Annotated in this window: 59 protein-coding genes (2 of these 59 running past the window's edge); 34 read left to right on the plus strand and 25 right to left on the minus strand. The window is 68.7% G+C overall.

The features are described from left to right. Positions 1–229 carry the 5' end (the start) of a sensor histidine kinase gene (locus tag ACLJK8_RS08100; protein WP_413149636.1) on the minus strand. 1151 nt of this gene lie to the left of the window's left edge, so only the first 229 of its 1380 coding nucleotides appear in the window; it begins with the start codon at positions 227–229; its stop codon lies beyond the left edge, outside the window. Positions 230–571: 342 nt separating this feature from the next. Between ACLJK8_RS08100 and rpmH the strand changes: the two genes are divergently transcribed. The 8 genes from rpmH (at position 572) to ACLJK8_RS08140 (ending at position 6308) form a co-directional block, all read left to right on the plus strand. After that, a complete protein-coding gene (gene rpmH / locus ACLJK8_RS08105; protein WP_413149637.1) occupies positions 572–709 on the plus strand; it encodes a 50S ribosomal protein L34 in 138 nt (45 codons plus the stop codon). A gap of 17 nt (positions 710–726) precedes the next feature. After that, a complete protein-coding gene (rnpA, locus tag ACLJK8_RS08110; protein ID WP_413149638.1) occupies positions 727–1200 on the plus strand; it encodes a ribonuclease P protein component in 474 nt (157 codons plus the stop codon). A 47-nt stretch (positions 1201–1247) separates the two neighbouring features. Then, positions 1248–1472 (plus strand): membrane protein insertion efficiency factor YidD, encoded by a 225-nt coding sequence (gene yidD, locus ACLJK8_RS08115; protein WP_413149719.1) that lies wholly within the window; start codon positions 1248–1250, stop codon positions 1470–1472. A gap of 9 nt (positions 1473–1481) precedes the next feature. After that, on the plus strand, positions 1482–2294 hold the full coding sequence (ttcA, locus tag ACLJK8_RS08120) for a tRNA 2-thiocytidine(32) synthetase TtcA (protein WP_413149639.1): 813 nt from the start codon (positions 1482–1484) through the stop codon (positions 2292–2294). A gap of 229 nt (positions 2295–2523) precedes the next feature. After that, positions 2524–4350, plus strand: coding sequence for a membrane protein insertase YidC (gene yidC / locus ACLJK8_RS08125; protein WP_413149640.1), 1827 nt, complete (start codon positions 2524–2526; stop codon positions 4348–4350). Between the two features lies 1 nt (position 4351). Next, a complete protein-coding gene (locus ACLJK8_RS08130) occupies positions 4352–5107 on the plus strand; it encodes an MOSC domain-containing protein (protein WP_413149642.1) in 756 nt (251 codons plus the stop codon). Further along, positions 5104–5754, plus strand: coding sequence for a ribosome biogenesis GTP-binding protein YihA/YsxC (yihA, locus tag ACLJK8_RS08135; protein ID WP_413149644.1), 651 nt, complete (start codon positions 5104–5106; stop codon positions 5752–5754). The genes ACLJK8_RS08130 and yihA overlap by 4 nt, the downstream gene beginning before the upstream one ends. Before the next feature lie 185 nt (positions 5755–5939). Then, complete coding sequence (locus tag ACLJK8_RS08140; protein ID WP_413149646.1) at positions 5940–6308, plus strand: hypothetical protein; 369 nt, start codon at positions 5940–5942, stop codon at positions 6306–6308. Positions 6309–6410: 102 nt separating this feature from the next. On the opposite strand, the gene ACLJK8_RS08145 is transcribed toward ACLJK8_RS08140, so the two are convergent. The 3 genes from ACLJK8_RS08145 to ubiA all read right to left on the minus strand — a co-directional run bounded on the left by ACLJK8_RS08145 (position 6411) and on the right by ubiA (position 9878). Continuing rightward, complete coding sequence (locus ACLJK8_RS08145) at positions 6411–6629, minus strand: hypothetical protein (protein ID WP_413149648.1); 219 nt, start codon at positions 6627–6629, stop codon at positions 6411–6413. Then, positions 6626–8776: an OmpA family protein gene (locus tag ACLJK8_RS08150; protein WP_413149649.1), complete on the minus strand. Its 2151-nt coding sequence runs from the start codon at positions 8774–8776 to the stop codon at positions 6626–6628. Before ACLJK8_RS08150 ends, ACLJK8_RS08145 begins: the two co-directional genes overlap by 4 nt. 127 nt (positions 8777–8903) lie before the next feature. Further along, entirely contained in the window at positions 8904–9878 is a 975-nt protein-coding gene (gene ubiA / locus ACLJK8_RS08155; protein WP_413149650.1) for a 4-hydroxybenzoate octaprenyltransferase, read from the minus strand. A 9-nt stretch (positions 9879–9887) separates the two neighbouring features. On the opposite strand from ubiA, the gene ACLJK8_RS08160 reads away from it, so the two are divergent. The 5 genes from ACLJK8_RS08160 to ACLJK8_RS08180 all read left to right on the plus strand — a co-directional run bounded on the left by ACLJK8_RS08160 (position 9888) and on the right by ACLJK8_RS08180 (position 13300). Continuing rightward, on the plus strand, positions 9888–10628 hold the full coding sequence (locus tag ACLJK8_RS08160) for a 16S rRNA (uracil(1498)-N(3))-methyltransferase (protein ID WP_413149651.1): 741 nt from the start codon (positions 9888–9890) through the stop codon (positions 10626–10628). A 47-nt stretch (positions 10629–10675) separates the two neighbouring features. Beyond that, entirely contained in the window at positions 10676–11203 is a 528-nt protein-coding gene (locus tag ACLJK8_RS08165) for a hypothetical protein (protein WP_413149652.1), read from the plus strand. Between the two features lie 138 nt (positions 11204–11341). Then, positions 11342–12715, plus strand: coding sequence for a glutamate--cysteine ligase (locus ACLJK8_RS08170; RefSeq protein WP_413149653.1), 1374 nt, complete (start codon positions 11342–11344; stop codon positions 12713–12715). Between the two features lie 96 nt (positions 12716–12811). After that, a complete protein-coding gene (locus ACLJK8_RS08175; protein WP_413149654.1) occupies positions 12812–13018 on the plus strand; it encodes a hypothetical protein in 207 nt (68 codons plus the stop codon). Positions 13019–13123: 105 nt separating this feature from the next. Further along, complete coding sequence (locus ACLJK8_RS08180) at positions 13124–13300, plus strand: hypothetical protein (protein WP_413149655.1); 177 nt, start codon at positions 13124–13126, stop codon at positions 13298–13300. Between the two features lie 4 nt (positions 13301–13304). Here ACLJK8_RS08180 and plsY read toward each other — a convergent pair whose 3' ends face one another. The 3 genes from plsY to ACLJK8_RS08195 are packed head-to-tail and all read right to left on the minus strand — an operon-like array spanning position 13305 to position 16113. Continuing rightward, positions 13305–13886: a glycerol-3-phosphate 1-O-acyltransferase PlsY gene (gene plsY / locus ACLJK8_RS08185; protein ID WP_413149656.1), complete on the minus strand. Its 582-nt coding sequence runs from the start codon at positions 13884–13886 to the stop codon at positions 13305–13307. Further along, positions 13886–15166: a dihydroorotase gene (pyrC, locus tag ACLJK8_RS08190; RefSeq protein WP_413149657.1), complete on the minus strand. Its 1281-nt coding sequence runs from the start codon at positions 15164–15166 to the stop codon at positions 13886–13888. Before pyrC ends, plsY begins: the two co-directional genes overlap by 1 nt. Continuing rightward, a complete protein-coding gene (locus tag ACLJK8_RS08195) occupies positions 15160–16113 on the minus strand; it encodes an aspartate carbamoyltransferase catalytic subunit (RefSeq protein WP_413149658.1) in 954 nt (317 codons plus the stop codon). Before ACLJK8_RS08195 ends, pyrC begins: the two co-directional genes overlap by 7 nt. 269 nt (positions 16114–16382) lie before the next feature. On the opposite strand from ACLJK8_RS08195, the gene ACLJK8_RS08200 reads away from it, so the two are divergent. Together ACLJK8_RS08200 and moaB are read left to right on the plus strand one after the other, a co-directional pair. After that, entirely contained in the window at positions 16383–17234 is an 852-nt protein-coding gene (locus ACLJK8_RS08200; protein WP_413149659.1) for a uracil-DNA glycosylase, read from the plus strand. An 8-nt stretch (positions 17235–17242) separates the two neighbouring features. Next, positions 17243–17776, plus strand: coding sequence for a molybdenum cofactor biosynthesis protein B (gene moaB, locus ACLJK8_RS08205; protein ID WP_413149660.1), 534 nt, complete (start codon positions 17243–17245; stop codon positions 17774–17776). Between the two features lie 47 nt (positions 17777–17823). Here the strand turns inward: moaB and ACLJK8_RS08210 are convergent, their stop codons facing one another. After that, the gene (locus ACLJK8_RS08210; RefSeq protein ID WP_413149661.1) at positions 17824–18945 is read right to left on the minus strand and encodes a Gfo/Idh/MocA family protein; all 1122 of its coding nucleotides are present in this window, start codon (positions 18943–18945) and stop codon (positions 17824–17826) included. Positions 18946–19121: 176 nt separating this feature from the next. Here ACLJK8_RS08210 and iolE point away from each other — a divergent pair, with 176 nt between their 5' ends. Beyond that, positions 19122–20030 (plus strand): myo-inosose-2 dehydratase, encoded by a 909-nt coding sequence (gene iolE / locus ACLJK8_RS08215; protein ID WP_413149662.1) that lies wholly within the window; start codon positions 19122–19124, stop codon positions 20028–20030. Positions 20031–20164: 134 nt separating this feature from the next. Here the strand turns inward: iolE and ACLJK8_RS08220 are convergent, their stop codons facing one another. Next, complete coding sequence (locus ACLJK8_RS08220; RefSeq protein WP_413149664.1) at positions 20165–20962, minus strand: class I SAM-dependent methyltransferase; 798 nt, start codon at positions 20960–20962, stop codon at positions 20165–20167. A 220-nt stretch (positions 20963–21182) separates the two neighbouring features. On the opposite strand from ACLJK8_RS08220, the gene ACLJK8_RS08225 reads away from it, so the two are divergent. Then, positions 21183–21992, plus strand: coding sequence for a GH25 family lysozyme (locus tag ACLJK8_RS08225; RefSeq protein ID WP_413149721.1), 810 nt, complete (start codon positions 21183–21185; stop codon positions 21990–21992). Positions 21993–22053: 61 nt separating this feature from the next. Here the strand turns inward: ACLJK8_RS08225 and mnmA are convergent, their stop codons facing one another. After that, positions 22054–23205 (minus strand): tRNA 2-thiouridine(34) synthase MnmA, encoded by a 1152-nt coding sequence (gene mnmA, locus ACLJK8_RS08230; protein ID WP_413149665.1) that lies wholly within the window; start codon positions 23203–23205, stop codon positions 22054–22056. Positions 23206–23335: 130 nt separating this feature from the next. Between mnmA and ACLJK8_RS08235 the strand changes: the two genes are divergently transcribed. From ACLJK8_RS08235 to ACLJK8_RS08255, 5 genes are all read left to right on the plus strand, one after another. Next, positions 23336–23614 carry a DUF1153 domain-containing protein gene (locus ACLJK8_RS08235; RefSeq protein ID WP_413149667.1) on the plus strand — a complete coding sequence of 93 codons (279 nt, stop codon included), beginning with the start codon at positions 23336–23338 and terminating at the stop codon, positions 23612–23614. 102 nt (positions 23615–23716) lie between these two features. Continuing rightward, the gene (gene ctrA / locus ACLJK8_RS08240) at positions 23717–24430 is read left to right on the plus strand and encodes a response regulator transcription factor CtrA (protein WP_413149669.1); all 714 of its coding nucleotides are present in this window, start codon (positions 23717–23719) and stop codon (positions 24428–24430) included. Positions 24431–24596: 166 nt separating this feature from the next. Beyond that, positions 24597–26717, plus strand: coding sequence for an NAD-dependent DNA ligase LigA (gene ligA / locus ACLJK8_RS08245; protein ID WP_413149671.1), 2121 nt, complete (start codon positions 24597–24599; stop codon positions 26715–26717). Positions 26718–26724: 7 nt separating this feature from the next. After that, the gene (gene recG / locus ACLJK8_RS08250) at positions 26725–28806 is read left to right on the plus strand and encodes an ATP-dependent DNA helicase RecG (protein ID WP_413149673.1); all 2082 of its coding nucleotides are present in this window, start codon (positions 26725–26727) and stop codon (positions 28804–28806) included. 105 nt (positions 28807–28911) lie between these two features. Continuing rightward, complete coding sequence (locus ACLJK8_RS08255; RefSeq protein WP_413149675.1) at positions 28912–29034, plus strand: hypothetical protein; 123 nt, start codon at positions 28912–28914, stop codon at positions 29032–29034. Positions 29035–29334: 300 nt separating this feature from the next. On the opposite strand, the gene ACLJK8_RS08260 is transcribed toward ACLJK8_RS08255, so the two are convergent. The 3 genes from ACLJK8_RS08260 to ACLJK8_RS08270 form a co-directional block, all read right to left on the minus strand. After that, a complete protein-coding gene (locus tag ACLJK8_RS08260; protein ID WP_413149677.1) occupies positions 29335–30210 on the minus strand; it encodes a MurR/RpiR family transcriptional regulator in 876 nt (291 codons plus the stop codon). 81 nt (positions 30211–30291) lie between these two features. Next, positions 30292–30699, minus strand: a complete 408-nt coding sequence (locus ACLJK8_RS08265; protein WP_413149679.1) for a hypothetical protein — start codon at positions 30697–30699, stop codon at positions 30292–30294. Positions 30700–30711: 12 nt separating this feature from the next. Next, complete coding sequence (locus ACLJK8_RS08270) at positions 30712–31158, minus strand: iron-sulfur cluster assembly scaffold protein (protein ID WP_413149680.1); 447 nt, start codon at positions 31156–31158, stop codon at positions 30712–30714. A gap of 78 nt (positions 31159–31236) precedes the next feature. Here ACLJK8_RS08270 and hisI point away from each other — a divergent pair, with 78 nt between their 5' ends. After that, on the plus strand, positions 31237–31632 hold the full coding sequence (gene hisI / locus ACLJK8_RS08275; RefSeq protein WP_413149681.1) for a phosphoribosyl-AMP cyclohydrolase: 396 nt from the start codon (positions 31237–31239) through the stop codon (positions 31630–31632). Here the strand turns inward: hisI and gluQRS are convergent. Genes gluQRS through trmFO form a run of 3 tightly spaced genes read right to left on the minus strand, consistent with a single transcriptional unit; the run spans position 31629 to position 34485 of the window. Continuing rightward, positions 31629–32489 (minus strand): tRNA glutamyl-Q(34) synthetase GluQRS, encoded by an 861-nt coding sequence (gene gluQRS, locus ACLJK8_RS08280; protein ID WP_413149682.1) that lies wholly within the window; start codon positions 32487–32489, stop codon positions 31629–31631. The genes hisI and gluQRS overlap by 4 nt on opposite strands. After that, positions 32486–33076, minus strand: a complete 591-nt coding sequence (locus ACLJK8_RS08285; protein ID WP_413149683.1) for a methyltransferase type 11 — start codon at positions 33074–33076, stop codon at positions 32486–32488. The genes gluQRS and ACLJK8_RS08285 overlap by 4 nt, the downstream gene beginning before the upstream one ends. A gap of 32 nt (positions 33077–33108) precedes the next feature. Then, positions 33109–34485 carry a methylenetetrahydrofolate--tRNA-(uracil(54)-C(5))-methyltransferase (FADH(2)-oxidizing) TrmFO gene (trmFO, locus tag ACLJK8_RS08290; RefSeq protein WP_413149684.1) on the minus strand — a complete coding sequence of 459 codons (1377 nt, stop codon included), beginning with the start codon at positions 34483–34485 and terminating at the stop codon, positions 33109–33111. Positions 34486–34792: 307 nt separating this feature from the next. On the opposite strand from trmFO, the gene tal reads away from it, so the two are divergent. Further along, the gene (tal, locus tag ACLJK8_RS08295; RefSeq protein WP_413149685.1) at positions 34793–35770 is read left to right on the plus strand and encodes a transaldolase; all 978 of its coding nucleotides are present in this window, start codon (positions 34793–34795) and stop codon (positions 35768–35770) included. A gap of 254 nt (positions 35771–36024) precedes the next feature. On the opposite strand, the gene minE is transcribed toward tal, so the two are convergent. From minE to ACLJK8_RS08335, 8 genes are all read right to left on the minus strand, one after another. Further along, positions 36025–36303 carry a cell division topological specificity factor MinE gene (gene minE, locus ACLJK8_RS08300; protein ID WP_413149686.1) on the minus strand — a complete coding sequence of 93 codons (279 nt, stop codon included), beginning with the start codon at positions 36301–36303 and terminating at the stop codon, positions 36025–36027. 1 nt (position 36304) lies between these two features. Next, entirely contained in the window at positions 36305–37120 is an 816-nt protein-coding gene (minD, locus tag ACLJK8_RS08305; protein ID WP_413149687.1) for a septum site-determining protein MinD, read from the minus strand. A 25-nt stretch (positions 37121–37145) separates the two neighbouring features. Beyond that, complete coding sequence (gene minC, locus ACLJK8_RS08310) at positions 37146–37889, minus strand: septum site-determining protein MinC (RefSeq protein ID WP_413149688.1); 744 nt, start codon at positions 37887–37889, stop codon at positions 37146–37148. 569 nt (positions 37890–38458) lie between these two features. Next, positions 38459–40261 (minus strand): NAD(P)/FAD-dependent oxidoreductase, encoded by a 1803-nt coding sequence (locus ACLJK8_RS08315; protein ID WP_413149689.1) that lies wholly within the window; start codon positions 40259–40261, stop codon positions 38459–38461. Positions 40262–40342: 81 nt separating this feature from the next. Continuing rightward, positions 40343–41488 carry a 2,3-butanediol dehydrogenase gene (locus tag ACLJK8_RS08320; RefSeq protein ID WP_413149690.1) on the minus strand — a complete coding sequence of 382 codons (1146 nt, stop codon included), beginning with the start codon at positions 41486–41488 and terminating at the stop codon, positions 40343–40345. A 13-nt stretch (positions 41489–41501) separates the two neighbouring features. Then, the gene (locus ACLJK8_RS08325; RefSeq protein WP_413149691.1) at positions 41502–42302 is read right to left on the minus strand and encodes an SDR family NAD(P)-dependent oxidoreductase; all 801 of its coding nucleotides are present in this window, start codon (positions 42300–42302) and stop codon (positions 41502–41504) included. A gap of 160 nt (positions 42303–42462) precedes the next feature. Beyond that, positions 42463–44400, minus strand: coding sequence for a sigma-54-dependent Fis family transcriptional regulator (locus ACLJK8_RS08330; protein WP_413149692.1), 1938 nt, complete (start codon positions 44398–44400; stop codon positions 42463–42465). A gap of 153 nt (positions 44401–44553) precedes the next feature. After that, positions 44554–44754 (minus strand): hypothetical protein, encoded by a 201-nt coding sequence (locus ACLJK8_RS08335; RefSeq protein ID WP_413149693.1) that lies wholly within the window; start codon positions 44752–44754, stop codon positions 44554–44556. 28 nt (positions 44755–44782) lie between these two features. On the opposite strand from ACLJK8_RS08335, the gene pstS reads away from it, so the two are divergent. From pstS to ACLJK8_RS08375, 8 genes are all read left to right on the plus strand, one after another. Beyond that, on the plus strand, positions 44783–45820 hold the full coding sequence (gene pstS / locus ACLJK8_RS08340) for a phosphate ABC transporter substrate-binding protein PstS (protein ID WP_413149694.1): 1038 nt from the start codon (positions 44783–44785) through the stop codon (positions 45818–45820). A gap of 90 nt (positions 45821–45910) precedes the next feature. After that, positions 45911–46876, plus strand: a complete 966-nt coding sequence (gene pstC, locus ACLJK8_RS08345; RefSeq protein WP_413149695.1) for a phosphate ABC transporter permease subunit PstC — start codon at positions 45911–45913, stop codon at positions 46874–46876. 2 nt (positions 46877–46878) lie between these two features. Beyond that, positions 46879–47763, plus strand: coding sequence for a phosphate ABC transporter permease PstA (gene pstA / locus ACLJK8_RS08350; RefSeq protein WP_413149696.1), 885 nt, complete (start codon positions 46879–46881; stop codon positions 47761–47763). A gap of 22 nt (positions 47764–47785) precedes the next feature. Beyond that, a complete protein-coding gene (pstB, locus tag ACLJK8_RS08355; protein WP_413149697.1) occupies positions 47786–48619 on the plus strand; it encodes a phosphate ABC transporter ATP-binding protein PstB in 834 nt (277 codons plus the stop codon). Positions 48620–48683: 64 nt separating this feature from the next. Continuing rightward, positions 48684–49364: a hypothetical protein gene (locus ACLJK8_RS08360; protein ID WP_413149699.1), complete on the plus strand. Its 681-nt coding sequence runs from the start codon at positions 48684–48686 to the stop codon at positions 49362–49364. A gap of 143 nt (positions 49365–49507) precedes the next feature. Beyond that, the gene (locus ACLJK8_RS08365) at positions 49508–50728 is read left to right on the plus strand and encodes an NAD-dependent epimerase/dehydratase family protein (protein ID WP_413149701.1); all 1221 of its coding nucleotides are present in this window, start codon (positions 49508–49510) and stop codon (positions 50726–50728) included. Next, positions 50728–51591, plus strand: a complete 864-nt coding sequence (locus tag ACLJK8_RS08370) for a glycosyl transferase (protein ID WP_413149703.1) — start codon at positions 50728–50730, stop codon at positions 51589–51591. Before ACLJK8_RS08365 ends, ACLJK8_RS08370 begins: the two co-directional genes overlap by 1 nt. Next, on the plus strand, positions 51579–52439 hold the full coding sequence (locus ACLJK8_RS08375) for an NAD-dependent epimerase/dehydratase family protein (protein ID WP_413149704.1): 861 nt from the start codon (positions 51579–51581) through the stop codon (positions 52437–52439). Before ACLJK8_RS08370 ends, ACLJK8_RS08375 begins: the two co-directional genes overlap by 13 nt. A gap of 21 nt (positions 52440–52460) precedes the next feature. Here ACLJK8_RS08375 and cutA read toward each other — a convergent pair whose 3' ends face one another. Further along, positions 52461–52781 (minus strand): divalent-cation tolerance protein CutA, encoded by a 321-nt coding sequence (gene cutA / locus ACLJK8_RS08380; protein ID WP_413149705.1) that lies wholly within the window; start codon positions 52779–52781, stop codon positions 52461–52463. A gap of 113 nt (positions 52782–52894) precedes the next feature. Between cutA and ACLJK8_RS08385 the strand changes: the two genes are divergently transcribed. After that, a complete protein-coding gene (locus ACLJK8_RS08385) occupies positions 52895–53542 on the plus strand; it encodes an SGNH/GDSL hydrolase family protein (RefSeq protein WP_413149706.1) in 648 nt (215 codons plus the stop codon). A gap of 9 nt (positions 53543–53551) precedes the next feature. Continuing rightward, positions 53552–53952 carry the 5' portion of a ribokinase gene (locus ACLJK8_RS08390; protein ID WP_413149707.1) on the plus strand. 319 nt of this gene lie beyond the right edge of the window, so 401 of the gene's 720 nt are visible here — the first part of the coding sequence; its start codon is at positions 53552–53554; the stop codon falls past the right edge of the window.

Genomic DNA, 53952 nt, shown 5'->3' on the forward strand with positions numbered 1-53952 from the left:
TCGTGAGCACATCGGCGTTGGCGAGCAGCTGCTTCTCGAGCTCCGGCGCCGGCATGTCGCCCGGCATGCCGAGCACGGCGAGCGCCGCCTGCTGCGACAGTTCAAGCTGGTTCTGCAGATAGCTTTCGCGGAACCTCGACACCGCGGGAACGAAGAAGAAGGCTTCCACGATGACGAGGAAGACCGCGGCCAGCCCGAGAAAACGACGCGACAGCGTGTTGAACAACATATGGCTTTCCGGGTACGGTCCCTCCGCCGCGAGCGCCCCCTTTCGCCCCGGCCTTCTGCTCGCGCGGAATCTAGGCGTTCCGCGACGGGGGAACAAGACGCCGTGATCACGGTGATTCGCTCTTCGACGGGGTCCGGCGCCGCGGAGGCGCCGCCGGGGGACCGGAACCCGGTGTCGCGATCCGGTTTCGGCCCCGTTTTGACCCTTGGCGCGAATTGACTTCACGCCGCATCCTCCCTATAGGCAGGGCTTCGAATTTTCGGGGTTCCTCGCGCCGGGGTCGTCCGGCGTGGGGGACTCTTGGCCGGGTAAGGCTCCGGCGCAGTCTGGAGATGGCCTAAGATGAGCAAGCGTACCTTTCAGCCGAGCAACCTGGTGCGGAAGCGTCGCCACGGGTTCCGCGCCCGCATGGCGACCAAGAACGGCCGGATCATCCTGAACCGCCGCCGCGCGCAGGGCCGCAAGCGCCTGTCCGCCTGAGCGGCCGCCGCGCGCCGATGATGCCGCCCGCCGCGACGACGGAGGCGGCGCCTCGGGACGCCGCCAATGATGCTCCCGGGCCCGGTGCCGGGGACCCGCCGGCCTCGCGGCCGGCGCTCGTCGTTCTGCGCGAGCGCGCCGATTTCGTCGCCGCGTCCAGGGCGCGGCGCACCTCCCGCCCGGGGCTGAACCTGCAGGCACGACGCCGCGACGCCGGCGATGATCCGGCCGGTGGCGCGCGGGTCGGTTTCACCTGTTCGAAGAAGGTCGGCAACGCCGTGGCGCGCAACCGCGCGAAACGGCGGCTGCGCGCCGCCGCGCGCGAGGTGATGCCCGAGGCCGGCCGACCCGGCTGGGACTATGTGCTGATCGGACGTCCCGGAACGACCGCCGCCCGCGCCTGGCCCGATCTTCTCGAGGATCTGCGCGGCGCGCTCGCGCAACTGCATGCCGGTGGAAACGCGGGCGGCAACGCGAGGAAGCCGCGATGAGCGGGGGCGCGGCGGGAAAGGACATGCCGGGGAAGGCGACCCCGGCGATGGGTCCGATCGCCTATGCGGTGTCGCTGCCGATCCGCGCCTATCGCCTCGTGCTGTCACCCTGGGTCGGGATGCATTGCCGTTACCATCCGACCTGCTCGGCCTATGCGCTGGAGGCGCTGGCACGGCATGGCGCGCTCCGCGGTTCCGTTCTCGCCGCGCGGCGCATCCTCCGGTGCCACCCTTGGGGCGGTTCGGGGGTGGACGAGGTTCCGGACCGCTAGGAGTTCCGAATGTTCGACGAGACCGAGATCCACCCGCTGTTTCACGGCGCCCCGGACACGACCGAGTTCAGGAAGCTCCGCAAGCGGATCATCCGCCAGACGCGCGAGGCGATCGAGACCTACGGCATGGCGCGGCGCGGCGACCGCTGGCTGGTCTGCCTCTCGGGCGGCAAGGACAGCTACACGCTCCTGGCCGCGCTGGTCGAGCTCAAATGGCGCGGGCTTCTGCCGGTGGAACTGCTCGCCTGCAACCTCGATCAGGGGCAGCCCGGCTTCCCCGCGACGGTCCTGCCGGAATTCCTGACCCGGATCGGCGTGCCGCACCGGATCGAATATCAGGACACCTATTCGATCGTGATCGACAAGGTGCCGGCGAAGAAGACCTATTGCGCGCTCTGCTCGCGGCTGCGCCGGGGCAACCTCTACCGGATCGCGCGCGAGGAAGGCTGCGCCGCCGTGGTGCTGGGCCATCACCGCGACGACATCATCGAGACCTTCCTCTTGAACCTGTTCCACGGCGGCAAGCTGGCCGCGATGCCGCCGAAGCTCCTGAACGACGAGGGCGATCTCTACGTGCATCGCCCTCTGGCACTGGTCTCCGAGGCCGATTGCGGCAAGTTCGCGCGGGCGATGAACTATCCGATCATCCCTTGCGACCTCTGCGGCAGCCAGGACGGGCTTCAGCGCCAGCGGATCAAGCGCATGGTGGACGAATGGGAGGCGCGGAGTCCCGGCCGGCGCAAGATCCTGTTCCGCGCCATCACCCAGGTGAACGCGAGCCATCTGCTCGATCCGACGCTTTTCGATTTCAAGGGGCTCTGAGCCACTCTGGCGCTGGGCTCCCGCCGTGCGAGCGCGCGGCCCCGCGCGACCGGGCGGGGCGTGGAATCGATTTCGAGCCGGGGCGGGCGTTCGCCGGGCTCAAGCCGGCGAAGCGGCGCTCCGAAGGCCGTCGCGGGACCCGAGGGCACCCGAATACACCTTGACCTTTCAGGCGCGCGGCTGTTGAACCCCTGTCAGTTTCGCTTAGCTGACCCGGAGTGCCGCCGCGATGGACGACCAGAGCAAGAATCTGATCCTGGCGACCGCGCTCAGCTTCGTGGTCATCCTCGTCTGGTTCTTCCTGTTCCCGCCTCCGACGCCGCCCGAACCGACCGGCGACGCGGTCACGACCGAGCAGGCCGAGAGCGGCGCTCCCGGAACGCCCGCGTCACCCGGAAGCGGAACGGCGCCCGAACTCTCGGCGAGCCCGGCGGTCAGCCGCGCCGAGGCGCTCGGCGAGACCCAGCGCATCGAGATCCGCACGCCGCGTCTCGGCGGCTCGCTCTCGCTGCGCGGCGGCCGGATCGACGATCTCGACCTGCTCGACTACCGCGAGACCATCGCGAAGGATTCGCCCGACGTCACGCTGCTGACGCCCGCCGGCGTGCCGAACTCCTATTACGCGGTCTATGGCTGGTCGCCCGCCGGCGGCCTGCCCGCCTCGGCGGTCCCCGGCCCCGGCACCGACTGGAGCGTCGAGGGCAATGACGTCCTGACCGAGACCACCCCGGTCACGCTCGTCTGGGACAACGGCCAGGGGCTCGTTTTCCGGCGCGAGATCGCGATCGACCAGAACTACATGTTCTCGATCACCCAGACGGTCCAGAACAACACCGGCGCGGAAGTGCGGCTCGCCCCCTATGGCATCATCGCGCGGCACGGGACGCCGCCCGATCTGATGAACTTCTACATCCTGCACGAAGGCGTCATCGGCGCGCATGACGGCGAACTGACCGAGCTCGACTATGACAACGTCATGGAGATGCCGACGGACGCCGCCGAGGGCGGCGCGGCGCTCCAGAAGGTCGATGTGCAGAACAACGGCTGGATCGGCTTTACAGACCACTACTGGATGGCGACGCTGATCCCGCCGCCGGGCCAGCCCTTCACCGCCGTGGCGAAATACACCGCCGCGACCGACACGTTCCAGACCGACGTGCGGCTGCCCGCGGTCGCGGTCGCGCCGGGCCAGACGGCGAGCACCACGACCTCGCTCTTCGCCGGTGCCAAGGAATGGGCCGCGATCCGCGACTACCAGCGCGAGATGAACATCGACCGTTTCGTCGACTCGATCGACTGGGGCTGGTTCTTCTTCCTCACCAAGCCGATTTTCTGGCTGCTGCATCAGCTGAACGTCCTGATCGGCAACATGGGCCTCGCGATCATCGGCCTCACCTTCTTCATCAAGGCGCTGCTCTTCCCGCTCGCCTACAAGTCCTACGTCTCGATGTCGAAGATGAAGGCGCTTCAGCCCGAGATGGAGAAGCTGAAGGAGCGGGTCGGCGACGATCGCGCGAAGATGCAGCAGGAGATGATGGCGCTCTACAAGCGCGAGAAGGTGAATCCGGCGGCGGGCTGTCTGCCGATCCTTCTGCAGATCCCGATCTTCTTCTCGCTCTACAAGGTGATCTTCGTCACGCTGGAACTGCGCCACGCGCCGTTCTTCGGCTGGATACAGGATCTTTCGGCGCCCGACCCGTCGTCGGTCCTGAACCTCTTCGGCCTGTTGCCCTGGGCGGCGCCGGACCCGACGAGCGTGCTTGCGATCCTCTCGATCGGGATCTGGCCCATCCTGCTCGGCATCTCGATGTGGCTGCAGCAGAAGCTGAACCCGGCTCCGACCGACAAGACGCAGGCGATGATCTTCAACTGGATGCCCTGGGTCTTCATGTTCATGCTCGGCACTTTCGCGAGCGGGCTGGTGATCTACTGGGTGGCGAACAACACGATCACCTTCGTCCAGCAGTATCTCATCATGCGCAGCCAGGGCATCAAGCCGGACATTTTCGGCAACATGTTCGGCTTCCTGAAGAAGAAGCCCAAGAAGGCGGGCTGAGATGGCGCGCGTCAGCCATCTCTGGCGCCACCCGATCAAGGGTCACGGCGTCGAGGCGGTGGGCGAGACGGTGCTCTCGCCGAGCGAGACGATGCCCTGGGACCGCGTCTGGGCCATCGCCCATGAGGGCGCGCGCATCACGCCGGGCGCCACGGGCTGGATGCCCTGCGCGAATTTCGCGCGGGGTGCGAAGAACCCCGAACTGATGGCGATCCGGGCCAGGACCGACGAGACCGCGGGGACGGTCACGCTCACCCATCCCCGGATGCCGGATCTCACGGTCAATCCCGATCTGCCGGAGGATGCCGCGCGCCTCGTGGACTGGGCGCGCGGCCTCGCGGACCGGCGCCGCGCGCTGCCGGCCTTCGTCGTCCGCCCGAGCCGGGGCATGACCGACAGCGGCTTTCCCTCGATCGCGGTGCTCAACCGGGCGAGCCTCGCCGCGCTGTCGGAGCGGGCGGGGCAGTCGCTGGCGATGGAACGGTTCCGGGGCAATATCTGGCTCGAGGGGCTGGAGCCCTGGGCGGAGTTCGATCTCGTCGGTCGCGAGGTCCGGATCGGCGAGGCGGTGCTGCTGATCCGCGAGCGGATCGGCCGCTGCCGCGCGACATCGGCCAATCCCGAGACCGGGGTGCTCGACGTCGATACGCTCGGCCTGCTGGACGAAGGCTGGCGGCACACGGATTTCGGCGTCTATGGCGAGGTCATCTCCGGTGGCCGGGTCGCGGTCGGGGACGCGGCCGAGGCGGTTGGATGAAGCCGATCTTCACCGTCGCACCGGAGGCGGATCCCGAGGCGATCGAAGCCGGCCGGAAGCTCTTCGCCGGTCCCTGCGACTTCCTCAAGGGCGTCGTCGCCATGGACGGGATGCCGCCGGCGGACCGGCTGGAGATCTGCTTCGCCGGGCGTTCCAACGTGGGGAAATCCTCGCTCATCAACGCGCTCACGGGCCGCAAGGCGCTCGCCCGGGCATCGAACACGCCGGGGCGGACGCAGGAGATCAACTTCTTCACGCTCGGCGAGCGGTTCTATCTCGTCGATCTGCCGGGCTACGGTTTCGCCGAGGCACCGAAGCCGGTGGTCGAGAAATGGCAGGCGCTGCTGCGCGCCTATCTCTCGGGCCGTCCCACGCTGCGGCGCGTGATGCTGCTCATCGACGCGCGTCATGGGATCAAGGCGGTCGACGAGGAGATCATGGCGCTGCTGAACCGCGCGGCGGTGACGTTCCAGATCGTTCTGACCAAGGCGGACAAACCCCGCGGCGGTGCGCTGGATACGGTGATCGCGCAAGTCGCAGATCGACTCGCAAAGCATCCCGCCGCGTTCCCCGAGATTCTCGTCACGTCATCGGAGAAGAGCGTGGGTATAGAACAACTCCGAGCTGAAATCGCTGCTCTGCAATAACGAAATGAGCATTCGACAGTTTGTTTCGGAATGGGCGCATGTCATACTGTGCGACGGGGGCCAGTCCGAGATTCGGCGGACTTGCGAGGGCGGATTGAAGTCATCCTAGCCATTGGCAGGCATTGGTGCGTGGCCCCGGTCGATTGATGTCGCGTGCTGACCGACGTGAGTGACGAGGGATGAGAATGGACGACGACGATCTGATTCGGATCGCATTGCGGGCTGCGCTGGATCACATCCTGAAGCTGGACGGTGAACGGCCGCTGACCGACGCGGAATGGGACGAGCGGCCAGAGAACGACCCCGAGCTTTTCGCGGCGCTGGTCAGTGCCGGCCGCGTCGCCCTCAGCACCGCCCGGTCCTGTGGCGGCATGGCGATCGCAAAGGACATTCCCCGGCGGCACCTGCGGGTCGGCCCCGGCAGGATCCCCGGCCATGTGCGAATCCAGCACATCCCGACCGGCGCCGTGGTGGAGGTGAGCCACATCACGCCGCAGGTCGATGCCTCGCTCGCGGTCAGCATGGTGCGCGCGGCGTTCGACCACCGGCTCTGACGGCCGCTTCAGATTAACCGCGCTGCGTTCCCCGGGGGGAAGCGCCGATCTGTGAGGCCGGCCGGCGGCCCGTGGTCACTGGGCTCGGGACCTGCGGTCAGGTCAGTAGCCGCGATCGCGGTCTCGCGCGGCCAGACGGCCGCGCAGATCGGCGATCTCGTCCTCGGCGGCGGCGAGACGCATGGCGAGCGCGTTGTATTCGGCGACGCTCACCCGCGGGCCGGCGTTCAGATGCCCGAAGATCCAGCGGAGTATCCAGCCGAGAACGACGGCGCCGAAGAGCGCGCCCGCGACCGCGAGAGTCAGATCCTGTTGGTTCATTCGGCTACCTCGTCGCCCGTTCCTTCGTCGCCTGTTCCTTGGTCGCCAGATTGCCCGCCCGGTTGCTCGCCCGCTGGTTCGACCGCCCGTTCAGCAGGCGCCGCGCTGGCGCGCTCCGATTCCGCTCCGGCCGCGGGAGGCGTCCCGGCCTCGGCATCCGATCCGTCCGTGCCGGGCGTGGCCGCGCCATCCGGCCCTTCCTCCGCGGTTCCGGGGTCCGGTTGCGCTTCCGGTTCCGCCGAGCCCGTATCCGGAGGCGCGGTGACAAGGAAGGTTATCCGGCGGTTCCGGGCCCTGCCGTCCTCGGTATCGTTGTCGGCGATCGGCTCTGCCTCGCCATGGCCGCGCGCCGTGAGCAGGATGCTGTCGGGAATTTCCGCGCGCAGCGCCGCGACCACCGCTTCGGCGCGCCGCTGGCTGAGGCGCTGGTTGCCCTCGGCCGAGCCCTGGGCGTCCGTGTGCCCGCCGACCTCGAAACGGCCGCGCGGGCAGGATCGCAGCACGTCGGCGATCGCAAGCAGCGTTCCCTCGCTTTCTGGATCGATCTCCGCCGAACTGGGCGCGAAGCCGATCTGCGCGCCGCCCAGGATCGCCGTCACGTCCTCGGCGCAATTCGCGGCCGCCCTCGCGTCCTCGGCCGTGGGCACGGTGGGTTCGGTCGCGGGTGAGGCGCCGGGCGCCGCCGCCAGTTCGGCGGTCGGGCCGGGGTCCGATGCGGAATTCGAGGCGGGCGGGGGCGGCGGGGCGACCTTGAGCTCCGCCACGCCGCCTTCGCCGATCTTCTCCGCCAGCATGGCCACGACCCGCGCATTGGTGGCGACATCGGCCCCGGTCCCGCGCAGCACGACGCGGTCGGGGGTGACTTCGAGCGCGCCTTCCCGAAGCTCCGCCAGCGCCGCGACGCCAGCCAGCACGCGGTTCGGCCAGCCATCTGGAAGCGACGGGTCGATGGCCGCGCGGTTCTCCACCCGGTCATGGCCGACGAGCGCGGCGGCGTAGCTTTCGACCGCGTCGCGCGACGTGGCGTTCTGGAGCGCGCCGCCGAGGCTGATCCGGCCGTCCGGCGTCAGTTGGGCGTCGAAGCGGGGCGCGTAGACCTCCGCGCCATCCGCGCCCGTCGCCGAGCGTGGGGGAAGGATCGTGTTGAGCGTGAAAACCTCGGGAAGGGAGCGCCGCAGCTTCACGCCCACCTCGGCGAGCTTCGCGGGATCGACGCCGTCCGGTCCGGTCAGGGTCGCATCGACATCCCGGATCGCGAACCGGCCGCCGCCGAGTTCGCCGAGCGCGCGCAGCCCATCGACGACGGCGGCGCCCCATTCCGGCGTCGGGGCGCCGAGGCCGATCGCGCAGACCGGATCGCCGCCCGCGCCCAGCTCGCGCCCGGCGGCGGTGAGCACGGCCACGTCCGTCGCGGTCTCGGCCGAGCAGGCTTCGAACCGCCCCTCGACGCCGTTCGAGACGAAATCGACCCGGAACGGCGTGATCACTGGCCGGGGCGCAGCGACATCGAGCGCGAGGGAGACATTGGCCGGCCTGGCCGCGCGCAGCGTGGTTTCCAGCGCGTGGCGCGCGCCCTCGTCCTCGACCGCGGCGGTGACGCTGACGTGGCCGGGCGTGACGCTCACCTTCGAGCGCGGCGCGTCGCGGAGCGCGCGCAGGCCGAGCGCGAGGCCCTCGGCCCAGCCCGGCGGGGCTGCTCCCTCCGCCGTCTGCAGCATGTCGCCCACGGCGCCCCCGAGCCCGGCGCCATCCAGACCGGCCCGGATCGCCGCCCGCCCACCCTCGGCGGGGACTAGGCCGATCAGCGAGACCTCCTCGCCGTCGCGCAGGATTTCGAGCGAGAACTCCGGCGCGGCGGCCGGATCGGCGGTCCTGACGGTCGCGCGGTCGACCACCCGGCTTTCATCGATGACGGCGCGAGCGACGGCGAGCGCGCGAACGCGCGCCGCCTCGTCGGGCGCTTCGCCGCTGATCACCACGATGAGGCCGTCCGTCGCGACCTCGGCCCAATCCTGGCCTTCGCGTGCCAGCGCCTCGGTCATCCCGGCGTGGGTCGCCTCCTCGAACCGGGCGACCCCGCGCCGCGAAAGCTCATAGGCGCCGCCGGCCACCCCGCCGAGCGCGATCAAGCCGAAGATCAGGGCCATGGGCCGCATCGATGGAATGCCTCGTGTCGCATGAAGCGCCCGGAGACGGCCCGGACGGCGGTCGCCCGTGTCTATCGCCGAAAGGACGGCCGGTTCAACTCCGCGGCCATCAAGGCCCTGTTACGTCTCAGACCCCCGCCACGACGATGGCGAGCAGGAACCCGGCCGCGAGCAGGAGCCCGGCATCGCGGTTCGAGCGGAACAGCATGAGGCAGACCTCCGGGTCGTCGATGTCGAGCCGCCGGAGCTGCCAGACGAGATGCGCGGCCATGCCGCCCAGGCCCGCCAGGGCGCAGATCCGCGCCACCGGGCCCAGCGACGCCGCGAAGATCGCCATCGCGAGCAGCAGGACGGTCAGGACGGCGAAGCCGGTGAGCCAGCGCCGCGTCGCCGTTCCGAACAGCCGCGCGGTCGATTTCACCCCGATCAGCGCGTCGTCCTCGCGGTCCTGATGCGCGTAGATCGTGTCGTAGAACAGCGTCCAGGCGATGCCCGCGGCATAAAGCAGCACCGGCGGCCAGCCGAGCCCCCCGGCATGGGCGGCCCAGCCGAGCAGCGCGCCCCAGTTGAAGGCGAGGCCGAGGAAAACCTGCGGCCACCAGGTGAAGCGTTTCGCGAAGGGATAGATCGCCACGAGCGCCAGCGACGCGATGCCGAGCCAGATCGCCGCCGCGGGGAAGGTCAGGAGAATCCCGAAGGCGACGAGCGCCTGGATGGCCATCCATGCCGCCGCCTTCCGGGGTGTCACCTGCCCCGAGGGCAGCGGGCGCGAGCGTGTCCGGGCCACCCTGGCGTCGAAATCCTGATCCGTCAGATCGTTCCAGGTGCAGCCGGCCCCACGCATCAGAACCGCGCCGAGCGCGCAGCCAACCGCGATCCAGAGGTCCACCCAGCGAGCGCCGCCCGGATCGGCGGCCGCCGCTAGCGCCACGCCCCACCAGCAGGGGATGAGCAGGAGCCAGGTGCCGATCGGGCGATCCGCCCGGCTCAGCCGCAGATAGGGCCGCGTCCAGGCGGGCGCGCGGAGATCGACCCAGTTGCCGCGGACGGCGTCCGCGACGCTTCCCTGAGGCGTGCCGCTCGGAGTAGATTGCGTGTTCATGGGGGCTGTATGGCAGAACTCGGCGGGAAGATCAGGCTTTTTGTACGCGCCGATCTCGGTGACGGCGTCGCGGTCCCGCTCGACGCCGATCAGGCGCATTATCTCTTCAATGTCATGCGCCTCGGGCCGGACGCGCCGGTCACGATCTTCAACGGCCGGGATGGCGAATGGTACGCCCGCGTCGAGCAGGTGGGCCGGAAGGGCGGCGCGCTCCGGGTCGTGGCGGCGGGCCAGGACCAGCGCCGGCCGCCGGATCTGACGCTGCATTTCGCGCCGATCAAGAAGGCCCGGACCGATTTCATCGTCGAGAAGGCGACGGAACTTGGTTGCGCGCGGATCGCACCGGTCTTCACGCGGCACACCAATGCCGAGCGGCTCCGCCTCGACCGCTTGCGCGCCCATGCGATCGAGGCGGCGGAGCAATGCGGCGAGACGCATGTGCCCGAGCTTCTCGAACCGGTGCGACTCGAGAAGCTGCTGGATGGCTGGGACCCCGCGCGGCGGCTGATGTTCTGCGATGAGTCGCGGACGGCCAGGCCCGCCACGGAGGCGCTGGCGGGCGAGCGGCGGGGCGCTCCCTGGGCCATCCTGATCGGGCCCGAGGGCGGGTTCGCCGAGGAGGAGCTTTCCCGCCTGCGCGGGGCACCCTTCGTTCTCCCCGTCACGCTGGGCCCCAGGGTGCTGCGCGCCGATACCGCCGCCGCCGCCGCGATCACGCTCTGGCAATCGGTGCTGGGGGATTGGCAATGAGCGGAGACCGGTTATGAGCGGAGACCGGATATGAGCGGAGGCTGGCGATGAGCTTCGTGCGCCCGGAACTCCGTGCCGCGCTGCGCGCCTGGCGCGAGCCGATCATCTGGGGCGCGCTGTTCGGTTTCGGGCTCTGGCAGGTGGCCGTCGGCTATCTCGACCTCGCGCCGCTCAGCTTCCTCGTCGGCCTCGTCGCGACCGCCGCCGGGTTCGGCCTCCTGCGCGACGCGCTGCGCCGGCGATGGCTGCGCGGCGAGGTGCCATCCGAGGGCGTCGTGGTGATCGACGAAGCCCGGATCGGCTATCTCGGGCCAAGGGGCGGAGGTTTCGTCGATCTGCCGGCGGTCGTGTCGGTCGAGATCGTTCCGCGCCCGCATGTCCCACCCGATTCGGGCCACGCCTGGCTGATCCGCGCCGAGGATGGGGCGGAACTCATGATCCCGATCGGCGCGCATGGCGCCGAGGCGCTGGTGCCGACCTTGAGCGCGCTGCCCGGGATCGACTTCGACCAGGGCGTGGCGGCGGTCGCCGAGCCCGGCGCGCATCGCGCGACACTCTGGCGCAAGGCCGGCTGAGCCCCGAGGCACGCGATGTTGATCCGGCGCCACGCTCGCGGTCTCGGCACCTTCCGGCGGCTTGCCTTGCCCAGATGGCGGCACTAAGGCTTGTCGCCGCGCAACACGGCCGATGCCGAGATTTCGAAGGCGAGTGACATGTCGATCCCACAGTCCGGTGGCGGCCTCATCGAGTCGCAAGACCAGCTGGCCGAGTATCTCGCCTCCGGCTGCAAGCCGGTCGATGCCTGGCGTATCGGGACTGAGCACGAGAAGTTCGGCTATTCGCTCTCCGACCGCCTGCCGCTGCCCTACGAGGGGAAGGCGTCGATTCTCACCATGCTGTCGGGTCTGCGCGACCGTTTCGGCTGGGAGCCGGTCGAGGAGGCGGGCAAGCTCATCGGGCTGCAGAAGGACGGCGCCAACGTCAGCCTCGAGCCGGGAGGCCAGCTCGAGCTCTCCGGCGCGCCGCTCAGGACGATCCACGAGACCTGCGACGAGGTGAACGCGCATCTGCGCGAGGTGAAGGTGATCGCCGATGAGGTGGGCGCGGCCTTCATCGGATTGGGCGCCACGCCGGAATGGACCGCCGAGGAGATGCCGGTGATGCCGAAGGGGCGCTACGCGCTCATGACCCGCTACATGCGCCAGGTCGGAAGCCACGGCACGCAGATGATGTACCGGACCTGCACCGTGCAGGTGAACCTCGACTTCGCCTCCGAGGCGGACATGGTGAAGAAGTTCCGCGCCTCGCTCGCGCTGCAGCCGGTCGCGACCGCGCTTTTCGCCAGTTCACCCTTCTTCGAGGGCGCGGTGAACGGCTGGCAGTCCTGGCGCGCGCGGATCTGGCGCGACACCGATCCGGCGCGCACCGGCATGCTGCCCTTCGTCTTCGAGGACGGCATGGGGTTCGAGCGCTATGTCGATTACGCGCTCGATGTGCCGATGTATTTCGTCTATCGCGACGGCAGGTACATCGACGCCCTCGGCCAGAGCTTCCGCGATTTCCTCGACGGCCGGCTGCCGGCGCTTCCGGGCGAGAAGCCGACGCTTTCGGACTGGGCCGACCACCTGACGACGATCTTCCCCGAGGTCCGTATCAAGAAGTTCATGGAGATGCGCGGCGCGGATGCCGGCCCGTGGCGGCGGCTCTGCGCGCTGCCGGCTCTCTGGGTCGGTCTGCTCTACGACGGCGCGGCGCTTGATGGCGCCTGGGATCTCGCCAAGGGCTGGAGCGCCGATGAGCGCGATCAGCTCAGGCATGACGCGGCGAAGGACGGCCTGCGCGCGACGATGCCCGACGGGCGGCCGCTGCGCGATTTCGCGCGCGATCTGTTGAAGGTGGCCGAGGCGGGGCTCAAGGCGCGCGCCATGTCGGGCGCGGGCGGATTGATGCCGGACGAGACCCACTTCCTGAACGCGCTGCACGAGGTCGTGGAATCGGGCCAGACGCAGGCCGACGAGATGCTCGCGCGCTACCGCGGCGAATGGAACGGAAAGCTCGCCCCGCTCTACGCGGAATATAGTTACTGACCCCGTGACCGTGACGGGCCTTTTGTAACGGAGCTTTAACACCCGCATCACGCGAGGAGGCGCACTCTCTTGACTCACCAGTCAAGGAGATTCGCCATGCCCCGCTCTCGCAGGAAGGTCCAGCAGGACGACTACGATTTCGATTCGGAAGAAGACCTCTACGCCGATCCCGATGAATTCGTCGAAGGCCTGCGCTACGCCGTCGCCCGGGCCCGGTGCTCGGCGCACGACGTGTTCGAACTCGGTGCCGGTCGCGGTTTCGTCGATCTGGACGCTCTCGCGGCCGCCGACTATGGCGACTGAGCAACAGTTCATTGACGATCCTTGTCCGTCTCCGGTTCTCGATTACGATTTGATAACGGGCGGAGCGACACTGTCGCCATCAGCGCGAACCAATGGAGAACATCGATGCAGCCGCCGCTGTCCCATACCGTCCCCTCCGCCGGGGCTCTCTACCCGGAGGAGCGTAACCTGATCGCCTCGCTTCAGCGTCTGGTCGATCAGGGCAAGCAGGTCGCCGGCGAGGCGGCCGCGGGCGTCGATGCCCGCGCGCAGCTCGCCCGCGTCTTCGCGGCCTTCGGCTGAGCCGTCAGGCCTTGCGGCCGATCCGGGGCTCCGTTCCGTCGAGGAGGCGCCGGATATTCGCATGATGCCGCGCGAGCACCAGCCCGGCCATGCCGATGCCGAGCCAGACCGAGCCCGGCGGCCCGATGAGAGCCAGCCAGACGGGCGCCGCCACCGCCGCCACCAGGGCGGACAGCGACGAGATCCGTGAGATCACGGCCATGGCGAGCCAGGTCAGGCAGCAGATCAGACCGACGACGGGTGCCAGCGCCAGCATGACGCCGAGGAAGGTCGCCACCCCCTTGCCGCCCCGGAAGCGGAGCCAGACGGGGTAGAGGTGGCCGAGGAACGCCGCGCCGCCGGCGACGAGCGCCGCCTCCGGCCCGGCGAGATACCGCGCGGCCAGGACCGCCACCGCGCCCTTCGCCCCGTCGAGGAGCAATGTCGCCAGCGCCGCCTTCTTGTTGCCGGTGCGCAGCACATTGGTGGCGCCGATATTGCCCGATCCGATTCCGCGCAGGTCGCCGAGGCCCAGCGCCCGGGTGATGAGCACCCCGAAGGGAATCGAGCCGATCAGATAGGCGCAGAGCGCCACCAGCATGAGCATCAGGCGCCCCCCCGCGCGTAGACCCGGTTTCCGGCGACCCAGGTGCCTTCGACCCGCCCCTGCATCCGCGCCAGGTCGAACGGCGTGTTCTTCGACTTCGACCGCAGGGTCGCGCGGTCGAGCACGTAAGGCACATCCGGATCGAACAGCACCAGATCCGCGGGCGTGCCGGGCGCGAGCCGCCCCGAATCGAGCCCGAGCAGCCGGGCCGGGTTGAGCGCGAGCGCCCGCCAGAGCCCGGGCAGCGTCATCTGCCCGGAATGCAGGAGTCGAAGCGCCGCGGGCAGCAGCGTTTCCAGCCCGACCGCGCCCGCCGCCGCCTCTTCGAAGGGCAGGCGCTTTTCCTCCTCGTCGCGCGGCGTGTGGAACGAGCCGATCACATCGATCTCTCCCGCCGCCAGCGCCTCGACCATCGCCACCCGGTCGTCCTCGGAGCGGAGCGGCGGGGTGAGCTTGAAGAAGGTGCGATAGTCGCCGACATCGAACTCATTGAGCGTCAGATGATGGATCGAGACGCCCGCCGTGACGCGCAGCCCGGCTTCGCGCGCCCGCCTGAGCGCCGGCAGGCTGCGCGCGGTCGAAAGCTGGTCGGCGTGATAGCGTGCCCCGGTCATCTCGACGATGGCGAGGTCGCGTTCGAGCCCGATGCGCTCGGCCATCGGCGAGACGGCGGGAAGGCCGAGCTGCGAGGCGAACTGGCCCGAGGTGACGCAGGCGCCCGCCGAGAGCACCGGTTCCTGGGGGTGGCCGATCACGAGCGCGCCGAGCCCCTTGGCATAGGTCAGGCAGCGCTGGAACACTCGCGGATTCGCCACCGCGCGCACATCGGTGAAGGCGACCGCGCCCGCGTCGGAAAGAAATCCGATCTCGGTCATCTCCTGCCCGGCGCGGCCCTTGGTGAGCGCCGCGAGCGGCAGCACGCGAACCGGGCTCGCATCGACCGCGCGGCGGAGCAGGAATTCGAGCACTTCCGGATCGTCGATCGCGGGCTCGGTATCGGGCCGCGTGACCATGGTCGTGACACCGCCCGCCGCCGCCGCGGCTCCGGCGGTCCGGAAGCTCTCCTTGTGCCGTTCCCCCGGCTCGCCGATCTTGACGCCGATGTCGATGATGCCGGGCGCGAGGCAGAGGCCGCGGCAATCCTCGACCTCGCTCTTTCTGCGCGCGGCTTCGCCGGGGCCGAGGATCTCGACGATCCGGCCGTTCTCGATCGCGATCCCGCCCTCGCGGATCTCGTCCGATGCGGGGTCGACCAGCCGGGCGTTCAGAAGCGTCAGCATGACACGCTCCCGTCCCGCTGGCCGCCGCGCAGATTGCGCGCCAGCAGGTCCATCGCCGCCATCCGCACCGCGACGCCCATTTCCACCTGTTCCTGGATCACGCTCACGTTGATGTCGTCGGCGAGCAGCCCGTCGATCTCGACGCCGCGGTTCATCGGCCCGGGGTGCATCACGATCGCATCGGGTCTTGCGACGGCGAGTTTCTCGGGGTCGAGCCCGAAGCGGTGGTAGTATTCGCGCATCGAGGGGATGAAGGCGCCATCCATCCGCTCCTTCTGGAGCCGCAGCATCATCACCACATCGGCGTCCCGGAGCCCCTCGCGCATGTCCTCGAAGACCTCGACGCCGAAGTTTTCGATCCCCGGCGGCAGCAGCGTCGGTGGGCCGATGATCCTGAGCCGGTTCTCCATCCGGCCGAGCAGGAGGATGTTCGAGCGCGCCACCCGGCTGTGGGCGATGTCGCCGCAGATCGCGATCGTGAGCCGCGAGAGCCGCCCCTTGCGGCGGCGGATCGTCAGCGCGTCGAGCAGCGCCTGGGTCGGATGCTCGTGCCGCCCGTCGCCGGCGTTCAGGACCGCGCAATTGACCTTGGAGGCGAGCAGGTTGACCGCGCCCGAGTTCGGGTGCCGGACGACGAGCAGGTCGGGATGCATCGCATTGAGCGTCATCGCCGTGTCGATCAGCGTCTCGCCCTTCTTCACCGAGGATTGCGAGACGGCCATGTTCATCACATCCGCCCCGAGCCGCTTGCCCGCCAGCTCGAAACTCGCCTGCGTGCGGGTCGAATTCTCGAAGAACATGTTGATCTGAGTCATGCCGCGCAGCGCGTCGCCGCGCTTGTCGCCGCCGCGGTTGAGATCGACATAGGTGTCGGCGAGGTCGAGGACGGTCTCGATATCGGTCCGGGACAGGCCCTGGATACCGAGGAGATGACGATGCGCGAACAAGAGGCCCTCCCGTGTCGCGGCATCTAAACCAAGGACGGGCGCCCGGGCAAGGCATCGGCGGTCCCGCACGGGACGGGCGCGGGGGGCGAGGCGGGCCGGCCGCCGCCGGCGCCGGACTTCGTCCGTCCCCCGACCTCCGGCGGTGGCGCCGCGTCGGGCGTCGCGCCGGTGGCGAGCGGAGCGTGCGCGGCGCGTTTCGCGCGTGGCGCCTGTGGCGGGCGCGCGTCGCCGGGCTTTCTCCCGCTCCGGCGCCGGGCTAGAACGGAGGCATGACAGGGGTGCCCTCATCCGTCGCGGCCGATCTCGCCGCGCTTGCCTGGCAGGTGGAGGCCGGGGCCGACGAGGCGATCGGCGAGGTGCCGGTCAACCGCTTCGACGCCGCCGAGCAACCGGCGAGGCCGGCCCGGGCCGTGGCGGTCGCGGGCCGGCCCAAGTCGGGGCCCAAGTCCGCGCCCGAGGCCGCGCCAGGGACAGCGGCCGCTCCGCCGGGGGGTGAAGGCGGGGCGACGGCGGCCGAGGCCGATGCGCGGATGATCGCGGCGGGTTGCGCCGATCTCGCCGCGCTTCGCGCCGCGATCGAGGCCTTCGACGGCTGCCCCCTGAAGGTCGCGTCGAAATCAACCGTCTTCGCCGATGGCAATCCGGCGGCGCGGGTGATGATCGTCGGCGAGGCGCCGGGTCGCGACGAGGACATGGCGGGGCTGCCCTTCGTCGGGCGCTCGGGGCGGCTGCTCGACCGGATGTTCGAGACGATCGGCCTGTCGCGGCGGGCGGAGGCGGCGGAGGAGGCGGTCTACATCACCAATGTCCTGCCCTGGCGGCCGCCCGAGAACCGCGATCCGGCGGGGGCGGAATCGGCGATGATGATGCCCTTCCTGTTCCGGCATATCGAGTTGAAGGCGCCGAAGGTCATCGTGGTGATGGGCAATCCGGCGGCGCGCACCGTGCTCGGCACCACGACCGGGATCACGCGGCTCAGGGGACAATGGGGCGACTGGCACGGGGTGCCGGTGCTGCCGATGCTGCATCCCGCCTATCTGCTTCGCAACGGGATCGCGAAGCGAGAGGCCTGGGCGGATCTGCTCACGCTCCGCGTCTGGCTGGACGAGAACGGAGGATAGGAGCCGAGATGGCCGAGGAACGGGACTTCCTGCCGGTGAATATCGCGGTGCTCACCGTCTCCGACACGCGGGATCTCGCGGAGGACCGCTCCGGCGAGACGCTGGTCGCGCGGCTGGTCGAGGCAGGCCATCGGCTCGCGGATCGCCGGATCGCGCGGGACGAGCAGGCGGAGATCGTCGCCATCCTGCGGGACTGGATCGCCGATCCGGGCGTCGACGTGGTGATCTCGACCGGCGGCACCGGGCTCACCGGTCGCGATGTGACGGTCGAGGCGCACCAGTCGGTCTATGAGAAGGAAATCACCGCCTTCGCCGTGGTCTTCACCCTCGTCTCCCACGGCAAGATCGGCACCTCGGCGGTGCAGAGCCGCGCCTGCGCCGGAGTCGCGGGCGGAACCTATCTCTTCGCGCTGCCGGGCTCGCCCGGTGCCTGCCGCGATGCCTGGGACGAGATCCTGAGGGTCCAGCTGGACTACCGGCACCGGCCCTGCAACTTCGTCGAGATCCTGCCCCGGCTCGAGGAGCATCGGCGGCGGAAGTAGGGCGGAGATCTGTCCGCCCGCCCCCCACCCAGCCACCCGATCCGCCGTCAGAGCTCCATCCAGGCGCGCGCCTTGGAGGAAGTCGCGATCGCCTCGATCACCGTCATGATCCGCGCGCCGGCGCGGAAGTTGAACGGCTCCGGCCGCTCGCCCGCGATCGCCTGGACGAAGCCCTGGACCTCGATCGCCTTCAGGTCGTTGAAGCCGAGCTGGTGCCCGCCCGCGACGCAGAAGCGGCCATAGGGCGGATGCTCCGGCCCCGCGAGGATGGTCCGGAAACCGCGGCGCCCCTCGGGGTCGCTCGCGTTGTAGTAGCGCAACTCGTTCAGCCGCTCCTGGGTGAACAGGATCGCGCCCTTCGAGCCGTAGATCTCGAAATCATGCTGCATCTCCTGGCCGGTGGCGATCCAGCTCGCCTCGATATTGCCCGAGGCGCCGTTCTCGAACCGAAGGAAGGCGCGGCCGATGTCGTCGACCTCGATCTGGCGCGTGCCGCCCTTGCCATCGGGGCGCTCCTTGATCGCGGTGACGAAATCGCCCATCACCGCCGTGATCGGGCCGAGCAGGTATTCCGCCGTGGCGAGCGCGTGGCTGCCGATATCGGCGAAGGCGCCGCCGCCGGCGGGATCGACGCGGAAGCCGCCGGGATTCGACGCATCCGCCATGAATTCCTCGGCATGGACGCCGCGGAAGGAGCGGATCTCGCCAAGCTCGCCCGACTGGATCATTTCGCGCGCCAGAATCATGATCGGGTTGCAGAGGTAGTTGAAACCGACCTGCGTGCGGATGCCCGCGGCCTCGGCCGCTTCCGCCATTTCGATCGCATCGGCGGCGAGGGGTGCGAGCGGCTTCTCGCAGTAGACATGCTTTCCGGCGGCGATCGCGGCCAGCGCCATTTCCTTGTGCAGAGCGTTCGGCGTCGTGATATCGACGACGTCGATCGAGGCGTCGTCGATGATGCTCCGCCAGTCGCCGGTCGAGGTCTCGAAGCCGAACTCGGCCCCCGCCGCGGCGGCCAGCTCATCGGTCCGGTCCGCGACCGCGCGGAGGACGAGATCGTAGGGCAGGTCGAAGACCCGGTTGGCGGCGGCGAAGCCGAAGGTATGGGTCTTGCCCATGAATCCGGTGCCGATCAGGCCGATGTTGAGCTTGGGCTTCGAGTTTGCCATCCGCGGTCTCTCCCTGCGCGTCCCGACTCACTGGCGATCTCTTGGCCGAATGGTCGAGAACAAAAATTCTGCTTCTGGTATCGTTTGGAATACTTGTGCTGTCAACGGCGAATGCCTAATGATCCGGCAATCGCGCCGAAGCACGAATCGGTGCACCGGGAACGGGAGGGCTGGAGATGAAAGCGAAGCTTGGGATCGCGCCGATCGCGTGGTGGAACGACGACCTCGCGGAACTGAGCGATGACGTGTCGCTCGAGGAATGCCTGCGTCAGGCGCGCGAGGCGGGCTATACCGGCATGGAGACCGGGCGGCGCTTCCCGATGGACCCGGCGGAGCTCGGGGCGGTTCTCGACAAGTTCGGGATCTCGGTCTGCGGCGGCTGGTTCTCCGGGCTGTTGCTCGATGGCGAGATCGCCGCCGAGAAGGACCGGATCGCGGCGCAGATGGAGCTTTTCAAGGCGATGAACGCGCCCTGCATCGTCTATGGCGAGACCGCGCGCTCGATCCAGGGGGTGAAGACGGCGCCGCTTGCGACCAAGCCGAAGCTCTCCGAGGACGAGATCAGGGTCTATGCCCGCAAGATGACCGAATTCGGCGAATGGTGCGCCGAACAGGGCATGCCGCTTGCCTATCATCACCACATGGCGGCGGCGATCGAGACCGAGGCGGAGCTTGATCTCTTCATGAAGCATTCCGGCGAGGGCATTCCGCTGCTTTACGACGCGGGCCACATGGCCTTCGCCGGCGGCGATGTGCTCAGGGTGATCGACAATCACCATGCGCGGATCTCCCATGTCCACACCAAGGACGTGCGGATGGGCGTGATCGACGCGCTCGACCGGACGCGGGAGAGCTTCCTCGACGCGGTGGTGAAGGGCGCCTTCACCGTGCCGGGCGACGGTTCGCTCGATTTCGAGGCGATCGTGAAGACGCTCGCCGATCACGGCTACGAGGGCTGGTTCGTCGTCGAGGCGGAGCAGGACCCCAAGGTCTCGCCGCCGCTCGAAATGGCGAAGATCGGACACAAGGAACTCCTGCGCGTCATGGACGCCGCCGGATATGAAGTGGAGGGCGTCCCGGCCTGAGGGCCGGGACAACCCCCGAAGGAACCGGCGCGCGCGGGGGGCGTCCCGTGCGTGTCGGGCTGATTCAGGTCGCGCCCGTTCAGCTCGGCCTGACAGATCGGGCCTGACAGATCGGGCCTATCGGGCCGGGCTTGTCAGGGCGTGTGGCAGGTGTGGACGGTGGCCGCGAGCGGCATCGCGAAGGGCGGCGCGCCGAAGGCGGCGACCAGAGACCCGACGACGGCCTCGACCACCTCCGTCGGGTCGATCCCCGCGGCCCGGATCTCGGCCACGACGGGCGACCCCCGCACGAGACCCTCGGCGAAACCCTCGGGATCTGCGACCCGCGCCGTGACCCGGACCTCGGTGCTCTCGATCCGGCACCAGCCGGCGGCGCGCAGGTCGAGGCTGATCCGGTGCGGATCGACATAGGCGTGCGGCGCCGACCATGCCTCGGGGACATGGCCGAGGAAGCGGGCGATCGCCTCGCCGGCGATCCCGGCGAAGGGGTTGGCGGAGACCGGTCCCCAGCAGTTGAAGGCATAGGTCCCGCCCGGCCGGACCACCCGCGCGACTTCCTGGAACGCGTCGCATTTGCGCGGGAAGAGCGCCACGCCGAACTGGCAGACGGCGAGATCGAAGGCCGCGTCCTCGAAGGGCAGGGCGGCGCAGTCGGCGAGCCTGAATCCGGCGCGATCGCCCAGGCTCGCGCGGGCGCGGGCGAGCATGGCCGGGTCGATGTCCGTCACGGTCAGCGTCGCGGCCGGCAGCCGCGCGCGCAGGGCCCGGGTCAGCACTCCGGTTCCGGCGGCGAGTTCCAGCACGTGGCGGGGCCCGAGTTGCGCGGCGCGCCAGGCCAGATCGGCGGCGAAGGCTTCGAACAGCACGGGGCCGAGCCCCGCGTCGTAGAAATCGGCGTGGTGATCGAGCGACTGTCTGGTGAGCACGGACATCCGGACCTCGCGATAATTCCCCATCAGCATAGCGTGAAATTCGCTCGGGATCGACTCACGCCGCCGGGAGCCGCTCGGTCGCGCCGTGGACCATGCGGCTGGACGCCGGCCATTCGCTCGAATTGTCGGCATTCGGCCGAGACGCATGGCGCCCGGCGGGTTACGATGCGCCAAAAGCCGAAAGAGCGATTCGAAGATGAGGCAGTGGCAGTCGCGGAAGATGGTTCCGCACCTGATTTCATTGGCGCTCCTGAGCGTGCTCGCAGCCTGCGGCGGCGCGAAGGAGGAGTCCCGGCCAGAAGTGATCCGGCCAGAGACACCCCGCCCTGAGGCGTCGCGCGGCGCGGTCGCGGCGCCGGTGTTCGGCGATGCCGATCCGCATGACTGGATCGGCAAGGCGCCCTGGCACTACCCGGTGCATGGGATCGATGTTTCCCGCTACCAGGGCGAGATCGACTGGCGCCGGGTCCGGGGCGCCGATGTCTCCTTCGCCTATATCAAGGCGACGGAGGGCGGGGATGTCGTGGACGAGATGTTCGAGACCAACTGGGCGCGCGCCCGGGCGGCGGGCGTGCCGCGCGGCGCCTACCATTATTACTATTTCTGCCGGAGCCCGGAGGAACAGGCGCGGTGGTTCGCGAGCCACGTTCCCGCCGATCCCTCCGCGCTGCCGCCCGTGCTCGACATCGAATGGACGCATCAGTCGAAGACCTGCCGCTTCCGGCCCGAACCCGAGGAGGCGCGGGAGATGATGCACCGGTTCCTCAAGGCGCTGGTGCTCCGGTACCACAAGCGGCCGCTCATCTACACGACGGTGGATTTCTACTCGGACAACCAGCTCTGGAAGGTCACGGGCTACAACTTCTGGCTTCGCTCGGTCGCGGGGCATCCCTCGCTGACCTATCCGGCGCAGGACTGGCTGCTGTGGCAGTATACCGGGACGGGGATCGTGCCGGGGATCGAGGGGAAGGCGGATCTCAACGCCTTCGTCGGGTCGCGCGCCGAATTCGCCAACTGGGTGTCGCGATGAGTCGCTGGGCAAGGTGCGCGCCGCGGCGTGGTCTCGTCCGCCGTCACGCGCCCCGCCCCGATCAGTCCTTCCTGATCCAGCCCCCGCCGAGCACCCGTGTTCCCTCGGGCGCGTAGAAGACGCAGGCCTGGCCGGGCGCGATGCCTTCCTCGGGTCCGAGCAGTTCCACCCGCGCCCGGCCATCGCCGAGCGGATGGACGCGCGCGGGTTTCGGCGGGCGTGTCGAGCGGACGCGGACCGCGACCTCCCAGCCGCCTTCGGGCGCCGCCCCGAAACCGCCATCGCCGAGCCAGTTGACCTCGCCCACCGTCAGTGACCGGCTCGCCAGCGCTTCGCGCGGCCCGACGATCACCCGCCGCGTCTCCGCGTCGAGCCGGACCACGAAGAGCGGTTCCCCGGCGCCGCCAATGCCGAGGCCCCGGCGCTGGCCGACGGTGTAGTGGATGACCCCTTCGTGGCGCCCGAGCACCCGGCCGTCGAGATGGACGATCTCGCCGGGCTCGACCGCGCCCGGGCGCAGCTTCTCGATCACCTGGGCGTAGGAGCCGTTCGGGACGAAGCAGATGTCCTGGCTGTCGGGCTTGTCCGCGACCGCGAGGCCGAATCGCGCCGCGAGCGCGCGGGTCTCGGCCTTGGAGCCGAGCCCGCCCAGGGGGAACCGCAGGAAGTCGAGCTGCTCCGGCGTGGTCGAGAACAGGAAATAGCTCTGGTCCCGCGCGGGATCGGCGGCGCGGTGGAGTTCCGCCCCGGCGGGCCCCTCCAGACGCCGGATGTAATGGCCTGTCGCCATGCAGTCGGCATCGAGATCGCGCGCGGTTTCCAGAAGGTCGCGGAACTTCACCCGTTCGTTGCAGCGGATGCAGGGCACGGGTGTGGCGCCGGCGAGATAGGCGTCGGCGAATTCGTCGATCACGCTCTCGCGGAAGCGATTCTCGTAGTCGAGCACGTAATGCGGAAAATCCAGCGTTTCCGCCACGCGCCGCGCATCGTGGATGTCGCGTCCCGCGCAACAGGCGCCCTTGCGCGCCAGCGCCGCGCCATGATCGTAGAGCTGCAGGGTCACGCCGACCACGTCATAGCCTTCCGCATGCAGCATCGCAGCGACCACGGAACTGTCGACGCCGCCCGACATGGCGACGACGACGCGCGTGTCACGCGGCGCCCTGGGCAATCCGAGGCTGTTCACGCCCGGCCGGGCGGCGTTGTCTAGCATGGGTCCGGTCCCTTGGGATAAGCGGTAATATAGTAAAAGGCCGAGTAATGACAAGGGCTTGGTTCATGGCCACTTAAGAGTCCAGGGCGCAAGTATTCACTCGGGTGATGCGTGGGTAACGGAGTGAAACATGTACATTCGCCGTGAGAAGGGACCGATCTTTGTAACATTGCCGGACGGAACCAAGATGACGCGTTCCGACCTGCCGCCAGGCAATACGCAGCGCTGGGTGGCGCGGCGCAAGGCCACGGTGGTCTCGGCTGTGGATCATGGCCTGATCGGAGTCGAGGAAGCCTGCGAGATGTATCGGCTTTCGGCCGAGGAACTCGAGCTTTGGCGCGAGGCCGTGCACCGGCACGGGGCGGCCGCGCTGCGCGTGACGGCGCTACAAAAGTATAGACAACTCTAGGTTGCGCGGCTAGCGTGCCGCAATCGTAATCAGTCGTTAACCCCATGACGTTTTAGTCCTGGGCGTGTTGGGGACCGATCCCCGTGAACCGGAGAGCAGCCAGTGCGTATCCTGCTTGTCGAGGACGATGCCACCACGTCCAAGAGCATCGAGATGATGCTTCAGAATGCGAATCTGAACGTCTATGCGACGGATCTTGGGGAAGAAGGCATCGATCTCGCCAAGCTCTACGACTACGACCTGATTCTTCTCGACCTCAACCTGCCCGACATGACGGGCCATGAGGTATTGCGCCAGCTCAGGATCTCGAAGGTGGAGACGCCGATCCTGATCCTCAGCGGGACCGACGACACCGAATCGAAGCTCAAGGGCTTCGGTTTCGGCGCCGACGACTACATGACCAAGCCCTTCCACCGGCAGGAGCTGATCGCGCGCATCCATGCGATCGTGCGCCGCTCCAAGGGCCATGCGCAGTCGGTGATCACGACGGGCAAGTTCACCGTCAATCTCGACGCCAAGACGGTCGAGGTCGACAACCGGACGGTGCATCTGACCGGCAAGGAATACCAGATGCTGGAGCTTCTCTCGCTCCGCAAGGGCACGACGCTGACCAAGGAGATGTTCCTGAACCATCTCTACGGCGGCATGGACGAGCCGGAACTGAAGATCATCGACGTCTTCATCTGCAAGCTGCGCAAGAAGCTCTCGGAGGCGACGGGCGGCGAGAACTACATCGAGACGGTCTGGGGCCGGGGCTATGTGCTCCGCGATCCGAACAGCGCCGAGGCGCGGCGCAAGCTCGCCATGGGGGCTTGACATAGGGGCCTGACGTGGGGGCCTAGAATGGGGGCCTGAGCGCCTCTCGCGGTGGACCGAGGTCCGCCCAGCTGGCCGCCTTCGGGCGGCCTTTTCGTTGCGCGGGGGATGTTGAGCGCGGCGGTGGGAGAGGGTACCTCAGGCGGGTCGAACCCCGGAGAGGCCCATGTCAGACCTGCGCCCTGTCGAAGAGCTCAGCCTCGATGAGGCGGCGGAGGAGCTTCGGTCGCTCGCCGAACGTCTGGGCGAGGCCAATCGCGACTATCACCAGAAGGACGCGCCGAGGATCGCCGACGCGGAATACGACGCGCTGAAGCGACGGAACGCGGAGATCGAGACGCGCTACCCCGAGCTTCGTCGCGCCGATTCGCCGAGCGAGCAGGTGGGCGCGGCCCCCTCCGAGGCTTTCGCCAAGGTCCGCCACGTCGTCCCGATGCTGAGCCTCGCCAACGCTTTCGAGGACGCGGAGGTGATCGATTTCGACTCCCGCATCCGCCGCTTCCTCGGCCTCTCGGCGGAGGAGCCGCTGGCCTTCACGGCGGAACCGAAGATCGACGGGCTGTCGCTGTCGCTCCGCTACGAGAAGGGCGTGCTGGTCCAGGCCGCGACGCGCGGCGATGGCGAGACGGGCGAGAACGTGACCGCCAACGCGCGAACGATCGACGATATCCCGGAGCGGATCGCGGGCGCGCCGGATGTGCTCGAAGTCCGGGGCGAGGCCTATATGAGCCACGCCGATTTCGCCGCGCTCAACGCCCGGCAGGCGGAGACGCGGGGCAAGACCTTCGCCAATCCGAGGAACGCCGCCGCGGGCTCTCTGCGCCAGCTCGATCCGAAGATCACCGCCGGCCGGCCGCTCCACTATTTCGCCTATGCCTGGGGCGCGCTCTCCGAACCGCTGGCCGCGACCCAGACCGAGGCGATCGCCCGGCTCGGCGCGATGGGGTTCCAGGTCAATCCGCTGATGCGCCGCTGCGAACATGTCGAGGACATGCTCGCGCAGTACCGCGCGATCGAGGCGCAGCGCGCGACCCTCGGCTACGATATCGACGGCGTGGTCTACAAGCTCGACCGGCTCGACCTGCAGGCGCGGCTCGGCTTCCGCTCCACCACGCCGCGCTGGGCGATCGCGCACAAGTTTCCAGCGGAGGTGGCGAGCACGCTGCTCGAAGGGATCGACATCCAGGTCGGCCGCACCGGCGCGCTCTCGCCCGTCGCGCGGCTGACGCCGGTCACGGTCGGCGGCGTCGTGGTCTCGAACGCGACCCTGCACAACGAGGACTACATCAAGGGGCTTGATTCGCACGGGCATGAGATCCGGGGCGGGCGCGACATCCGGATCGGCGACTGGGTGCGGGTCTATCGCGCCGGCGACGTGATCCCGAAGGTCGAGGATGTGGACCTCTCGCGGAGACCGGCCGATTCGGTGCCCTACGAATTCCCGCGTACCTGCCCGATCTGCGGCTCGGACGCGATCCGCGAGGAAGGCGAGGCCGTCCATCGCTGCGCCGGCGGGCTGATCTGTCCGGCGCAGGCGGTGGAGAAGCTGCGCCATTTCGTGAGCCGGAACGCCTTCGACATCGAAGGGCTCGGTGCGAAACAGGTCGAGGCGCTGTTCGCCGATGACTGGATCAGGGAGCCCGCCGATATCTTCACGCTTCGCGCCCGCTATGGCCCCGGCCAGCCGCTGCAGCTTCGCAACCGCGAGGGCTGGGGCGCGAAATCGGCGGAGAATGTGCTGAACGCGATCGACGAGCGGCGGCGCATCGCGATCAACCGCGTGATCTTCGGCCTCGGCATCCGCCATGTCGGCGAGACCGGGGCGATGCTGCTCGCCCGCGCCTATGGCTCCTGGGACCGGTTCCGCGAGGCGATGGAGGCGGCGCGGAGCCATGAGGGGCCGGAGTGGGAGGAACTGAACGCGATCGACGGTGTCGGCCCGGTCTTCGCCGCCGCGCTGGTCGATTACTTCCACGAACCGGCCGCGCGGGCGGCCGTGGACCGGCTGGTGCGCGAACTCGACATTCAGGACGTGGAGGCGCCCCGAACCGAGGGATCGCCGGTCGCGGGCAAGACCGTGGTCTTCACCGGCACGCTCGAAAGGATGACCCGCGCCGAGGCGAAGGCGCGGGCCGAGGCGCTGGGCGCGAAGGTGGCGGGCTCGGTCTCGGCGAAGACCGATATCGTCGTCGTGGGGCCGGGCGCGGGGTCGAAGGAGAAGAAGGCACGCGAACTGGGCCTCAACGTGCTCGACGAGGACCAGTGGCTCGCGCTGATCGGCTCGTGAGCCTGCGATGAGCCGCCCCGAGATCCTGTTTCCGCTCTTCGGCGAATTGACCGGCCTCCCCGGGGTGGGGCCGAAGGGGGCGAAACTCTTCGAGAAGCTCGGGATCGTGAAGCCCGCCGATCTCCTGATGACGCTGCCGGCGGGGGTGATCGACCGCAGGCTTCGCCCCACGGTGCTCGGCGCGCAGCTGCCTGAGGTGATCACGGTCGAGGTCGAAATCGGCGCGCATCATTCGCCTGGGCGCAAGGGCCGGCCGTATCGTGTCGACGTGCGCGACGCGGAGACGGATTTTCATCTCGTCTTCTTCCACCCCCGCGCCGAATGGCTGCGCGAGACCTTCCCGACCGGCCAGCGGCGCATCGTCTCGGGCCGGGTCGAGATCTTCGACGGCATCGCGCAGATGGCGCATCCCGATCATGTGCTGCGGCCCGGCGCCGCCGACTTGCCGGATCATGAGCCGGTCTATCCGCTGACCCAGGGGCTCACGGGCCGGGCGATGGCCAAGGCGGCGCGGGCCGCGCTCGACATCGCGCCTGACCTGCCGGAATGGATCGAGCCGAGCCTGATGCGGCGCCGGGGCTGGCCCGGCTGGCGCGCGGCGCTGGCGCTCGCCCATGCGCCGGAAGGCGCGGGCGATCTCTCGCCCGACGCGCCGGCGCGGGCGCGGCTCGCCTATGACGAGTTTCTCGCGCATCAGCTGACGCTCGCGCTGGCGCGGTCGCACATGAAGCGGCCGAAGGGCTACGAGACGAAAGGGGACGGCGGGCTTCGGGCGAAGGTGCTGGCGAAACTGCCGTTCCGTCCGACCGGCGCGCAGGAGCGGGCGGCGGCGGAGATCGCCGCCGACATGGCCGCGCCGATCCGGATGAACCGCTTGCTGCAGGGCGACGTGGGCGCGGGCAAGACGCTCGTCGCCTTCCTCGCGATGCTGGCGGCGGTCGAATCGGGCGGTCAGGCGGCGATGATGGCGCCGACCGAGATCCTCGCGCGCCAGCATCTCGCCGGTCTCGCGCCGCTCGCCGCGACCGCGGGCGTCCGGGTGGAGATCCTGACCGGTCGCGACAAGGGTGGCGAGCGGGCGGCGAAGCTCGCGGCGCTCGCCGAGGGGCGGATCGACGTGCTGGTCGGCACGCATGCGCTCTTCCAGGCGGATGTCGGGTTCAACGACCTCAGGCTCGCGGTGGTCGACGAGCAGCACCGTTTCGGCGTGCGGCAGCGGATGGACCTCGGCGCCAAGGGCCGGGCGGCCGACATCCTCGTGATGACCGCGACGCCGATCCCGCGCAGCCTCGCGCTCGCGCAATACGGCGACATGGACGTGTCGGTGCTCGACGAGAAGCCGCCCGGCCGCCGGCCGGTTCGCACCGCGCTCGTCTCCGCCGGCCGGACCGACGAGGTGATCGACCATCTGCGGAGCGCCCTCGGGCAGGGGCGGCAGGCCTATTGGGTCTGTCCACTGGTCGAGGAATCGGAGAGCGCGGAGATGACCGCCGCCGAGGAGCGGCACCGCGCGCTCACCGTGACGCTCGGGGACGGGATCGGCCTCCTGCATGGCCAGATGCCGCCGGCGCGCAAGGACGCGGCGATGGCGGATTTCGTCGCCGGGCGGACCCGGCTTCTGGTCGCGACGACGGTGATCGAGGTCGGTGTCGATGTGCCCAACGCCTCGATCATGGTGATCGAGGGCGCGCAGCATTTCGGCCTCGCGCAACTGCATCAGCTGCGCGGGCGGGTCGGGCGGGGCGCGGAGGAGTCCACCTGCATCCTGCTGTACGACACGCCGCTCGGCGATTCGGCGCGGGCCCGGCTCGAGATCATGCGCGCGACCGAGGACGGGTTCGCGATCGCCGAGGAAGACCTGCGGCTGCGCGGCGCGGGCGATCTGATCGGCACGGCGCAATCGGGTCTGCCGAAGTTCCGGATCGCCGATCTCGAGACGCAGTCTTCGCTGATGCGCGTCGCGCAGGACGATGCCCGGATGCTTCTGGCGCAGGACCCGGGTCTCACCACCGAACGGGGGCGGTCGGCGCGGGTGCTCCTGCACCTGATGGAACGGGACAAGGCGATTCGGCTGCTCGGCATCGGCTAAGCCACGGATCTCTCTATGTTCCTGTAATGTTCTCAACTTTCTTGACTCAGGGGCGAGAATCGGGAACATTAAGCGAACAAAGCAGCCTTACCCGGAGAACAGACGATGATTTCCGAGATTGCCCGCCTGCTGAATGCCACGCCCCGCAAGATCGCATCCGAGGCGCTCGGCCTGACCGGCCTCTGCGCGACCATCTTCGCGCTGTTCTGCCTTCCCGCGCTGACCTGACCGCGCTGACCCGATTGCCCGCGGTGCCTTCGCGCGGACTGCCTCTCCGCGCACCTGTCGACCTGCCTTGGACACCGCCAACTGGCCGCGCCTTCCACCGGGGAGGCGCGGCCTCTTTGTCTCCGCCGGCATTCCCGCGCGACAGGACCCAGCGCGGTCGGGCCGACCGTGGCCGATCCGGCGATGCCATGCGGTCGCCAACCGCCGCCGCCGAGTGGCCTTGGCGATCAACGGGCCCGCCGCTGTCGATCGGTCCCTGCTTCGCGCGGAACAACGCCACGACGGGCTGGGCCGCCGACCTCAGCTCGCTGTCACCGTCGGGATGCGCGGATGCTCGGCGTCGTTCTGAAGCCGGGCGGCGAGGGCGACCGTCAACGCCTGGGCGAGACACATCGGCGCCGCGAGCGAGCGGGAAAAGGTGTACTCGTGCTCCGGCACAGCGAACAGCACCTCGGCGCTTTTCGCGAGCGGCGACAGTGTCGAATCGGAGATCGCGAGGATCGGAACCCGACGCGCCGCCACCTGCTCGACGATATTGACGACCTCGGTGGCATAGAAACGGAAGGACACCGCGACCAGCAGATCCTTCGCCCGGATCGTCCGCGCCATATGCGTCGCAAGCCCGCCGCTCGGGTCGAGCAGCACGCAGCGCTTGCCGAGCATCGTCAATGTGTAGCGCAGCAGGTCCACCACCGGCGCGGAGCGGAGCTGGCCGATGAGATAAATGACATCGGCCTTTTCGAGCAGGTCCGCCGCCTGGGTCAGCTGATCGGGCGAGAGGTCGGCCAGCAGACCCTCCAGCGAGGCGACATCGCGCACGACGAGATCGCGCAGGAAGCCGAACTCGCTCCGGTCCTCGCGCGTGCCAAGCTCGTCCTCGAGCGCCTTGACCCGCGCCTCGAACCCCGGCGCCGCGGTCGAAAGCCGCTTCTGGAACAGCGTCTGCAGGTCCTTGAAACCCGAATAGCCGAGAGCCTGGGCGAAGCGGACGAAGTTCGACGCGTGCACGCCGCAGCGCTCGGCGATCGCGTTGATGGAGCGGACCGCGACATCGTTCGGATTCTGTGTGAGGTAGAGGGCGATCGTCTGATAGCCCTTGCTCATCGTGTCATACCGGCTGTGGATCAGACGGATGAGCTCCTCGTAGTCCCGGGGCGGTTCTGGCGTTTCCGACACTGTATGCCTCGCAATTTTTATTGCATTATGCCGCGCGAATGCCGGATGCGCCAGTCAAATCGCAAGTGTGCCGGATCGTCGTCAGCGGCGCATGCTGCGCGACAGCGCCACCTGGATCGCCGGGAAGAAGGCGAGGATGAAGGCGCCGAGCAGTCCGAGCCAGGCCGGGGCCCGTCCATAGGAGCGCAGGATCGAGGTGACCGATTCACCCGCGATCACCGCGACCACGGCCTCGCCCGCGACGAGCATGACAAAGGTCAGCGCCCCCATCAGCGCCGCGTGGGGCAGGTTGCGGCGCATCCCGAAGATCTGGATCAGCACCCGCGAGGCCGTCCAGGCGATCAGCAGGATGACCGGAAGCTCCAGCATCGCGGTGAGGGCATGGCCGATCATCGGTGCGAGCAGAAAGACCCGCAACAGGTTGCCGATCAGCCGGATGATCAGGAGGAACAGGGAATAGACGCAAGCCGCCGCGAGGGTCGCCGCCATGATCGGCTCCCGTCAGGCCGCGCGGGCGGCTTGGTCCATGGCCTCGAGCGTGGCCTCGATGGCGAGCATGATCGAGTCATGCCGGTTGCGGTAGTCCCGCGCGGGCAGAAGCACCTCGTATCCGTCGAAGGGCGCGCCCGGAACCGGCCCGTCGTCCCGCAGCATCGCGCGAAGCTGGTCGCGCAGGCGCAGGATCGTGGCGCGGTCGCAACCGATCACATGCTGGCCGAGAAGCGCCGCCGATGCCTGGCCGAGCGCGCAGGCGCGCACATCCTGACCGAAGGCGGCGACCCGTCCTTCCGCGTCGAGATCGAGATCGACCGTCACCGTGGAGCCGCAGAGAGGGGCGCGCCGACGCACGCTGAACGCGGGCGCGGCGAGGCGTTCCCGATGCGGGATATCGCTGGCGAGCGCGAGGATGCGCTGCGAATAGAGCTTGATCAGATCCTGTTCGGCCATGCGTCACCCGCCTTTGCATTTGCCCCGGCTCCTTCTAGATAGGCTGGAATCGCGGCGCGGGGAAGGGGAGGCTGCCCGATGGCGGGTGACGATACTGGGAGCGTGTCGGAACGGCCGCGCTTCGACATCGCGAGTCTTCGTTTCGACGCGCGGGGCCTCATCCCGGCCATCGCCCAGTCGCGTGAGGGCGAGGTGCTGATGCTGGCCTGGATGAACGCGGAGAGCCTCGCCGAGACGCTCGTGACCGGGCAGGTGACCTACTGGTCGCGCTCGCGGGAGGCACTCTGGCGCAAGGGCGAGACTTCGGGCCATGTCCAGCGGCTCGTGGAACTGCGCGTCGATTGCGACCGGGATTGCCTCCTGATGATCGTGGATCAGGCCGGCCCCGCCTGCCACACGAATCGGCCGAACTGCTTCTACACCGCCGTTCGCGACGGGCACGAGGTCGTGCTGACCGAGCCCATGAAGGGCTAGGCGGGCGCCAGCGTCGGGCCGACGAGGCGGCGGATGTCATCCGGCGTCGCGCCCTCGGCCCGCAACGTGGCGAGCGCGCGGGCGTCGTCGCGCTTGGCGAGCCGCTTTCCCGCCTCGTCGCGGATCAGGCGGTGGTGGTGCCAGACCGGCTCCGGCAGGCCGAGCAGCGCCTGAAGCAGCCGGTGCAGCGGCGTCGCTTCCCAGAGATCCACGCCCCGAACCACATGCGTGATCTCCTGTTCGGCGTCGTCGATCACCACGGCGAGATGATAGGCGATGCCGATGTCGCGCCGCCCGAGGATCACGTCGCCGAGCCAGGCGCGCAGGGCGGCCGGGTCGAGCGGGTGAGTGCCCGGATGGAGCGGGCCGGTTTCGGTGAAATCCAGCCCCGGCCCCGCGTTCTCCAGCGCGCGGCCGAGGTCGAGGCGGATCGCATCCTCCGGGCGGCGGTCCGACATGGGCCGCCCCCGGCAGGTTCCGGGATAGGGAGTGGGCCCGGCGGCCCCTTCCTGCGGCGCGGCCAGCGCCGCGCGGATCTCGGCGCGGGTACAGGAACAGGGATAGGTGACCCCGAGCACGCCGAGACGGTCGAGCGCCGCGGAGTATCGGGGCAGGCGTTCGGACTGGCGGAGCACGGGGCGCGGCCAGTCGAGGCCGAGCCAGGCGAGATCCTCGTAGATCCCGGCCTCGTATTCCGCCCGGGACCGCGTCGTGTCGATATCCTCGATCCGAAGCAGGCATTCGCCGCCGGAGGTCCTCGCGAGATCCCAGGCGGTCAGGGCGGAGAAGGCGTGGCCAAGGTGCAGCCGTCCGGTTGGCGATGGCGCGAACCGCGTCCGCGCCGGGGTCGCGGTCATCGGCGGCGCAGCACGTAGATGTCGGCGCTCAGGTCCACCCCGGGCAGGAAGCGGCCGTATTCGCGGAAGGCGATCTCGACGAAGCCGCTGTCGACGTTCTCGCGCACGCGGCCGATGTAATCGGGTTCGCCCCGCGCCAGATCGCTCAGGGAAAAGACGAAAAGCCCGCCCGAGGGGATGAGCCGCAGCCCGGCGTCGATCACCGAGGCGGGCGCGTAGCTCGGCGCGAGGATGCCGATCGCGGCGGCGTTGAGATAGGTGCCGGGCGCCGCGGGCGGGCTGCCCGTCCAGTCCCATTCCCGGATCTGGCGATAGACGTTGCCCGGCCGGCCACTGGCCCAGGCGAGCATCTCGGGATTATGCTCGAACCCGTCGATCACGGTGAAGCCGAGACTGCGGAGCGCGACACCGACGAGCCCCGTGCCGGTGCCGAATTCGATGAGCGGCGCGTCCCGCGCGGCGCCGAGCCCCGCGAGGGCCGCGGCGGCGCGCCGCGGTCCCTGGTAGCCGCATTCGGCCATGACCCGGTCATAGTCCCGCGCCGGCAGATGGTGCATCACGCGCGGGTCGAGGTCTTCTTCCGCCATCCTCAGGTCTCCTGGCAGTCCGGGAGACGAGGCTAGACCGCGTCGGCCCGCGCTGTCGAGAGCGTGAGCCAGTCACTGAATTCGGCCTTCGCGCGATCGGTATAGGCCTTGTAGCGCTCGCGCCGTCCGCGGCGCCCGCCCCTGACATCGGCGAGCGGCGGAAAGAGGCCGAAATTCACGTTCATCGGCTGGAACGTCTTCGCATCCGCGCCGCCGGTGATGTGACGCACCAGCGCGCCCATCGCGGTCGTCTCCGGCGGTGGCGGCAGGTCCCGGCCCAGGCGCTCCGCCGCCGCGATCCGCCCCGCGAGAAGGCCCATCGCGGCGCTCTCGACATAGCCCTCGACGCCGGTGATCTGACCCGCGAAACGCAGCCGGGGCTGGACGCGGAGGCGGAGCCGGTCGTCGAGAAGCCGCGGCGAGTTCAGGAAGGTGTTGCGGTGGATGCCACCCAGACGGGCGAAGGCCGCGGTCTCGAGGCCGGGTATCATGCGCAGGACCTCGGTCTGCGCGCCGTATTTCATCTTGGTCTGGAAGCCGACGATGTTGAAGAGCGTCCCGAGCGCGTTGTCACGGCGAAGCTGGACCACCGCGTAGGGCTTCCGGTCGGGCTGGTGCGGGTTGGTGAGGCCCACGGGCTTCATCGGCCCGAAGCGGAGCGTGTCGCGCCCGCGTTCCGCCATGACCTCGATCGGCAGGCAGCCGTCGAAGTAGGGCGTGTCCGTCTCGCCCTCGCGGAACTCGGTCTTGTCGGCGGCGAGGAGCGCGTCGATGAAGCTCTCGTACTGCTCCCGATCCATCGGACAGTTGAGATAGGCCGTCCGCTCCTCCTCGGTCTCGCCCTTGTCGTAGCGTGACTGGAACCAGGCCTGCGAGAGATCGATCGACTCGAAATGCACGATCGGCGCGATCGCGTCGAAGAAGGCGAGCGCGCTTTCGTCGGTCAGTTCCCGGACCGCTTCGGCGAGCGCGGGCGAGGTCAGGGGACCGGTCGCGACGATCACGCTCGACCAGTCGGCGGGCGGGAGTCCGGCGATCTCGCCGCGCTCGATCCGCACCAGGGGATGGGCTTCGAGGCGCGCGGTGACGGCGTCGGAGAACGGGTCGCGGTCCACGGCGAGCGCGCCGCCGGCGGGCAGCGCATGCGCGTCCGCCATCGCGATGACGAGCCCGTCCCCCTGGCGCATCTCCCAGTGCAGAAGGCCGACGGCGTTGTTCTCGTCGTCGTCGGAGCGGAAGCTGTTCGAGCAGACCATCTCCGCGAGGCGGTCGGTGCGATGAGCGAAGGTGCCGGTCACCGGGCGCATTTCGTGCAGCACCACCGGCACGCCCGCCTCCGCCGCCTGCCAGGCAGCCTCGGACCCGGCCATGCCGCCGCCGATGATATGGATGGGTTCGATCGCGCTCATCTGGCGGCTTCTAGGCGCGAATCGGGGTGAAGGGAAGGGATCGGCGGAGGGCCCTCGTGGCGAGAGCCGGGTCAGGCCTCGCGGCGGGTCCGTGCCGGCGGCGACCGGGGGCGCACGTCTCGCTCCGGGTCCGGGCCTCGCCGAGGCGCGCGGCGTCGCCTCCGGCCTGGTCCCTCCCCCCAACCCCTTCGCGTGCCGATCCTTCGTGCAAAGCGCGCGGCGCCGCCCTATATGAGTCTGAAGAAACAACACGTCCCGGCCCGCGCCCGCGCTCTGGCGGGGCCGTGCCAATGAGGAGGCCAGAGACATGGACGACACCACGCTGAGCCCGGATCGCGCCGCTGCCACGGGCGCGAGCCGCCTTGACCAGCTTCGCGACATGACGGTCGTCGTCGCCGATACCGGCGATCTCGCCGCCGTTGCCAAGCTCAAGCCGATCGACTGCACGACCAATCCCTCGATCGTGCTCAAGGCGCTGCAATCCGACGAATTCGCCGGCCATTTCGATCGCGTGATGAAGGACAACGCCGGCAAGTCGGCGCAGGAGATCGCCGACGCGCTGACGGTGGAGGTCGGCGCGGAACTGGTGAAGCTGGTCCCCGGCCGGGTTTCGACCGAGGTCGACGCGCGGCTCTCCTTCGACACCGCCGCTTCCATCGAAAAGGCCAAGGCGCTCATCGCCGCCTATGACGCGCGCGGCATCTCGCGCGACCGCATCCTGATCAAGCTCGCCTCCACCTGGGAAGGAATCCGCGCCGCCGAGGTGCTCGAACGCGACGGGATCAAGTGCAATCTCACGCTGATCTTCAGTCTCGCCCAGGCCGTCGCCTGCGCGGATGCCGGCGCCTTCCTGATCTCGCCCTTCGTCGGCCGGATCACCGACTGGTACAAGAAGTCGACCGGCCAGACCTACGGACCGGAGGAAGATCCGGGCGTGCTGTCGGTCCGCAAGATCTACGACTACTACAAGTCGAACGGGATCGAGACCGTGGTGATGGGCGCGTCCTTCCGGACCGCCGACCAGATCGCCGCGCTCGCCGGCTGCGACCGGCTGACGATCGCCCCGGCGCTCCTGACCGAACTCGCGGAGGATACCCGCCCGCTCGAACGCGTGCTCTCCTCCGACAGCGCGACCGGCCTCGAACGCATCCCGATGGGGGAGACGGATTTCCGCTGGATGATGAACGAGGATGCGATGGCGACCGAGAAACTCGCGGAAGGCATCCGCGGCTTCCACAAGGACAGCGAGACCCTGCTGTCGATCATCGAGAAACGTCTGGGTTGAGCGACACGACCGGGAGGCTCGGACTCCGGTCCTCCCGACCTGACCTCGCCGGGGGCGTCCTCCCGGACCGGGCGGAGACCGGGCGATCGGTGAAGGCCACGCCCGTCAAAAGGAAGGCAAAGCCGGGCTCGAATGGTTCTGTCGGAAAGGAATCTGGCCCGGACGCGCCACCCTCTCGGTCGCGCCGGGTTTCCGATTGCTTGGCCGGGGACCGTCCCGCGGGGAGATAAGGCTCCCGCGCGGATCGGTCCGGATCAGGCGGCGCCGCGCGTCGTGAGCGAGCGGGCGCCGGGCAGTTCGATGTTGATCTCGAGCGTCGAGAGCTCGTCGCCCCGTTCAAGCTTGATGTCGACGTGATCGTCGCCGACCCGCATGTAGCGTTCGATCACCGCGAGGATATCACGCTGCAGCATCGGCAGGCAGTCGGGGGTCGCCCGGTCGCTGCGTTCATGCTGCAGCAGGATCTGCAGCCGCTCCTTGGCGGCGTCGGCGGATGGGCCCTGCGGGCGGACCCTTCGGAACAGCCCCAGCATCTCAGGCCGTCCTGCGCAGGAGCCGCTGGAACAGGCCGGGCTTTTCGAGCGCCTGCATCTTCATCTCGACCTGCTCGCCGATCAGGCGCGACACCGCGTCCTCATAGGCCTTGCCGGCGTTCGACTTGCTGTCGAAGGTCACCGGGGTGCCGATGTTGGAGGCCTTCAGGACCGCCGGGCTTTCCGGGATGATGCCGAGGAGCGGGATCGAGAGGATCTCGAGGATGTCGTCCATCTTCATCATCTCGCCCCGCGCGACGCGCGCCGGGTCGTAGCGGGTGAGGAGGAGATGCGCGGGCACGCCGCCATCGCCCTTTTCCGCCTTGTGCGTCTTCGAGCTCAGGAGCCCGAGCACGCGGTCGCTGTCACGGACCGAGGAGACCTCGGGGTTCGTCACCACCACCGCCTCGTCGGCGTAGTACATCGCGAGATGCGCGCCACGCTCGATCCCGGCCGGGCTGTCGCAGATGATATAGTCGAAATCCTCGCGGAGCTGGTCGAGGACCTTCTCGACGCCCTCGCGGGTCAGCGCGTCCTTGTCCCGGGTCTGGGAGGTCGGCAGGATCGAGAGGCTGTCCAGCCGGCGATCGGTGATCAGCGCCTGCTTCAGCTTCGCATCGCCCTGGATCACGTTGATGAAGTCGAAGACCACGCGCCGCTCGCAGCCCATGATCATGTCGAGGTTGCGCAGACCGACGTCGAAATCGATGACGACCGTCTTCTTGCCCCGCATCGCGAGGCCCGCGCCGATTGCGGCCGTGGACGTCGTCTTGCCGACGCCCCCCTTGCCGGATGTGACTACGATGATCTTGGCCAAGCGCGATACTCCTCTTCTCTGGGGGCTACTTGAGGGGCTCGAAACAAAGGGTGTCGTCGCGGAGGAACGCCTGCACGCGTCCCCGCCGCGCGGTGGGATCGAAATCGTCGCTGGTGCGGTAGAGCCCGGCGATGGCGACAAGCTCCGCCTCGAGGCTCTGGCAGAAGATCCGGGCGGACTTGTCGCCGTTCACGCCGGCGAGCGCGCGGCCGCGCAGCGGGCCGTAGATATGAATATTGCCATGCGCGATCAGCTCGGCGCCGGAACTGACGGGCGCGAGCACCACGAGATCGCCCGCGTCGGCGAAGATGCGCTGGCCGGAGCGGACCGGCTCGGTAATGACGACCGTCGCCTGGGCGGGCTCCGCCGGTTCCGGAGCCGCGGGCACCGGCACGGGCCGGAGGGCCTGCGCGGGCGCGTCGGTGTCGGACGTGTCCTCGGCCTTGCTCGGCTGGCCGCCGCGCGGCACCTGGGCGTCCCGGCCGCCCTGCAGGCAGATGAGCCCGGCGCCGAAGGCCGCGATGTCCTGATCCGCCGTCCCGTTCTGCACCCCGATCACGGCGAGCCGGCGGGCGCGCATGTCGCGCACGAGCTTCACGAAATCGGCCTTCTCGCGCAGTTCGGGCGCATCGGCGAGATCGATGACGAGCGGCGCGTTGACGAAGAAATGCGGCGCCTGGCGCATCAGTGATTCGAGCGCGCCGTAGAAGGCGGCGTCGACCGCGCCCGTGAGCTTCAGCACGACGGCGGTGAAGGAGCGACCGCGCACCTGAAGCGGGCGTTCCGTGACGGGTGAACCGTCAACCTTCGGGTTCAATGATCGCACCTGCAAGCCTGTCTGCTCCGACATCCCGGGCGGATGTTCTTGCGGGTCATAATATTGTGTTTACGTCATCTCGCAACCCTATATCGGCGCGTTCAACCGAGAGACGAGGGGAATTCTCGCGCGGATTCACGCGAGGCCTGGCCGCGTCGCGGGAATGCCTGTCGCGTTCGGCAGCGAGAAATGATCGTAATGCGATAGGGTTCGAGTGGATGTTCCGCCCGAAGATCGCCAAGCATTTATCTGATAGATGGGCGGAAATCGGGCTTGACCCGTGCGCTCCGGGCCACAGTCGGCGGTGCCCGTGCCGCCGGCGTCGCGCGGCCCCGTCACCCGCGGGTCGCCCGGCCGACCGCGCCGCGGCGAATCGATCCGCGAATCAGTCCGCATCGACGAACGTGCAGCACGAGAAACGGCCGGGCGTGACCCGGCCGAGATCCCGCGAGGCCGCGGGAGAGGGGGTCCGGGGGCCTCCACGCGGCCCCCGGCAGGTTTCCATGGTCCCGCGAGGACCCTCAGCTCGTGTGGTGCACGTCCTGGAGCCCGTAGACCGGCGTATCGAGACCTTCGAGACGCGCCTTCAGTTGCAGCGACAGATACTGCGAGTAGTGGCGCGACTGATGCAGGTTGCCACCGTGGAACCAGAGCCCTTCGACCTGGGTCGGCTTCCACATGTTGCGCTGCTCGCCCTCCCAGGGGCCCGGGTCCTTCGGCGTGTCGGAGCCGAGGCCCCAGACCTTGCCGATCCTGTCCGCGACATCCTGGCTGATGAGATCGGCGGCCCAGCCGTTCATCGAGCCATAGCCGGTCGCATAGACCACGAGATCCGCCGGCAGTTCGGTCCCGTCGTCGAGCACGACTCCGGTCTCGCTCAGCCGCTCGATCCCATGACCGGAGACGAGCTTGATCGAGCCGTCGATGACGAGATCGCAGGCGCCGACGTCGATGTAGTAGCCCGAGCCGCGGCGGAGGTACTTCAGGAACAGCCCCGATCCGTCCGAGCCCCAGTCGAGCAGGAACCCGCGATCCTCGAGCGCCTGATAGAAGTCGGCGTCGCGCTCCTTCATCTTCTCGTAGAGCGGGATCTGCCACTCGTGCATGATCTTGTAGGGCAGCGAGGCGAAGATCAGGTCCGCCTTGCGCGTGGTGATGCCATTGGCGATCGCCCGCTCGGAGTAGAGATCGCCGAGCCCGATATCCATGAGCGTGTCGGAGCGCACGATATGGGTCGAGGAGCGCTGGACCATGGTCACATCGGCGCCGGCCTCCCAGAGCGCCGCGCAGATGTCATGGGCGGAGTTGTTCGAGCCGATGACCACGACTTTCTTGCCGACATAGGCGTCCGGACCGGGATGCTCCGAGGAATGCTGCTGCTCGCCCTTGAACACGTCCTGGCCGGGCAGCGTCGGAACATTGGCCTTGCCCGACATGCCGGTCGCGAAGACGAGCTGCTTCGGGCGCAGGACCACCTCTTCGCCGCCGCGGTTCACGACGACTTCCCACTCCTTCTTCTCCGCGTCGTATTTCGCCGAGCGGGCCTCGGTCGAGGTCCAGTAGTTGAGCTCCATCACCTTGGTGTACATCTCGAGCCAGTCGCCGATCTTGTCCTTCGGCGTGAAGACCGGCCAGTTGTCCGGGAAGGGGATATAGGGCAGGTGGTCGTACCAGACCGGGTCGTGGAGGCAGAGCGACTTGTAGCGCTTGCGCCACTGGTCGCCGGGCCGCCCGTGCTTGTCGACGATGATCGTCGGCACGCCGAGCTGGCGCAGCCGCGCGCCGAGCGCGATGCCGCCCTGGCCGCCGCCGATGATGAGGACGTAGGGCTGCTCGGAGTAGCCGAGTTCCTCGGATTCGTGCTCGCGCTTCTCCTTCCAGGTCTTGCGGTGCTTGTCGTGCCCATGCTCCGCGCCCATCGGGCGGCGGATGCCCTTCGGCTCCTCATGGCCCTTGATCTCGGTCAGCGTGGTGAGCAGCGTCCAGATGAGCCCGTTCTTCACCCGGATATAGCCGTGGCCGCGGCCGGTCTCGGTCTCGAAATCGATCCAGCCCTCAAGCACATCGCCGCTCGCCGTGGGGGTCTCGTTCGGGTCGAGCCGCATGTCGCGAGGCTTCTGCGCGCCCAACTGGGCTTCCAGCATCGCGCGGATCTCGTCCGGCCCCTCCATCGTCTTGAGGTTCCATGTGAAGGCGACGAGGTCGCGCCAGTAGCTGTCGGCCTGGAACAGCGCCGCGGCGGCCTTGGCATCGCCTTGTTCGAGCGCCTCGTTCAGCCGTCCGAGGATGGTCTCGAGCTGAGCCGTCGGGGTGTCATCAAGCATTGATATTCCTCCTTGCTGTTATGTCGTTTGGGGTGCGCGGGGGGCAGGCCGCCCGCGCATCCGGGTCCTTGGACCGCCGCCTCAGTCGAGGGCGATCAGGATCTTGAGCTGGGTGCCGGCGGGATCGAGCAGCGCGTCGAAACCCTCGGTCACCGCGGTGTCGAGCCGGATCCGCTTCGTCACCACCTTCGAGGCCGGCAGAAGGCCGGAGGCGATCATCCGGATCACGCGCGGCCAGTAATGCGTCGGATAGGCCCAGGAGCCCCGGATATCGACGTCCTTGAAGGTGACGGCGAACCAGTCGAGCGGGTTGTCATGCGGGTGCAGGCCGGTCTGCACCACCACGCCCTGCTTGCGTACCGCGTCGAGGCAGGCCTTGAGCGCGTGTTCGTTGCCGACGCATTCGATCGCCACGTCGCAGCCGACATTGCCCTCGGTCGCGGCGCGGATCGCGTCGCCCACGTTGTCGCGCTTCGGGTTGAGCGTGACGACCTCGGGCAGCATCTCGCGCATGAAGCCGAGCCGCGTGTCGTTGAGATCGGAGACGAAAAGCTGCGTCGCCCCGGCGGCCTTCGCCGCGAGCAGGGTCAGCGCGCCGATCGGGCCGGCGCCTGTCACGAGCACGCTCGACCCCGCCGTGACTCCGCCCCGGTCGCAGGCATAGACCGAGACGGCGGCGGGCTCGACCAGCGCCGCTTCCTCGTCGGAGAGCGTGTCGGGGACGGGGGCGACGTTGTAGTCGTTGACGAGCGCCCATTCCGCCATGCCGCCCGAGACCCAGGAGAGCCCGACGAGCGCGAGATCCGGCGAGAGGTGGAAGAGCCCCCGGTCGGAGAAGTAGTCGCCCGAGCGCGGCATGACGAGCGGCTGGATCGAGACGCGGTCGCCGGGTGCCACATTGGTCACGCCCTCGCCCACCGCCTCGACCACGCCGCCGAATTCATGGCCGAGGATCTGCACGCCATGGGCGCCGGTGAAGGGATGCGGCTCCTTCGGGATGAAGATCGGCCCGTAGGAATATTCATGCAGGTCGGTGCCGCAGATGCCGACGAAGCGGTTGCGGACCAGAACCTGCCTCGGTCCGGGCTGCCCCGGCTTCTCGACATCCTCGACGCGCAGATCCTTCGCCGCGTGGAAGCGCAGCGCCTTCATCGTGCCGGCCCCAGTGCCGGCCCCGGTATCGGCGTCGCCGGCGGCGGTACGGGTCAGTTCGGTAGCCTCGGTCATGACTCTAGCTCCTTCAGACGAAAACCATGCCGCCATCGACCACCAGGCTCTGCCCGGTCATGTAGTCGGAGGCGGGGGAAGCGAGAAAGACGGCGACGCCGACCAGATCCTCGGAGGCGGAGGGGCGGCCGAGCAGGATGCCCTGCGAGAAGGTCTCGAAGGCTTCTCCGTCGCGGCCGGTGAGCCCTTCGTCCTTGAACCCCTTGTCGATCAGCTTCCACATGTCGGTGGCGACCACGCCGGGGCAGACGCAGTTGGCGCTGATGCCGTCGCCGCCGAAGGCGCGGGCGGCGGCCTGCGTGAGTGCGACCACGGCGAATTTCGAGGCGGAGTAATGCGCGAGCGGCTCGTAGCCCTGCTTGCCGGCGATCGAGGCGGTGTTGACGATCCGCCCGCCGAAGCCGCGCGCGTCCTTGCCCTGTTTCCGGAACTGCTCGATCGCCTCCTGCATGCCGATCAGGACGCCGAGCCCGTTGACATCCATCACCCGCCGCCAGTCGGCCTCGGTGATCGAGAGGAACGGCCTGGTCTGGGCGATGCCGGCATTGTTGAAGATCACGTCGAGCCGGCCATGGGCTTCGACCGCCGCCGCGATCATCGCCCGGGTCGCCGCGCGGTCGGTGACATCCGCCTGGACTCCGATCGCCGTGCCGCCCGCCGCGCGGATTTCCTCGGCGACCGCCTCGGCGCTTCCGGCGTCGATGTCGGCGATGGTGAGCCGTCCGCCCGCCTCGGCGATGCCTTTGGCCATCGCCGCGCCGATCCCGCGTCCGGCGCCGGTCACGATGACGGAGCGCCCGTCCGGATTGTGCATGAAGTGTCCTCCCGCTTGTTTTCGTTGGTTGTGCCGATCGTAAAGCAAGGATCGTGCCAGGATTTCGGGCTGGATTTGGCTTGCAAGTGAGGGGTGGAGTGTGGCGTCGCGCTGTCCGGGCGCCACAGGTGTGGCGCCACGCGGCGCGATGTGAGGCGCCTCAGTGGCGGCCGATCCCGAAGCGCCGCATCCGGCGATGGGCGGTGGTGCGGTCGATTCCGAGGCGGCGGGCGGCGGCGGCGACATTGCCGCCCGTCGCCGCCAGCGCGGCGGACAGTTCCCGCGCGTCCGGATCGACCATGCCTGGATCGACCATACCCGGATCGGCCGCGCAGGGATCGTCCGCCCCGGGATCAACCCCCTGGGGCTCGATGGGCGGAGCGGGCAGGGCGGCCGGGCGATCCATGCCTTCCGGCAGATCGGCCGGGCGGATCACTCCGTCGTCGCAAAACGCCGCGGCGACGGCGAGTACGTTGCCCAGTTCGCGCAGGTTCCCAGGCCAGCGATGCGCGCGCAGCCGGTGGAGCGCCTCGGGCGAGATCCGCGCCGCGCCATTGGCGAGCAGCTGCCCCGCGAGCCAGTCGAAGTCCTCGCGCGCCCTGAGCGGCGGCAGGGTCAGCGTCGCCGCGGCGAGGCGATAGTAGAGATCCTCGCGCAGCTTCCCCTCGCGCACCAGATCGGGCAGGGCGCGGTGCGAGGCGGAGAGAACGCGCGGGCTGACCCGCTTCGGCTGCGAGGCGCCGACCGGCGTCACCTCGCCCTCGGCGAGCACCCGGAGAAGCCGCGCCTGCAGCGTGAGGGGCATGTCGCCGATCTCGTCGAGAAAGAGCGTGCCGCCGTCCGCCTCCTCGACCAGCCCCTTGCGGCCCCGCGCGCTGGCACCGGTGAAGGCGCCGGGCGCGTGGCCGAAAAGCTCCGCTTCGATGAGGCTCTCCGGGATCGCCGCGCAATTCACCGCGACGAAGGCGCCGGCGCGTCCGCTCGCCTCATGGAGCGCGCGGGCGAGGAATTCCTTTCCGGTGCCGGTCTCGCCCTGGATCAGGATCGGCAGCGCGGTGCGGGCGAGTTTCAGCGCCTTGGCGCGCAGCGCGTCGATCGCCGGATCGCGGCCGAGCGCGCCGAGCGCGTTCGGCACCGGTGGCGCGGACGGGCGGCGGGCACGCCGGGGCTCGATCGCATGGGCGAAGAGCCGGTCGCCGTCATGCGCTACGATCATCCGGTCGCGCGTCGGGCGCTCGCGCGTCAGATCGGCGAGATCGTCGACGTTCATCTCGAAGAAATCCTCGAGGCTTCGCCCGACGATGAGATCCGGGCGCCGCCAGTCGAGCCCCGCGGCGCGCGCGAGGATCTCCGCGCCGCCATGCGTCATGCCGATGATCCGCCCCGAGCCGTCGAGCGAGATCGCCGCTTCGGGGTCCACGTCGAGAAAGTCGGGCGAGCGCGAGAAGCGCAGCACCCATTCATGCCGGGTCCGCGCCATGAGATTGGCAAGCTCGATCCTCCGGGCGGTCGCGGCGACGAGATGCAGCGCGAGGTTCTGGCTCGCCTTGGCGATGGGCGAGGCGAGGAGCGAGATGTCGAGCACCGCCGCGAACTGGCCCTGGGTGTCGTAGATCGGCGCGGCGGTGCAGGAGAGCGGCGTGTGGGTGAGATCGAAATGGTCGGTCTGATGGATCGTCAGCGCCTGACCCGAGGCGATGCAGGCGCCGATCGCGCAGGTGCCGGCCCGCGCCTCCGACCAGTCGGCGCCGAGATAGAGCCCGGCCTTCCTGAGCCGCCGGTCGAAATGCGGATCGCCGAGGAATTCGACCGCGACCCCGGCGGCATCGCCGAGCAGCAGTACATATTCGTGCCCCGCGACCTGCGAATAGAGCGACTCGAGCCCGGAGCGGGCGATGGCGATCAGTTCCTCGGATTGCTCCCGATGCGAGCGGAGCTCGCGTTCCGACAGGATGAACGCCTCGCGGTTGCGATACGGGTCGAGCTGGTGCTCGGTGACGCAACGCCGCCAGGAGTCGATCACCAGCGGGTCGCGGCCGGAGCCGCTTCCGTTCACGACCTGCTCGATCTCGGTGATATGGTCGCGCGCATTGGACATTCCGGTCGCCTCTCCCGGGGCCGTTCCTCCCACGTGAGCCAAGCATTTCGGCAAGCGCTTGTCCACGTTCTCCGAGAGGGCAACGGGCCCGGGACGCATCGGTTCCGGAAGGGTGAGTCGGCGCCGGCCGCGGCCGGTCCGGTTAACCTTCTGTCACAGAAGAAGGCCGCGCGGTGGGCGGGAAAGCCGGTGGCCGCCGATGCCGAAGATCGCTTGCGTTTGAGTATCTATCTGATATAGAAGGGATTTATCAAGGCCGATGCCCGTCGGTCGTTTGGTCACAAAGATTGAAGAAACTGTCACACGACTGCCATGGAACTGTCGTAAACGGGTGGCATGCTGCAGCGCAAACAAACTGACCCCTCAAATCGAGAGTCCAGATATGCGCAAGTTCATCGCCGCCCTCGCCGCGGCCGCCACGATCGCGGTCGCAGCCGGCGCGCCCGCCGCTCAGGCCGAGACCCGTCTCACCGGCTCCGGCGCCAGCTTCCCGTTCCCGATCTATTCCGCCTGGTTCAAGGATTTCAGCGCCACCAACAGTGACGGCGTGACGGTGGACTATCAGTCGAAGGGTTCGGGCGCTGGCATTCAGGACCTCGTGAACGGCGTCGTCGATTTCGCGGCCAGCGACGCGGCGATGACCGATGAGGAAATGGCGCAGGTCCAGAGCGGCGTCGTTCTGCTCCCGATGACGGCGGGCGAGGTCGTCCTCGCCTACAACCTGCCCGAGGTCGCCGAACTGAAGCTGCCGCGCGACATCTATCCGGAGATCTTCGCCGGCAAGATCGAGACCTGGAACGACCCGCGGATCGCCGAGGCGAATCCCGGCGTCGAACTGCCCGACACGCCGATCACCGTCGTCGTCCGCTCCGACTCCTCGGGCACGACCTTCAACTTCACGAGCCACCTGGCCGCGATCGACACCGCCTTCGCGGAGGAGGTCGGCGAGGGCAAGACGGTGCAGTGGCCTTCGATCAGCCGCGTCGTGAAGGCGCCGAAGAACGATGGCGTCACCGCGACGGTCATGCAGACGCCGGGCGCGATCGGCTACATCGAATACGGCTTTGCGAAGATGACCGGCACGCCGATGGCGACCGTCGAGAACGCGGCCGGCGAGTTCGTCGCCCCGGGTGGTGAAGGCGGCGCGCTCGCCCTCGACACCGCCGAGTTCGACACCAACATGCGCGCCTTCATCACCGACCCGCAGGGCGCCGGCGCCTATCCGATGGCCACCTTCACCTGGATGCTCTTCTACAAGTCCGGCCAGGACGAGGCGAAGGTCGCGGCGATCAAGGACATGATCGAATACGGCCTGACCACGGGTCAGGAGAGCGCCGAGGAACTGGGCTACATCCCGATGCCGGAATCGGTGATCGAGAAGGTCCGCGCCGCCGCGGAGCAGATCGGCGCCTCCTCCTAAGAGGACCGACCACACCACTCCCGCGGGCGGCGTATCCGACGCCGCCCTTTCCCGTAGTTGAGACGAACCTCCAGAACGGAAGGCCGGTTAATGAGTGCCGAAGGGACTGAACTGAACGACCGCTCGATCTCGCGGCCTCCATCCCAGGCGGAGATCCTCACCGACCGCGCCTTTCGCGGGCTCGCCTATGCCTCGGGGGTGCTCATCGTTCTCCTGCTGGTCTACATCCTCTGGAAGATCGGCGCGCAGGCCGCGCCGGCCATCGCGCGGGACGGCCTCGGCTTCCTGACGCGCGCGGTCTGGGACCCGCAGAACGGCGAATACGGCATTCTCGCGGAGATCTGGGGCACACTCTACAGCTCGATCCTCGCGCTCATCATCGCGGGTTTCTTCGGCGTCGCCGTCGCGATCTTCCTGACGCAGGACTTCCTCGACCCCCGGCTCGCGCGGGTGTTCCGCACGACGATCGAGCTTCTCGCGGCGATCCCCTCGGTCGTCTTCGGCCTCTGGGGCATCTACGTGGTGATCCCGGCGCTGCGCCCGATCGCGAACTTCCTGCACAGCAATTTCGACTTCATCCCGCTCTTCGCGACCCCGATGGGCGGCCCCGGCCTCGCACCGGCGGTCATCGTGCTGTCGATCATGGTGCTGCCGACCGTGGCCGCGATCAGCCAGGACGCCTTCCAGCTCATCCCGTTCAAGGTGAAGGAAGCGGCCTATGGCATGGGCACGACCCGCTGGGAGGCGATCCAGAAAGTCATGCTGCCGACCGCGGCGAGCGGCATCTCGGCCTCGCTCGTGCTCGGCTTCGGGCGCGCGCTCGGCGAGACCATGGCGCTCGCGATGCTGATCGGCAATGCGAACCAGATCAGCCTGTCACTATTCTCTCCGGCCAACACGCTCGCATCGCTCCTCGCATCCCAGTTTCCCGAGGCGGGACCGATCGAGGTGCAGCAGCTGATGTACGCGGCGCTCGCGCTCCTCGCCATCACGCTCATCGTCAACATCGCCGGCACGATCATCATGGCGATGTCCAAGAAGCAAACGGTGGCCTGATCATGACCATTCACGCGGATCTCCCCGAAACCCGGGTCCCGAGCCTCGATCGCGATCTCTCCGACCGGCGCGCGCTGCGGAACATGATCCAGACCGGCCTGCTCTGGGTCATCGCGCTCGCCGCCGCGGTGCCGCTCATCTCCGTGCTCTACATGCTGATCACGCAGGGCGGCGCCCGCCTCGGCCTCGAAGTCCTGACGGCGCTGCCGCCGGCCGGGCTCGAGCCCGGCGGCGGCTTCGGCAATGCGATCCTCGGCACGCTCGTCATGGTGGCGATCGCCTCGGCGATCTCGGTTCCGCTCGGCATCATCTCCGGTGTCCTCCTCGGCGCCATCGCACCGACGAGCCGCGTCTCGGATGTCGTCCGCTTCATCGGCAAGGTGCTGACCGGCTTCCCGTCGATCCTGGCCGGTGTCTTCGTCTACGCCTGGCTCGTTCTCATGATGGGCACCTATTCGGCCATCGCCGGCGGCGTCGCCCTCGCGGTCCTGATGGTCCCGACCGTGATGCTGACGGCGGAACAGGCGGTCCGCATGGTGCCGCAACGGATGAAGGACGCCGCGATCGGCATGGGCTGCACCCAGACGCAGGTGATCTGGAAGGTCACGCTGCCGACCGCGATGCCGGGCATCCTGACGGGCGTGATGCTCGCGGTGGCGGGCGCTTCCGGGGAATCGGCGCCCCTCCTTTTCACCGCGCTCTTTTCCAACTATTGGCTCGGCAGTTTCACCGAACCGACGGCTTCGCTCTCGATCCTCATCTACAACTTCTCCGGCATGCCCTTCCCGAACCAGATCGAGCTCGCCTGGGCGGCGTCGCTCGTCCTCGTGATGATCGTGCTCATCTTCAACATCCTCAGCCGCCTCATCGGCGCGCGTCGTGTCTGATCCAATGCAAGGAAACTCGGCCATGGTCTCCCTCAACACCGTCGAAACCACCGGCGCGCCGCGGACGGGGCTCGCCACCGATCCCGCGATCGCCATCGATGCCAAGGTGGAGAAGATCTACTACGGCGATTTCCTCGCGGTCCGCGACAGCCATGTCCCGATCGAGAAGGGCAAGATCACCGGCTTCATCGGCCCGTCGGGCTGCGGCAAGTCCACCGTGCTCCGCTCGCTCAACCGGATGAATGACCTGATCCCGAGCTTCCGCCTCATGGGTTCGGTCCGCTTCCTCGGCCAGGACATCTACGCGAAATCGGTCGATCCGGTCGTCGTGCGCCGTCACATCGGCATGGTGTTCCAGCAGCCGAATCCGTTCTCGATGTCGATCTACGAGAACGTCGCCTTCGGCCTGCGCCTCAACCGCTTCAAGGGCGACTATGACGAGCGGGTCGAAAGCGCGCTGCGCAAGGCGGGTCTCTGGAACGAGGTCAAGGACAAGCTGAAGCAGAACGGCCTCGCGCTCTCCGGTGGCCAGCAGCAGCGGCTCTGCATCGCCCGCGCCATCGCGACCTCGCCGACCGTGCTCCTGATGGACGAGCCCTGCTCCGCCCTCGACCCGATCGCCACCCGCATCATCGAAGAACTGATGCTGGAGCTGAAGCAGGACTATTCGGTCGCCATCGTGACGCACAACATGCAGCAGGCGATGCGCGTCGCCGACAAGACGGCCTTCTTCTCGGTCGACATCTCCAAGGGCGGCCGTACCGGCTTCCTCGTCGAGCAGGGCGAGACGCGGCAGATCTTCCATGATCCGCGAGAGAAGCTTACCAAGGACTATATCTCGGGCGAGTTCAGCTGATCGCGCGACCTCGCGACTGGCGGACCGCTCGCCGGCACGCCAGGTCCGCGGGGGGAGGACGGCGATGGAATGGCGCAGGCTCGATCTCGGGCGTATCGAGGAAGCCCTACGTGTCCTGCTTCGCCTGCCGGACATGACCGAACGCTGGCAGCGGCTCCGCGAAGAGCCGCTGACCGACGACGCGACGCGGCGCCTCATCGAGGGCTATCGCTATGTCGATCGACTGCTCGCGGAGCGGATCGACATCTTCGCCTATGGCCAGAGCGGCAAGATCCTCGAACTCAATCACCGCGTTCTCTGCGGCGTCTCTCCGGAGCGGCGGGCAAGCTTCCAGTCGCATCTGACAGCGACCGAGCGGCATTTCTATGACGATCCGCTCGGCGGCATCTCGGCGCTCAGCGAACGTTACTCCCGTTGGCAGCGCCATGCGCCGGAGACGCTCGCGGCGGAGATCTATGTGCAGGCGGTGAGCGCGCCGCAGCTTTTCCTGGAGGGCAACAGCCGCACCGCCGCCCTGATCGCGAGCTATTGTCTCGCGCGGGCCGGGCTGCCGCCTCTCGTCGTGACGGTCGGCCGGCTCGACGAGTACCACGGGCTCGCCGAACGCATCGCGGCGCTGAGCCGGGACGGGATCACCGGGATGCTCACCTTCGGCATCTGCGCGCGGCGGATGACGCAGTTCATCCGCGAGAGCGCCGATCCGGCCTTTCTCACGCCGCGCCCGGTTTCGGCGAGGGTCGTGTGAGTCGCATCTGGTGTTCCGGGGCCATCCTGTGACTTATTAACACTACGTCCGCGCGCCGGGATCGGACGGGCCGATCCTGTATGGGAAGTGTCACACAGTCTTGATAGGGAGCGGTCGGTTTTTTCACGGAGGGGAGTAGGGCCATGAAGATCGCGGTTCTGGGTGGCGACGGGTTCGTCGGCTGGCCGACCTCGCTGCATCTGTCCGATCAGGGGCACGAGGTGCATATCCTCGACAACCTCAGCCGCCGCTGGATCGATACCGAGCTTGGCGTCCAGTCGCTGACGCCGATGGATTCGATCCAGGAGCGCAGCCGCGTCTGGCACGCGGAGACCGGCCGGCGCATCCACTTCCATCTGATCGATCTCGCCAAGGACTACGAGATCCTGAAATCCTGGCTCGCCGCCGAACGTCCCGACGCGGTCATCCATTTCGCCGAGCAGCGCGCCGCGCCCTATTCGATGAAGTCCGACCGGCACAAGAACTACACGGTCTCCAACAACGTCAACGCGACGCACAATGTGCTGAACGCGCTGGTCGAGATCGAACTCGACGCGCATCTCATCCATCTCGGGACCATGGGGGTCTATGGCTATTCGACCATCGGCGCCGCGATCCCGGAGGGATACCTTCCGGTCGATATCGAGACGCTTTCCGGTGAGAAGAAGCGGCAGGAGATCCTCTATCCGACGCGCCCCGGCTCGATCTACCACATGACCAAGAGCCTCGATCAGATCCTGTTCCAGTTCTACGCCCAGAACGACGGGCTCCGGATCACCGATCTGCATCAGGGGATCGTCTGGGGCACGCATACCGAACAGACGCGGCGGCATGCCCAGCTGATCAACCGCTTCGACTATGACGGCGACTACGGCACGGTGCTGAACCGCTTCCTGATCCAGGCGGCGATCGACTATCCGCTGACGGTGCACGGGACCGGTGGCCAGACCCGGGCCTTCATTCATATCCAGGACTCCGTGCGCTGCGTCGAACTCGCATTGCTCGACGCGCCGAAGCGGGGCGAACGGGTCAAGGTCTTCAACCAGATGACCGAGACGCACCGCGTCCGCGACCTTGCCGAGATGGTGGCGACCCTCACCGGCGGGCGCATCGCCTGGCTGCCCAATCCGCGCAAGGAAGCCGCCGAGAACGATCTCATCGTCGAGAACCGGCAGTTTCTCGACCTCGGGCTCCAGCCGATCACCCTCGCCGAGGGGCTGCTGTCGGAAGTGGTCGAGGTCGCGAAGAAATTCGCCTACCGCGTCGATCGCGCCCGCGTGCCGGCGGTCTCCGCCTGGACCCGCGAGATCGGCAAGCTTGTCGAGCGCGATCCCGAGGGCCGCGCGCTCCGCTCGGTCTCCTGATGCTGCCGGAGGGCGCCCCGGCGGCGGATCACGCACCGGTCAGCACCCACGCCTATGCGACGCTGGTGACGAACGCCGATTACGCGCTCGGCGCCCGCGCGCTCTGCCGCTCGCTCCGGCTGACCGGAACGCAGGCCGATATCGTGGTGCTGCATACCGGCGGCGTCTCCGGGCCGGATCTGGAGCCGATGCATGAATTCGGCGTGCGCCTCGCGCGCTGCGATCTGCTCCCGACCTCGGCCGCGTTCAACGCGGCGCATGGCCGCGACCGGCTGCATGGCGCGGCACCCTTCACCAAGGGCGAGAAGCCGGCCTTTCACACGCCGCTCGACAATTTCGTCAAGCTGAGACTCTGGCAGATGGAGGAATACGAGCGCGTCGTCTTCATCGACGCCGACGCGCTCGTCCTGCGAAACCTCGATATCCTGTTCCAGTACCCGGAATTCTCCGCCGCGCCGAACGTCTACGAGAGTCTCGGGGATTTCACCCGGCTGAACTCGGGGGTCTTCGTCGCGAAACCCTCGGCCGCGACCTTCGCCGCGATGCTCGCCCGGCTCGATGCGCCGGGGGTGTTCTGGCGCCGGACGGATCAGACCTTCCTGCAGAGTTTCTTCCCCGGCTGGCACGGGCTGCCGGTCTACTGCAACCTGCTGCAATACGTCTGGTTCAACCTGCCCGATCTCTGGGACTGGGCCTCGGTCCGCGTGCTGCACTATCAATACGAGAAGCCCTGGCAGGACCATGCGAAGGCGGATCAGGTGCGGCCGCTGATCGACCTGTGGCGGGCTTATCTCACGGGCGAGAACATCCCGCCCGACATCGCCGCCCTGCCGGGGCCGAAGGAGGGCGCATGCGGGTCCTGATCACCGGTGCGACCGGCCGCGTCGGCCGCTTCATCCTCGCAGATCTGCTGGCCGCCGGCTACGATGTCGCGACGCTCGGCCGCGCGCCGGTTCCGGGCGTCGAGTATTTCGCCTGGCAGCTCGGGGTGCCGGTTTCGCTGCCCGAAGCGGGCGCGCTGGTCCACGCGGCCTTCGACCATGTGCCGGGCCTCTACCGGGGTGGCGAGGGCGACGATCCCGAGGGCTTCTGGCGCCGCAATGTCGAAGGCTCGCGCCTGCTCTTCGAGGAGGCGATGCGCCAGGGCATTCACCGCGCCATCTTCCTGTCGAGCCGCGCGGCCTATGGCGACCCGATGCCCGGCGCGATCCTCGATGAATCCGAGCCGCCCGCGCCCGGCGGGACGCTCTACGGTCAGGGCAAGCACGCGACCGAGCAGATGCTGGACGCGCTGGCGGATCAGGGTCTGCGCCCGGTCTCGCTGCGCGCGACGGGCGTCTTCGGCCATCTGCCGGGCGGGCCGGAGCACAAATGGGTGGGGCTCTTCCGCGGCTATCTCGCGGGCGAGCCGATCGCGCCCCGTGTCGCGACCGAGGTGCATGGCGCCGATGTCGCCGCCGCGGTCCGGCTGATGCTGGAACGCGGCGAGACCGAGCGGTTCTACAACGTCTCCGACCTCGTGCTCGACCGGAGCGATCTGCTGGCGCGGGTGGCCGAACTGACGGGCGTGACCCACGCCCTGCCGGAGCGCGCCGATGCCGGGGGACTCGCGGTGATGGCGACCGACCGGCTCCGGGCGCTCGGCTGGCGGCCGGACGGGCTGGCCCGGCTCGACGCGGACCTGCCGGAGCTCGTCGCCGCGGCGCGGTGAACGGCGGGATCGAAGTCCGTCCTACGCATCCGTCTCGGCGAGCACCCAGTCGCGATAATCCTCCGTCACCATCGTCACCGGATGGGCGAGGATGCAGGGCAGATCGTAGGGATGCAGTTGCCGGGCGAGCGTCGCGAGCGGGCGAAAGAGCGTGGCGCGGGTCTTCAGGAACAGCGGCACCTCCGGCGAGGTCTCCCGCGCGCCGCGCCAGGTGTAGTGGCTCGTCACCCCGGCGCCGATATTCGCGCAGGCCGCGAGCCGGCGGTCGAGCGCGGCCCCGGCGATGCGCGTCGCGGTTTCCGCGTCGGGGCAGAGGATCTCGACGGTCACGATCTCGGTCATGGCAGCTCCCTCAGGTCCGCTCGGCGGAAGTCGTTGCGCCGGCCAGTATGCTTCGTTACGCCTGATCTTCCACCCCGTGCGCGACGCGGGGAAAAGACGAAAAGGGGGAGCGAATGAAGATCCGGTCGGTGATGTGCTACGGCGACAGCAACACCCACGGCACGATGCCGATGAGCGCGCTGGGCGATCTCGGCCGCTTCGGACCGGAGACGCGCTGGCCCGGCGTGCTCGCCGCGGCGCTCGGCGAGGGCTGGCGGGTGGTCGAGGAAGGGCTGCCCGGCCGGACCACGGTGATGCCCGATCCGATCGGCGGAGCGCATCGCAACGGGCTCGCCATCCTGCCCGCGCTCCTTGACAGCCACCGGCCGCTCGACCTGGTGGCGCTGATGCTCGGCACCAATGACATGAAGCTGCGCTTTCAGGTGCCGGTGATCGAGATGGCCGATGCCGTGACCGCGCTCGTCAACACCGTCCGGACAAGCAACGCCGGGGTCGGGGGCGCCGCCCCCGCGGTCCTCCTGATCGCGCCGCCGCCGGTCTTGGAGGCGGGCTGTCTCGCGGAGATCTTCGAGGGCGGCGCGGAGAAGTCGAAGCGGCTCGGCGCGGTCTATGCCGAGGTGGCCGCGCGGTTCGATCTGCCGTTTCTGAACGCGGGACAGGTGATCGAGTCGAGCCCGCTCGACGGGGTTCATTTCGACGCCGAGGCGCATGCGCGGCTTGGCGAGGCGGTCGCGGGCGCGATCGCCCGTCTCCCGATCTGAGGGGCGATCATGGGCAGGATTGTGATCCTCGGTGTCTTCAACGCGGACACCACCTATCGCGCCGAGCGGATGCCCCGGATCGGCGAAACGCTGCACGGCCTCGGTTTCGCGCTCGGGCCGGGTGGCAAGGGCTCGAACCAGGCGGTGGCGGCCGGTCGGCTCGGCGCCGAGGTGACGATCATCTCCCGGCTCGGCCAGGATGCTTTCGCCGAGATGGCGCTCGATCTCTGGCGGTCGGCGGGCGTCACGCCGGCGGTGACACGCTCCGCCGACGGGCATACCGGCGCCGCCTTCATCTTCGTGGAGGCCGGAACCGGCAACAATGCGATCATCATCGCGCCGGGCGCCGCGGGTGAGCTCGGCCCGGGCGATCTCGAGGCGCGGGCGGAACTGATCGAAGGGGCGGATGT

The organism is Amaricoccus sp. W119 (assembly GCF_047275745.1).
Classification (GTDB): domain Bacteria; phylum Pseudomonadota; class Alphaproteobacteria; order Rhodobacterales; family Rhodobacteraceae; genus Amaricoccus.

Excerpts from the sequence above, each read along its gene's own strand:
- rpmH (WP_413149637.1), top strand. The coding sequence starts at position 572 with ATGAGCAAGCGTACCTTTCAGCCGAGCAACCTGGTGCGGAAGCGTCGC.
- rnpA (WP_413149638.1), top strand. The coding sequence starts at position 727 with ATGATGCCGCCCGCCGCGACGACGGAGGCGGCGCCTCGGGACGCCGCC.
- yidD (WP_413149719.1), top strand. The coding sequence starts at position 1,248 with ATGGGTCCGATCGCCTATGCGGTGTCGCTGCCGATCCGCGCCTATCGC.
- ttcA (WP_413149639.1), top strand. The coding sequence starts at position 1,482 with ATGTTCGACGAGACCGAGATCCACCCGCTGTTTCACGGCGCCCCGGAC.
- yidC (WP_413149640.1), top strand. The coding sequence starts at position 2,524 with ATGGACGACCAGAGCAAGAATCTGATCCTGGCGACCGCGCTCAGCTTC.
- ACLJK8_RS08130 (WP_413149642.1), top strand. The coding sequence starts at position 4,352 with ATGGCGCGCGTCAGCCATCTCTGGCGCCACCCGATCAAGGGTCACGGC.
- yihA (WP_413149644.1), top strand. The coding sequence starts at position 5,104 with ATGAAGCCGATCTTCACCGTCGCACCGGAGGCGGATCCCGAGGCGATC.
- ACLJK8_RS08140 (WP_413149646.1), top strand. The coding sequence starts at position 5,940 with ATGGACGACGACGATCTGATTCGGATCGCATTGCGGGCTGCGCTGGAT.
- ACLJK8_RS08145 (WP_413149648.1), bottom strand. The coding sequence starts at position 6,629 with ATGAACCAACAGGATCTGACTCTCGCGGTCGCGGGCGCGCTCTTCGGC.
- ACLJK8_RS08150 (WP_413149649.1), bottom strand. The coding sequence starts at position 8,776 with ATGGCCCTGATCTTCGGCTTGATCGCGCTCGGCGGGGTGGCCGGCGGC.
- ubiA (WP_413149650.1), bottom strand. The coding sequence starts at position 9,878 with ATGAACACGCAATCTACTCCGAGCGGCACGCCTCAGGGAAGCGTCGCG.
- ACLJK8_RS08160 (WP_413149651.1), top strand. The coding sequence starts at position 9,888 with ATGGCAGAACTCGGCGGGAAGATCAGGCTTTTTGTACGCGCCGATCTC.
- ACLJK8_RS08165 (WP_413149652.1), top strand. The coding sequence starts at position 10,676 with ATGAGCTTCGTGCGCCCGGAACTCCGTGCCGCGCTGCGCGCCTGGCGC.
- ACLJK8_RS08170 (WP_413149653.1), top strand. The coding sequence starts at position 11,342 with ATGTCGATCCCACAGTCCGGTGGCGGCCTCATCGAGTCGCAAGACCAG.
- ACLJK8_RS08175 (WP_413149654.1), top strand. The coding sequence starts at position 12,812 with ATGCCCCGCTCTCGCAGGAAGGTCCAGCAGGACGACTACGATTTCGAT.
- ACLJK8_RS08180 (WP_413149655.1), top strand. The coding sequence starts at position 13,124 with ATGCAGCCGCCGCTGTCCCATACCGTCCCCTCCGCCGGGGCTCTCTAC.
- plsY (WP_413149656.1), bottom strand. The coding sequence starts at position 13,886 with ATGCTCATGCTGGTGGCGCTCTGCGCCTATCTGATCGGCTCGATTCCC.
- pyrC (WP_413149657.1), bottom strand. The coding sequence starts at position 15,166 with ATGCTGACGCTTCTGAACGCCCGGCTGGTCGACCCCGCATCGGACGAG.
- ACLJK8_RS08200 (WP_413149659.1), top strand. The coding sequence starts at position 16,383 with ATGACAGGGGTGCCCTCATCCGTCGCGGCCGATCTCGCCGCGCTTGCC.
- moaB (WP_413149660.1), top strand. The coding sequence starts at position 17,243 with ATGGCCGAGGAACGGGACTTCCTGCCGGTGAATATCGCGGTGCTCACC.
- ACLJK8_RS08210 (WP_413149661.1), bottom strand. The coding sequence starts at position 18,945 with ATGGCAAACTCGAAGCCCAAGCTCAACATCGGCCTGATCGGCACCGGA.
- iolE (WP_413149662.1), top strand. The coding sequence starts at position 19,122 with ATGAAAGCGAAGCTTGGGATCGCGCCGATCGCGTGGTGGAACGACGAC.
- ACLJK8_RS08220 (WP_413149664.1), bottom strand. The coding sequence starts at position 20,962 with ATGTCCGTGCTCACCAGACAGTCGCTCGATCACCACGCCGATTTCTAC.
- ACLJK8_RS08225 (WP_413149721.1), top strand. The coding sequence starts at position 21,183 with ATGGTTCCGCACCTGATTTCATTGGCGCTCCTGAGCGTGCTCGCAGCC.
- mnmA (WP_413149665.1), bottom strand. The coding sequence starts at position 23,205 with ATGCTAGACAACGCCGCCCGGCCGGGCGTGAACAGCCTCGGATTGCCC.
- ACLJK8_RS08235 (WP_413149667.1), top strand. The coding sequence starts at position 23,336 with ATGTACATTCGCCGTGAGAAGGGACCGATCTTTGTAACATTGCCGGAC.
- ligA (WP_413149671.1), top strand. The coding sequence starts at position 24,597 with ATGTCAGACCTGCGCCCTGTCGAAGAGCTCAGCCTCGATGAGGCGGCG.
- recG (WP_413149673.1), top strand. The coding sequence starts at position 26,725 with ATGAGCCGCCCCGAGATCCTGTTTCCGCTCTTCGGCGAATTGACCGGC.
- ACLJK8_RS08255 (WP_413149675.1), top strand. The coding sequence starts at position 28,912 with ATGATTTCCGAGATTGCCCGCCTGCTGAATGCCACGCCCCGCAAGATC.
- ACLJK8_RS08265 (WP_413149679.1), bottom strand. The coding sequence starts at position 30,699 with ATGGCGGCGACCCTCGCGGCGGCTTGCGTCTATTCCCTGTTCCTCCTG.
- ACLJK8_RS08270 (WP_413149680.1), bottom strand. The coding sequence starts at position 31,158 with ATGGCCGAACAGGATCTGATCAAGCTCTATTCGCAGCGCATCCTCGCG.
- hisI (WP_413149681.1), top strand. The coding sequence starts at position 31,237 with ATGGCGGGTGACGATACTGGGAGCGTGTCGGAACGGCCGCGCTTCGAC.
- gluQRS (WP_413149682.1), bottom strand. The coding sequence starts at position 32,489 with ATGACCGCGACCCCGGCGCGGACGCGGTTCGCGCCATCGCCAACCGGA.
- ACLJK8_RS08285 (WP_413149683.1), bottom strand. The coding sequence starts at position 33,076 with ATGGCGGAAGAAGACCTCGACCCGCGCGTGATGCACCATCTGCCGGCG.
- trmFO (WP_413149684.1), bottom strand. The coding sequence starts at position 34,485 with ATGAGCGCGATCGAACCCATCCATATCATCGGCGGCGGCATGGCCGGG.
- tal (WP_413149685.1), top strand. The coding sequence starts at position 34,793 with ATGGACGACACCACGCTGAGCCCGGATCGCGCCGCTGCCACGGGCGCG.
- minE (WP_413149686.1), bottom strand. The coding sequence starts at position 36,303 with ATGCTGGGGCTGTTCCGAAGGGTCCGCCCGCAGGGCCCATCCGCCGAC.
- ACLJK8_RS08315 (WP_413149689.1), bottom strand. The coding sequence starts at position 40,261 with ATGCTTGATGACACCCCGACGGCTCAGCTCGAGACCATCCTCGGACGG.
- ACLJK8_RS08320 (WP_413149690.1), bottom strand. The coding sequence starts at position 41,488 with ATGACCGAGGCTACCGAACTGACCCGTACCGCCGCCGGCGACGCCGAT.
- ACLJK8_RS08325 (WP_413149691.1), bottom strand. The coding sequence starts at position 42,302 with ATGCACAATCCGGACGGGCGCTCCGTCATCGTGACCGGCGCCGGACGC.
- ACLJK8_RS08330 (WP_413149692.1), bottom strand. The coding sequence starts at position 44,400 with ATGTCCAATGCGCGCGACCATATCACCGAGATCGAGCAGGTCGTGAAC.
- pstS (WP_413149694.1), top strand. The coding sequence starts at position 44,783 with ATGCGCAAGTTCATCGCCGCCCTCGCCGCGGCCGCCACGATCGCGGTC.
- pstC (WP_413149695.1), top strand. The coding sequence starts at position 45,911 with ATGAGTGCCGAAGGGACTGAACTGAACGACCGCTCGATCTCGCGGCCT.
- pstA (WP_413149696.1), top strand. The coding sequence starts at position 46,879 with ATGACCATTCACGCGGATCTCCCCGAAACCCGGGTCCCGAGCCTCGAT.
- pstB (WP_413149697.1), top strand. The coding sequence starts at position 47,786 with ATGGTCTCCCTCAACACCGTCGAAACCACCGGCGCGCCGCGGACGGGG.
- ACLJK8_RS08360 (WP_413149699.1), top strand. The coding sequence starts at position 48,684 with ATGGAATGGCGCAGGCTCGATCTCGGGCGTATCGAGGAAGCCCTACGT.
- ACLJK8_RS08365 (WP_413149701.1), top strand. The coding sequence starts at position 49,508 with ATGAAGATCGCGGTTCTGGGTGGCGACGGGTTCGTCGGCTGGCCGACC.
- ACLJK8_RS08370 (WP_413149703.1), top strand. The coding sequence starts at position 50,728 with ATGCTGCCGGAGGGCGCCCCGGCGGCGGATCACGCACCGGTCAGCACC.
- ACLJK8_RS08375 (WP_413149704.1), top strand. The coding sequence starts at position 51,579 with ATGCGGGTCCTGATCACCGGTGCGACCGGCCGCGTCGGCCGCTTCATC.
- cutA (WP_413149705.1), bottom strand. The coding sequence starts at position 52,781 with ATGACCGAGATCGTGACCGTCGAGATCCTCTGCCCCGACGCGGAAACC.
- ACLJK8_RS08385 (WP_413149706.1), top strand. The coding sequence starts at position 52,895 with ATGAAGATCCGGTCGGTGATGTGCTACGGCGACAGCAACACCCACGGC.